The 57,671-nt window shown below is 56.3% G+C and carries 51 protein-coding genes (1 of these 51 running past the window's edge); 16 read left to right on the top strand and 35 right to left on the bottom strand.

Annotated features, from left to right (window positions below; all coding sequences use genetic code 11):
- The 7 genes from dnaA (at position 1) to K6R05_RS00035 (ending at position 9,203) form a co-directional block, all read left to right on the top strand.
- Positions 1–1,416 carry a chromosomal replication initiator protein DnaA gene (gene dnaA, locus K6R05_RS00005; protein WP_222924787.1) on the top strand — a complete coding sequence of 472 codons (1,416 nt, stop codon included), beginning with the start codon at positions 1–3 and terminating at the stop codon, positions 1,414–1,416.
- 4 nt (positions 1,417–1,420) lie between these two features.
- Complete coding sequence (dnaN, locus tag K6R05_RS00010; RefSeq protein WP_161733222.1) at positions 1,421–2,521, top strand: DNA polymerase III subunit beta; 1,101 nt, start codon at positions 1,421–1,423, stop codon at positions 2,519–2,521.
- A gap of 207 nt (positions 2,522–2,728) precedes the next feature.
- On the top strand, positions 2,729–3,814 hold the full coding sequence (gene recF, locus K6R05_RS00015) for a DNA replication/repair protein RecF (RefSeq protein WP_161733224.1): 1,086 nt from the start codon (positions 2,729–2,731) through the stop codon (positions 3,812–3,814).
- Between the two features lie 18 nt (positions 3,815–3,832).
- Positions 3,833–6,241 (top strand): DNA topoisomerase (ATP-hydrolyzing) subunit B, encoded by a 2,409-nt coding sequence (gene gyrB, locus K6R05_RS00020; RefSeq protein WP_161733226.1) that lies wholly within the window; start codon positions 3,833–3,835, stop codon positions 6,239–6,241.
- Positions 6,242–6,432: 191 nt separating this feature from the next.
- Positions 6,433–6,912: a NanQ anomerase/TabA/YiaL family protein gene (locus tag K6R05_RS00025; protein ID WP_222924788.1), complete on the top strand. Its 480-nt coding sequence runs from the start codon at positions 6,433–6,435 to the stop codon at positions 6,910–6,912.
- A gap of 99 nt (positions 6,913–7,011) precedes the next feature.
- The gene (gene yidA / locus K6R05_RS00030) at positions 7,012–7,821 is read left to right on the top strand and encodes a sugar-phosphatase (RefSeq protein WP_222924789.1); all 810 of its coding nucleotides are present in this window, start codon (positions 7,012–7,014) and stop codon (positions 7,819–7,821) included.
- Positions 7,822–7,937: 116 nt separating this feature from the next.
- Positions 7,938–9,203 (top strand): YidR family protein, encoded by a 1,266-nt coding sequence (locus K6R05_RS00035; protein ID WP_222924790.1) that lies wholly within the window; start codon positions 7,938–7,940, stop codon positions 9,201–9,203.
- Here K6R05_RS00035 and K6R05_RS00040 read toward each other — a convergent pair.
- Positions 9,172–9,546, bottom strand: a complete 375-nt coding sequence (locus K6R05_RS00040) for a YceK/YidQ family lipoprotein (RefSeq protein ID WP_285088450.1) — start codon at positions 9,544–9,546, stop codon at positions 9,172–9,174. The genes K6R05_RS00035 and K6R05_RS00040 overlap by 32 nt on opposite strands.
- Positions 9,547–9,836: 290 nt before the next feature.
- Between K6R05_RS00040 and ibpA the strand changes: the two genes are divergently transcribed.
- The gene (ibpA, locus tag K6R05_RS00045) at positions 9,837–10,253 is read left to right on the top strand and encodes a small heat shock chaperone IbpA (protein WP_010258920.1); all 417 of its coding nucleotides are present in this window, start codon (positions 9,837–9,839) and stop codon (positions 10,251–10,253) included.
- Between the two features lie 176 nt (positions 10,254–10,429).
- On the opposite strand, the gene K6R05_RS00050 is transcribed toward ibpA, so the two are convergent.
- Genes K6R05_RS00050 through K6R05_RS00075 form a run of 6 tightly spaced genes read right to left on the bottom strand, consistent with a single transcriptional unit; the run spans position 10,430 to position 16,164 of the window.
- Positions 10,430–11,341: an EamA family transporter gene (locus K6R05_RS00050; RefSeq protein ID WP_222924792.1), complete on the bottom strand. Its 912-nt coding sequence runs from the start codon at positions 11,339–11,341 to the stop codon at positions 10,430–10,432.
- Positions 11,342–11,362: 21 nt separating this feature from the next.
- Positions 11,363–11,863, bottom strand: a complete 501-nt coding sequence (locus K6R05_RS00055; RefSeq protein WP_222924793.1) for a YbaK/EbsC family protein — start codon at positions 11,861–11,863, stop codon at positions 11,363–11,365.
- 41 nt (positions 11,864–11,904) lie between these two features.
- Complete coding sequence (locus K6R05_RS00060) at positions 11,905–12,705, bottom strand: 2OG-Fe(II)-dependent halogenase WelO5 family protein (RefSeq protein WP_222924794.1); 801 nt, start codon at positions 12,703–12,705, stop codon at positions 11,905–11,907.
- Positions 12,706–12,710: 5 nt separating this feature from the next.
- Complete coding sequence (locus K6R05_RS00065; protein WP_222924795.1) at positions 12,711–13,418, bottom strand: class II glutamine amidotransferase; 708 nt, start codon at positions 13,416–13,418, stop codon at positions 12,711–12,713.
- Positions 13,406–14,680 carry an ATP-grasp domain-containing protein gene (locus K6R05_RS00070; protein WP_222924796.1) on the bottom strand — a complete coding sequence of 425 codons (1,275 nt, stop codon included), beginning with the start codon at positions 14,678–14,680 and terminating at the stop codon, positions 13,406–13,408. The genes K6R05_RS00065 and K6R05_RS00070 overlap by 13 nt, the downstream gene beginning before the upstream one ends.
- 17 nt (positions 14,681–14,697) lie before the next feature.
- The gene (locus K6R05_RS00075; RefSeq protein ID WP_222924797.1) at positions 14,698–16,164 is read right to left on the bottom strand and encodes a hypothetical protein; all 1,467 of its coding nucleotides are present in this window, start codon (positions 16,162–16,164) and stop codon (positions 14,698–14,700) included.
- Between the two features lie 168 nt (positions 16,165–16,332).
- Here K6R05_RS00075 and K6R05_RS00080 point away from each other — a divergent pair, with 168 nt between their 5' ends.
- Entirely contained in the window at positions 16,333–17,793 is a 1,461-nt protein-coding gene (locus tag K6R05_RS00080) for an aminotransferase-like domain-containing protein (protein WP_222924798.1), read from the top strand.
- On the opposite strand, the gene K6R05_RS00085 is transcribed toward K6R05_RS00080, so the two are convergent.
- The 9 genes from K6R05_RS00085 to K6R05_RS00125 form a co-directional block, all read right to left on the bottom strand.
- The gene (locus K6R05_RS00085) at positions 17,790–19,040 is read right to left on the bottom strand and encodes a valine--pyruvate transaminase (RefSeq protein WP_161733250.1); all 1,251 of its coding nucleotides are present in this window, start codon (positions 19,038–19,040) and stop codon (positions 17,790–17,792) included. The genes K6R05_RS00080 and K6R05_RS00085 overlap by 4 nt on opposite strands.
- A gap of 80 nt (positions 19,041–19,120) precedes the next feature.
- On the bottom strand, positions 19,121–20,095 hold the full coding sequence (ghrB, locus tag K6R05_RS00090) for a glyoxylate/hydroxypyruvate reductase GhrB (RefSeq protein WP_222924799.1): 975 nt from the start codon (positions 20,093–20,095) through the stop codon (positions 19,121–19,123).
- A gap of 212 nt (positions 20,096–20,307) precedes the next feature.
- On the bottom strand, positions 20,308–21,588 hold the full coding sequence (locus K6R05_RS00095) for an MFS transporter (protein ID WP_150014500.1): 1,281 nt from the start codon (positions 21,586–21,588) through the stop codon (positions 20,308–20,310).
- 32 nt (positions 21,589–21,620) lie between these two features.
- On the bottom strand, positions 21,621–22,580 hold the full coding sequence (locus K6R05_RS00100) for a sugar kinase (RefSeq protein WP_222924800.1): 960 nt from the start codon (positions 22,578–22,580) through the stop codon (positions 21,621–21,623).
- Between the two features lie 9 nt (positions 22,581–22,589).
- Positions 22,590–23,339: a sugar phosphate isomerase/epimerase family protein gene (locus tag K6R05_RS00105; protein WP_161733257.1), complete on the bottom strand. Its 750-nt coding sequence runs from the start codon at positions 23,337–23,339 to the stop codon at positions 22,590–22,592.
- A 139-nt stretch (positions 23,340–23,478) separates the two neighbouring features.
- Entirely contained in the window at positions 23,479–24,504 is a 1,026-nt protein-coding gene (locus tag K6R05_RS00110) for a LacI family DNA-binding transcriptional regulator (protein ID WP_222924801.1), read from the bottom strand.
- A 65-nt stretch (positions 24,505–24,569) separates the two neighbouring features.
- A complete protein-coding gene (locus K6R05_RS00115) occupies positions 24,570–25,553 on the bottom strand; it encodes a LacI family DNA-binding transcriptional regulator (protein WP_161733265.1) in 984 nt (327 codons plus the stop codon).
- Between the two features lie 134 nt (positions 25,554–25,687).
- Entirely contained in the window at positions 25,688–26,350 is a 663-nt protein-coding gene (locus K6R05_RS00120; RefSeq protein WP_161733267.1) for an OmpA family lipoprotein, read from the bottom strand.
- Between the two features lie 110 nt (positions 26,351–26,460).
- On the bottom strand, positions 26,461–27,027 hold the full coding sequence (locus tag K6R05_RS00125) for a DNA-3-methyladenine glycosylase I (RefSeq protein ID WP_161733269.1): 567 nt from the start codon (positions 27,025–27,027) through the stop codon (positions 26,461–26,463).
- Between the two features lie 211 nt (positions 27,028–27,238).
- On the opposite strand from K6R05_RS00125, the gene K6R05_RS00130 reads away from it, so the two are divergent.
- Positions 27,239–27,868, top strand: coding sequence for an autotransporter (locus K6R05_RS00130; RefSeq protein WP_237566694.1), 630 nt, complete (start codon positions 27,239–27,241; stop codon positions 27,866–27,868).
- A gap of 74 nt (positions 27,869–27,942) precedes the next feature.
- Positions 27,943–28,614 carry a hypothetical protein gene (locus tag K6R05_RS00135; RefSeq protein ID WP_222924802.1) on the top strand — a complete coding sequence of 224 codons (672 nt, stop codon included), beginning with the start codon at positions 27,943–27,945 and terminating at the stop codon, positions 28,612–28,614.
- 147 nt (positions 28,615–28,761) lie between these two features.
- Here the strand turns inward: K6R05_RS00135 and K6R05_RS00140 are convergent, their stop codons facing one another.
- Together K6R05_RS00140 and K6R05_RS00145 are read right to left on the bottom strand one after the other, a co-directional pair.
- Positions 28,762–29,421 (bottom strand): DUF2931 family protein, encoded by a 660-nt coding sequence (locus K6R05_RS00140; protein ID WP_222924803.1) that lies wholly within the window; start codon positions 29,419–29,421, stop codon positions 28,762–28,764.
- Positions 29,412–31,286, bottom strand: a complete 1,875-nt coding sequence (locus K6R05_RS00145) for a type VI secretion system family protein (RefSeq protein WP_222924804.1) — start codon at positions 31,284–31,286, stop codon at positions 29,412–29,414. The genes K6R05_RS00140 and K6R05_RS00145 overlap by 10 nt, the downstream gene beginning before the upstream one ends.
- A 448-nt stretch (positions 31,287–31,734) precedes the next feature.
- On the opposite strand from K6R05_RS00145, the gene dnaT reads away from it, so the two are divergent.
- The 3 genes from dnaT to K6R05_RS00160 all read left to right on the top strand — a co-directional run bounded on the left by dnaT (position 31,735) and on the right by K6R05_RS00160 (position 34,344).
- Positions 31,735–32,271, top strand: coding sequence for a primosomal protein DnaT (gene dnaT / locus K6R05_RS00150; RefSeq protein WP_135907382.1), 537 nt, complete (start codon positions 31,735–31,737; stop codon positions 32,269–32,271).
- A complete protein-coding gene (gene dnaC / locus K6R05_RS00155) occupies positions 32,271–33,011 on the top strand; it encodes a replicative helicase loader DnaC (RefSeq protein WP_222925442.1) in 741 nt (246 codons plus the stop codon). The genes dnaT and dnaC overlap by 1 nt, the downstream gene beginning before the upstream one ends.
- Positions 33,012–33,210: 199 nt before the next feature.
- The gene (locus K6R05_RS00160; protein ID WP_222924805.1) at positions 33,211–34,344 is read left to right on the top strand and encodes an ROK family transcriptional regulator; all 1,134 of its coding nucleotides are present in this window, start codon (positions 33,211–33,213) and stop codon (positions 34,342–34,344) included.
- Between the two features lie 27 nt (positions 34,345–34,371).
- Here the strand turns inward: K6R05_RS00160 and K6R05_RS00165 are convergent, their stop codons facing one another.
- The 5 genes from K6R05_RS00165 to xylF all read right to left on the bottom strand — a co-directional run bounded on the left by K6R05_RS00165 (position 34,372) and on the right by xylF (position 41,320).
- Entirely contained in the window at positions 34,372–35,823 is a 1,452-nt protein-coding gene (locus K6R05_RS00165) for a sugar porter family MFS transporter (RefSeq protein WP_222924806.1), read from the bottom strand.
- A gap of 506 nt (positions 35,824–36,329) precedes the next feature.
- Complete coding sequence (gene xylR / locus K6R05_RS00170; RefSeq protein ID WP_161733279.1) at positions 36,330–37,508, bottom strand: D-xylose utilization transcriptional activator XylR; 1,179 nt, start codon at positions 37,506–37,508, stop codon at positions 36,330–36,332.
- A 93-nt stretch (positions 37,509–37,601) separates the two neighbouring features.
- Positions 37,602–38,786 (bottom strand): xylose ABC transporter permease XylH, encoded by a 1,185-nt coding sequence (gene xylH / locus K6R05_RS00175; protein ID WP_222924807.1) that lies wholly within the window; start codon positions 38,784–38,786, stop codon positions 37,602–37,604.
- A complete protein-coding gene (locus tag K6R05_RS00180; protein ID WP_161733283.1) occupies positions 38,779–40,299 on the bottom strand; it encodes a xylose ABC transporter ATP-binding protein in 1,521 nt (506 codons plus the stop codon). The genes xylH and K6R05_RS00180 overlap by 8 nt, the downstream gene beginning before the upstream one ends.
- A gap of 28 nt (positions 40,300–40,327) precedes the next feature.
- Positions 40,328–41,320, bottom strand: a complete 993-nt coding sequence (gene xylF, locus K6R05_RS00185) for a D-xylose ABC transporter substrate-binding protein (protein WP_161733285.1) — start codon at positions 41,318–41,320, stop codon at positions 40,328–40,330.
- A gap of 344 nt (positions 41,321–41,664) precedes the next feature.
- On the opposite strand from xylF, the gene xylA reads away from it, so the two are divergent.
- Positions 41,665–42,987, top strand: coding sequence for a xylose isomerase (xylA, locus tag K6R05_RS00190; protein WP_161733287.1), 1,323 nt, complete (start codon positions 41,665–41,667; stop codon positions 42,985–42,987).
- A gap of 17 nt (positions 42,988–43,004) precedes the next feature.
- Entirely contained in the window at positions 43,005–44,447 is a 1,443-nt protein-coding gene (xylB, locus tag K6R05_RS00195) for a xylulokinase (protein ID WP_222924808.1), read from the top strand.
- Positions 44,448–44,594: 147 nt separating this feature from the next.
- Here xylB and K6R05_RS00200 read toward each other — a convergent pair whose 3' ends face one another.
- From K6R05_RS00200 to atpA, 12 genes are all read right to left on the bottom strand, one after another.
- Positions 44,595–45,833: an MFS transporter gene (locus K6R05_RS00200; protein ID WP_222924809.1), complete on the bottom strand. Its 1,239-nt coding sequence runs from the start codon at positions 45,831–45,833 to the stop codon at positions 44,595–44,597.
- Between the two features lie 107 nt (positions 45,834–45,940).
- Positions 45,941–46,675 (bottom strand): phosphate signaling complex protein PhoU, encoded by a 735-nt coding sequence (gene phoU, locus K6R05_RS00205; RefSeq protein WP_009088225.1) that lies wholly within the window; start codon positions 46,673–46,675, stop codon positions 45,941–45,943.
- 17 nt (positions 46,676–46,692) lie between these two features.
- Positions 46,693–47,466 carry a phosphate ABC transporter ATP-binding protein PstB gene (gene pstB, locus K6R05_RS00210; RefSeq protein WP_222925443.1) on the bottom strand — a complete coding sequence of 258 codons (774 nt, stop codon included), beginning with the start codon at positions 47,464–47,466 and terminating at the stop codon, positions 46,693–46,695.
- Between the two features lie 44 nt (positions 47,467–47,510).
- A complete protein-coding gene (gene pstA / locus K6R05_RS00215) occupies positions 47,511–48,401 on the bottom strand; it encodes a phosphate ABC transporter permease PstA (RefSeq protein ID WP_161733293.1) in 891 nt (296 codons plus the stop codon).
- Positions 48,398–49,360 carry a phosphate ABC transporter permease PstC gene (pstC, locus tag K6R05_RS00220; RefSeq protein WP_222924810.1) on the bottom strand — a complete coding sequence of 321 codons (963 nt, stop codon included), beginning with the start codon at positions 49,358–49,360 and terminating at the stop codon, positions 48,398–48,400. The genes pstA and pstC overlap by 4 nt, the downstream gene beginning before the upstream one ends.
- A gap of 86 nt (positions 49,361–49,446) precedes the next feature.
- A complete protein-coding gene (pstS, locus tag K6R05_RS00225) occupies positions 49,447–50,490 on the bottom strand; it encodes a phosphate ABC transporter substrate-binding protein PstS (protein WP_161733295.1) in 1,044 nt (347 codons plus the stop codon).
- Positions 50,491–50,655: 165 nt separating this feature from the next.
- Positions 50,656–52,485 carry a glutamine--fructose-6-phosphate transaminase (isomerizing) gene (gene glmS, locus K6R05_RS00230; protein WP_222924811.1) on the bottom strand — a complete coding sequence of 610 codons (1,830 nt, stop codon included), beginning with the start codon at positions 52,483–52,485 and terminating at the stop codon, positions 50,656–50,658.
- A gap of 153 nt (positions 52,486–52,638) precedes the next feature.
- Positions 52,639–54,009, bottom strand: coding sequence for a bifunctional UDP-N-acetylglucosamine diphosphorylase/glucosamine-1-phosphate N-acetyltransferase GlmU (gene glmU / locus K6R05_RS00235; protein WP_161733299.1), 1,371 nt, complete (start codon positions 54,007–54,009; stop codon positions 52,639–52,641).
- A 160-nt stretch (positions 54,010–54,169) separates the two neighbouring features.
- Positions 54,170–54,589 carry a F0F1 ATP synthase subunit epsilon gene (locus tag K6R05_RS00240; protein WP_008926374.1) on the bottom strand — a complete coding sequence of 140 codons (420 nt, stop codon included), beginning with the start codon at positions 54,587–54,589 and terminating at the stop codon, positions 54,170–54,172.
- A 24-nt stretch (positions 54,590–54,613) separates the two neighbouring features.
- Positions 54,614–56,011: a F0F1 ATP synthase subunit beta gene (gene atpD, locus K6R05_RS00245; RefSeq protein ID WP_008926373.1), complete on the bottom strand. Its 1,398-nt coding sequence runs from the start codon at positions 56,009–56,011 to the stop codon at positions 54,614–54,616.
- A gap of 30 nt (positions 56,012–56,041) precedes the next feature.
- A complete protein-coding gene (gene atpG, locus K6R05_RS00250; protein WP_003849534.1) occupies positions 56,042–56,908 on the bottom strand; it encodes a F0F1 ATP synthase subunit gamma in 867 nt (288 codons plus the stop codon).
- A gap of 52 nt (positions 56,909–56,960) precedes the next feature.
- Positions 56,961–57,671: the 3' end of a F0F1 ATP synthase subunit alpha gene (gene atpA / locus K6R05_RS00255; protein WP_003849532.1), read on the bottom strand. It continues 831 nt past the right edge of the window; the window shows 711 of its 1,542 coding nt (coding positions 832–1,542); the start codon falls outside the window, past its right edge — the gene reads right to left on this strand; its stop codon occupies positions 56,961–56,963.

The raw sequence follows: 57,671 nt of genomic DNA on the forward strand, positions 1-57,671 counted from the left end.
GTGTCACTTACGCTTTGGCAACAGTGTCTTGCCCGTTTGCAGGATGAGCTTCCTGCCACCGAATTCAGCATGTGGATCCGTCCACTGCAGGCTGAGTTAAACGACAATACGCTTGCCTTGTATGCTCCAAATCGCTTCGTACTCGACTGGGTCCGGGACAAATACCTCAATAGTATCAATGCACTGCTGAATGAATTCTGTGGTCCGAATGTGCCTGCACTACGTTTTGAAGTGGGGACGCGCCCGGTTCAGCAGCAGGCGGCCGCGCTCAGCCAGCCGGTAATGGCCAGCGTCAGCGCGCCCGTCATGCCCGTGCAGAGTCATATCCGTCCGGCCCCGACGCAGATTCTGCGTCCCAGCTGGGATAATGTCCCGGCACCGGCCGACGTCACCTATCGCTCGAATGTGAATAACCGTCATAACTTCGATAACTTCGTCGAGGGTAAGTCCAACCAGCTGGCGCGCGCGGCGGCACGTCAGGTGGCGGATAATCCAGGCGGCGCTTACAACCCGCTGTTTCTGTATGGCGGTACGGGTCTCGGTAAAACGCACCTGTTGCACGCGGTAGGCAACGGCATCATTGCCCGTAAACCCAATGCAAAAGTGGTTTACATGCACTCCGAGCGCTTTGTGCAGGATATGGTTAAAGCGCTGCAGAACAATGCGATTGAAGAGTTCAAACGCTACTACCGTTCTGTCGATGCGCTGCTGATCGATGACATTCAGTTCTTTGCGAATAAAGAGCGATCGCAGGAAGAGTTCTTCCACACCTTTAATGCCTTATTAGAGGGCAACCAGCAGATCATCCTGACCTCGGATCGCTATCCAAAAGAGATCAACGGGGTGGAAGATCGTCTTAAATCACGTTTCGGCTGGGGTTTAACGGTGGCGATCGAGCCGCCTGAGCTGGAAACGCGCGTGGCGATCCTGATGAAAAAAGCGGATGAAAATGACATCCGTCTGCCAGGTGAAGTCGCCTTCTTTATTGCCAAGCGTTTACGCTCTAACGTGCGTGAACTGGAAGGCGCGCTGAATCGCGTTATCGCCAACGCCAACTTTACCGGCCGGGCAATCACGATCGACTTCGTGCGCGAAGCGCTGCGCGATCTGCTGGCGCTACAGGAAAAGCTGGTCACCATCGATAATATTCAGAAGACCGTGGCTGAGTACTACAAGATTAAGGTGGCGGATCTGCTTTCCAAGCGCCGTTCGCGCTCGGTAGCGCGTCCGCGCCAGATGGCGATGGCGATGGCAAAAGAGTTGACGAACCACAGCTTGCCAGAAATTGGCGATGCTTTTGGGGGTCGCGACCACACAACGGTGCTTCATGCCTGCCGCAAGATCGAGCAGCTGCGTGAAGAGAGCCACGATATCAAAGAAGATTTCTCTAATCTCATCAGAACATTATCTTCCTGACGCTATGAAATTTATTGTTGAACGTGAGCAGCTGCTGAAGCCGCTGCAGCAAGTAAGTGGCCCCCTGGGCGGTCGTCCGACACTGCCGATCCTTGGAAACCTGCTGCTGCAGGTAACGGAAGGGTCGCTGTTACTGACCGGTACCGATCTGGAAATGGAGATGGTCGCGCGTGTGGCGCTGACGCAGGCGCATGAGCCTGGCTCCACCACCGTGCCAGCGCGCAAATTCCTCGATATCTGTCGCGGATTGCCCGATGGCGCAGAAATTACGCTGGCGCTGGAAGGCGATCGCATGCTGGTTCGCTCTGGCCGCAGCCGTTTTTCGCTGTCGACCCTGCCCGCTAGTGACTTCCCGAACCTGGACGACTGGCAGAGTGAAGTTGAATTCACCCTGCCGCAGGCGACCCTGAAACGGCTGATCGAAGCGACCCAGTTCTCGATGGCGCATCAGGATGTGCGTTACTACCTCAACGGCATGATGTTTGAAACCGAAGGCGAAGAGCTGCGCACCGTGGCCACTGACGGTCACCGTCTGGCCGTCTGCTCCATGCCGGTTGGTCAGGCGCTGCCGAGTCATTCGGTGATTGTGCCGCGTAAAGGCGTGATTGAACTGCTGCGTCTGCTGGATGGCGGCGAGAACCCGCTGCAGGTACAGATTGGCGGCAGCAACATCCGCGCACATGTCGGTGACTACATCTTCACGTCTAAGCTGGTTGATGGCCGTTTCCCTGACTATCGCCGCGTATTGCCAAAGAATCCTGATAAAGCGCTGGAAGCGGGCTGCGATCTGCTCAAACAGGCGTTTGCCCGTGCAGCCATCCTCTCGAATGAGAAGTTCCGCGGCGTTCGCCTTTATATCACCGAAAATCAGCTGAAGATCACCGCTAATAACCCTGAACAGGAAGAAGCAGAAGAGATGCTGGATGTCAGCTACAACGGCACCGAGCTGGAGATTGGCTTCAACGTCAGTTACGTGCTGGATGTGCTGAACGCGCTGAAGTGCGAAAACGTCCGCCTGCTGCTGACGGATTCGGTGTCGAGCGTGCAGATTGAAGATGTAGCGAGTCCGGCAGCGGCCTACGTCGTGATGCCCATGCGTCTATAGTCTGTGCCGGGCTAACTTACTCGCCATTTTGCGCCCGGGCAGTGCTCGTCCCTGGTCACATACTTCAGTATGCTCCCAGGGCCTGTGCGCTGGCCGTGCGCAAACTTGCTTCGCCGTCGACGCCCTGGATTGTTAAAGGTAAGACCTGAATTTTTACAAGGCAAAACCATTTCATCCCGATCATTGCCCTTCACGCTGGACTGATTCATGGCTTTAACCCGCCTTCTTATCAAAGATTTTCGTAATATTGAGCAGGCTGACCTGCAGCTGGCACCCGGCTTTAATTTCCTGGTCGGTGTCAACGGCAGCGGGAAAACCAGCGTTTTAGAGGCGATCCATACGCTGGGGCATGGCCGTTCGTTTCGCAGTCTGCAGGCGGGCCGCGTGATCCGTCACGACGAGGCGGCGTTTGTGCTGCACGGGCGGCTGGAAAGCAAAGAGCGGGAAATCTCCGTCGGGCTGACCAAAAACCGGGCTGGTGACAGCAAAGTGCGCATTGACGGCAGCGATGGTCACAAGGTCGCGGAGCTGGCACAGCTGCTGCCGATGCAGTTAATTACGCCGGAAGGCTTTAGTTTATTGAATGGCGGCCCCAAATACCGCAGGGCCTATGTCGACTGGGGCTGTTTCCATAATACGCCCGGCTTCTTTATCGCCTGGAACAACATGCGCCGCCTGCTTAAGCAGCGAAACGCGGCGCTGCGCCAGGTTTCACGTTACAGCCAGATTCGTCCCTGGGATCAGGAACTGGTCCCGCTGGCGGAACAGATCAGCCAGTGGCGGGCGGAATACAGTGCGGCGATTTCAGCGGAGATCACCGCCACCTGCGCCCAGTTTCTGCCGGAGTTTGAGCTGCGCTTCTCCTTCCAGCGTGGCTGGGACAAAGAGAGCGACTACGCCGAACTGCTGGAACGTAATTTTGAGCGCGATCGCGCACTGACCTATACCGCCAGCGGTCCCCATAAAGCCGATTTTCGTATTCGCGCTGAAGGAACGCCGGTCGAAGATTTACTCTCACGCGGGCAGTTAAAACTGCTGATGTGTGCATTGCGTCTGGCACAGGGCGAGTTCCTGACAAGCCAGAGCGGACGCCGCTGTATTTACCTCATTGATGACTTTGCTTCTGAGCTGGATGAGAGTCGCCGACGCCTGCTGGCGGACCGGTTAAAAGCCACTCAGGCTCAGGTGTTTGTCAGCGCTATTTCTGCCGGACATGTAATCGACATGACCGACGAAAAGGGCAAGATGTTCCGCGTGGAACAGGGTAAAATAGCGGTTCAACCTGAAGATTAAAATGAGCGAGAAACGTTGATGTCGAATTCTTATGACTCCTCAAGTATTAAAGTCCTGAAAGGACTTGATGCGGTACGCAAACGCCCGGGCATGTATATCGGCGATACCGATGATGGTACCGGTCTGCATCACATGGTATTCGAGGTCGTGGATAACGCAATCGACGAAGCGCTCGCTGGTCACTGTAGTGACATCGTAGTCACTATCCATGCGGATAACTCCGTTTCGGTGCAGGATGATGGACGCGGCATTCCAACCGGTATTCATGAAGAAGAAGGCGTTTCCGCCGCTGAAGTGATCATGACCGTGCTGCATGCGGGCGGTAAGTTCGACGATAACTCCTATAAAGTCTCCGGCGGCCTGCACGGCGTGGGCGTCTCTGTCGTTAACGCCCTGTCGCAGAAGCTGGAGCTGACCATTCGTCGCGAAGGCAAAGTGCATCAGCAGATTTACGTCCATGGCGTACCTGAGGCACCGCTGGCAGTCACTGGTGATACCGATATCACCGGTACCCGCGTGCGTTTCTGGCCAAGCTATGAAACCTTTACCAACGTGCGCGATTTCGAGTATGACATTCTGGCAAAACGCCTGCGCGAACTGTCGTTCCTGAACTCGGGCGTGTCGATTCGTCTGGAAGACAAGCGTGATGGCAAAACCGATCACTTCCATTACGAAGGCGGCATCAAGGCGTTTGTTGAGTACCTCAACAAAAACAAAACCCCGATTCACCCTACCGTGTTCTATTTCTCTACCGAGAAAGATGGCATTGGCGTGGAAGTAGCACTGCAGTGGAACGACGGCTTCCAGGAAAATATTTACTGCTTTACCAACAACATTCCGCAGCGCGATGGCGGTACGCACCTTGCCGGTTTCCGCGCAGCGATGACGCGTACCCTGAATGCCTACATGGATAAAGAGGGTTACAGCAAGAAAGCCAAAGTCAGCGCCACCGGTGATGATGCGCGTGAAGGTCTGATCGCCGTGGTTTCGGTGAAAGTGCCGGATCCAAAATTCTCCTCACAGACCAAAGATAAGCTGGTCTCGTCAGAGGTGAAATCGGCGGTTGAGCAGCAGATGAACGAACTGCTGGCCGAGTACCTGCTGGAAAATCCATCAGACGCTAAAATCGTGGTCGGTAAAATTATCGACGCCGCGCGTGCCCGTGAAGCAGCACGCCGCGCCCGTGAAATGACCCGCCGTAAAGGCGCGCTGGATCTGGCGGGTCTGCCAGGCAAGCTGGCGGATTGCCAGGAGCGCGACCCGGCGCTCTCTGAAATCTACCTGGTGGAGGGTGACTCCGCAGGCGGCTCGGCCAAACAGGGCCGTAACCGTAAAAACCAGGCGATTCTGCCGCTGAAAGGTAAAATCCTGAACGTTGAGAAAGCGCGTTTCGACAAGATGCTCGCCTCGCAGGAAGTGGCCACGCTGATCACCGCACTGGGTTGCGGCATTGGTCGCGATGAATACAACCCGGACAAGCTGCGCTATCACAGCATCATCATCATGACCGATGCCGACGTCGATGGTTCACACATCCGTACCCTGCTGCTGACCTTCTTCTATCGCCAGATGCCTGAAATTATTGAGCGCGGCCACGTCTATATCGCCCAGCCGCCACTCTACAAAGTGAAGAAAGGCAAGCAGGAGCAGTACATCAAAGATGACGAGGCGATGGATCAATACCAGATCGCTATCGCCCTTGATGGTGCGACGCTGCACACCAATGCCAGCGCCCCGGCGCTGGGCGGTGAGCCGCTGGAGACGCTGGTCACTGATTTCAACAGCACCCAGAAGATGATCAAGCGTATGGAGCGCCGTTATCCGATGGCCATGCTGCGTGCGATGATTTATCACGACACGCTGAGCGACCTGAGCAATGAAGCGGAGGTTACAACCTGGCTGAACGGCCTGGTAAGCTATCTGACTGAACGCGAAGCGCATGGCAGCACCTATCTGGCACAGGTGCGTGAAAACCGCGAATCAAACCTGTTCGAGCCGGTACTGCGTGTCCGTACCCACGGTGTGGATACTGACTATCCGCTGGATGCTGATTTCATTCAGGGTCCTGAGTACCGCAAAATCTGCGCCCTGGGCGGCAAACTGCGTGGTCTGCTGGAAGAGGATGCTTACATCGAGCGTGGCGAGCGTCGTCAGCCAGTGGCAAGCTTCGAACAGGCGATTGAGTGGCTGATTAAAGAGTCGCGTCGCGGACTCTCGGTCCAGCGCTATAAAGGTCTGGGCGAGATGAACCCGGATCAGCTGTGGGAAACCACCATGGATCCAGACAGCCGTCGTATGCTGCGCGTCACCATTAAAGATGCGATTGGCGCTGATCAGTTGTTCACTACCCTGATGGGCGATGCGGTTGAACCGCGCCGCGCCTTCATTGAAGAAAATGCGCTGAAAGCCGCCAATATCGATATTTAATCGGCATCAGAGATGAAAGGCCATCACCCAGGTGATGGCCTTTTTTTGTGCCGTCCGAGCGGAAAACCCGCCAGGCGGTGCCTTCCTGCCTGCATGCTGCGACCCCGATCACGTTTTAACCCGGTCAGCTCCCTTACTCTTGCCTCTCTTTGCGCTATTCCGGCGCACTCATTTTTACAGGGAGTTACACCATGATTGTTTGCGATCGTCACGACTGGGACAGAGAACGTCACGCCTTTCATTCGGTCATCGATCAGGCGATAAGCTGGATTGCGGGAACCGATTTCAGCCAGCTGGACACCGGCAAATATGAGATCCTGCCTGACAACAAAATGTTCTGTCTGGTGCAGGAGATGATGACCGAACCCGCCAGCGCGCGTCGTGCAGAGTCCCACTTTAACTACATCGATATTCAGTATCTGCTGGCAGGCACCGAGAATATCGGCGTGGCACGCGCCCATGCCGACCAGAAAATTACCGAAGATTTTGCCGGGCAGCGCGACGTCGTGTTTTATCAGACGATTTTGAATGAGTCGGTGATTACGCTGCTGCCCGGCATGTTCGCGCTCTTTTTCCCGCACGATATTCATCGCCCCTGCTGCGCGCCTGGGGAGCCCGCAACAATCCGAAAAGCCGTGATTAAAATCCACCGTGATCTCTTTACCGCCTGAAGCTGGCGATCAGCCAGCCATTCCCGTCTGCCATGAAACTGGTCAATGTGCGCTGAATCGCGCTAGCATTGAATAAAACCCCGACGCTACGAGGACTCTATGGCTATTAAATTGATCGCTATCGACATGGATGGCACCCTGCTCAATCCGCAACATGAGATCACACCGGGGGTGAAATCCGCCCTGGATCGCGCCCGTCAGCAGGGCGTGTCGATTGTGCTGACCACCGGCCGACCGTTTGTGGGTATCCAGCGCTATCTGATGGAACTGGATATGCAGGCACCCGGCCAGTACGCGATCAGCAACAACGGTGCGCTGGTTCATCAGGCCGAAGATGGTGAGTGCGTGGCGGAAGTGACGCTGACCTTTGACGACTACCTCTACATTGAGAACCTGGCGCGTGAGCTTGGCGTCCATTTCCAGGCATTCGACAAATCTCATCTCTACACGCCGAACAAAGACATCAGCGAATACACCATCCATGAAGCGAGCCTGACCGGCATTCCGGTGCGCTATCGCGCTGTGGAGGAGATGGATCGTGCCATGCGCTTCCCGAAACTGATGATGATCGACCGGCCTGCACTGCTCGACGCGGCAATTGCCCGCCTGCCGGAACAGGCCCATCAGACTTACACCATCCTGAAGAGTGCGCCTTATTACCTCGAAATCCTCGATCGTCGGGTAAACAAAGGTCAGGGCGTCAGAATGCTGGCGGAGAAGCTCGGCCTGAAGCAGGAAGAAGTGATGGCGATTGGCGACCAGGAGAATGACCTGGCGATGATTGAATACGCTGGTACGGGTGTCGCCATGGGTAATGCCATTGATTCTGTTAAAAAAATCGCGCAGTTCATTACTAAAACCAATATGAAAGATGGCGTCGCCCATGCCATTGAAGAGTTAGTGCTGTAACACCGCTGTTCTCTGCCGGGCCGCTGCGGCCCGGCACCCTTAATCCGGCAAAAAAGCGGTACCGCAAAACGGAATCGCGTACTTTGTCGGGCAACGCTTTCTCCCTGGGTTTCATCATGTCAGAAAAACAGATCACCTTTGCTGCCCGTCAGCACCAGCTCACCAATATCAATGTCTGGACGGCCGACAGCCAGTGGCTGGCGTTTGACGTCCGGCCCTCGGGCGCGTCCTTTACCAGCCAGACCATTGAGCGGGTCAATGTGCTGACCGGTGACGTTGAGGTGCTCTATCAGGCCCGGGACGGAGCGCATGTCGGGGTCGTGACGGTCAGTCCCGATCTGCCCCCGCGCTACGTCTGCATTCATGGCCCGGAACATCCCGATGCCAGCTGGCAGTATGACTTCCACCACCGGCGCGGTGTGATTGTTGAGAACGGCGCGGCGGTGAATCTGGATGCCTGCGATATCACGCCGCCCTTTACCCCTGGCGCGCTGCGCGGCGGATCGCATGTGCATGTCTTCAGCGCCGACGGTTCACGCCTCAGTTTTACCTATAATGACCACGTGATGCACGAGCGGGATAGCCGTCTCGATCTGCGCAATGTCGGTGTCGCGGTGCCGCTGCGTGCTGTGAAGCCTGAAAAGCAGCATCCGCGTGAATATGACGGTACCTTTTTCTGCCTGCTGGTGAGCCAGACGCATGCGGAACCCGAGCCGGGCAGTGACCAGATCAATCGTGCTTATGAGGAGTGCTGGGTCGGTGAGCGTGGCTATCAGAAACCGGACGGCCGCTGGCAGCGCTGGGCCATCGCTTTTATTGGCGACACGCTGACGGCGCAGGGCGAGAAGTGTCCTGAAGTCTTCATTGTTGATCTGCCTGACGAACTGGAAGATTACGCTCGCGCCGGAGAGAGGCCGCTGGAGGGCAGCAGCACACAGTTACCGGCGCCACCGGCTGGCGTGCAGCAGCGTCGCCTGACGCACAGTCGTGGCGTGGCGCTGCAACCGCGCCACTGGCTGCGTAGTGCGCCCGATGGCAGCCAGATTGCGTTTCTGATGGCGGATGCGGACGCGGTGATCCAGCTCTGGTCGGTCTCTCCCAACGGCGGCGAGCCACGTCAGCTCACCCGACTCAGCCATAGCATTCAGTCCGCCTTTAGCTGGCATCCTGACGGCCAGTCAATCGCCTTTATCTGCGATAACAGTGTGATGCGATGTGACGTTGAGAGCGGCGCATGTCAGCGTCTGACGCACAGAACGGAAGACGCGCCATCAGGTGACGCGGTGGTCTGGTCACCTGACGGGTCACAGATTGCTTTTATGCGTGAGGTGAATGGCTGGCGGCAGCTCTTTACAGTTGCGGTTGCGGCTGTGACCGCATAGGTGGCATAGGCTGTGCCTGCGCCAGGCTTTCGTTAGTATGCGCCAGCCTTTCGCTCTGCAGGATGCGTTCACGTGGGGAGTCGAGAGATTTGTCTTTATCGCTACGGTAGTAGTCCCACGGCAGCAGCAGCGTATCCAGCACGGCAGAGAAAGGAAGATCGATTAACGCGAGTGGCTTCAGCGCCCAGCTGGTATCACCATCAGTCAGCATGTCGGCGCTGGCACGGGTACCGGGATAATAGCCCTGACTCGCACCGGTATGAGACATCACACTGGAACAGCCTGTTGTTGCCATAGCGCAGCACACCATTCCAGCCAGAGGTAAGGTCTTCATCAATTTCATCATCATCATCCCTTCAGCCATGGCATAAACCTGGCTGAGTTGGCTTGCCAGACAACGTCAACACTCTGGGGCGAAGTCCGTCTGCGTCTGGCAAAAGTAGTTCTGAGTGTATGTCATTTCCGCAATTTGGCGAAAAAAATTGCATTTCGCCCTCTTGAAAATCGTTTTGTGACACCCATTTTTAGTTTACGGACGCACTCACCGTCGCCGCAAGGGACAGTGGGGTGCCGTATCCAGCCTGTCCAGTAGTGGAAGGTTGCCAAAACTTGCTGAATTTCAGGAGTCTTAATATGCGTAATTTTGATCTCACCCCACTTTATCGCTCTGCTATCGGTTTTGATCGCCTGTTTAACCTGCTCGAATCTAATCAGAATCAGAGCAATGGCGGCTATCCTCCTTATAACGTTGAACTGGTCGATGAAAATCACTATCGCATAACCATTGCGGTGGCAGGTTTTGCTCAGAGCGAACTGGATATCACGGCGCACGATAACGTGCTGATCGTGCGGGGTGCCCATCCTGAAGAGCAGACCGAGCGTAAATACCTCTATCAGGGTATCGCCGAGCGTAACTTTGAGCGTAAATTCCAGCTCGCCGACCACATTGTGGTGCGCGATGCCCGTCTCGAAAATGGTCTGCTGAGCATCGATCTTGAACGACTGGTGCCGGAAGAGGCGAAACCACGCCGTATTGAGATTCTGAAGTAACCATGAAAAACGCCGCATTAGCGGCGTTTTTGTCCCTGGCCCGCGATGCTTTGCTACAGGCGTATGCTCCCATCGCCTGGAATTTATGAGCTGCCTGAAAAAAAGAGCAGCACCAGCGCTGTTTTGCGCCCTGAGCTATAACGCTTACAAAGGCCGCGTCAGCGAAGATTTTTAACTTACGGCTGCGTTCGCATCGCCAGACGCTGACCCAGTACGCCCCCAAACACATTCACCAGCAGTCCCAGAATAATCACCACCGCACCCAGCATCTGCTGACCAGAGAGGTGCTCATCCAGCACCAGCGCGGCGGTAATAATCCCCACCACCGGTACCAGCAGCGACAGCGGCGCGACGCGCCAGGTTTCATAGCGACTCAGTAAATTCCCCCAGATAGCGTAACCGACAATGGTGGCGACAAACGCCAGGTAGAACAGCGCCAGCATGGTCTGCAGGCCGATGTGCAGCAGGCTATTAACGATGGCGGCCTGCCCCTCAAACAGCAGCGAACAGGCAAAGAACGGAATGACCGGCACCAGCGCACTCCAGACGACCAGCGACATAATCGGCACACTGCGGTTCCGCATAATAATCTTATTGGTGATATTCCCCAGCCCCCATGACAGCGCCGCCGACAGCGTCAGCATCATGGTGGTCAGCGTAATCCCGGCGCTGGTCTGCCCTTCCATCCCCGCCGTCGCCAGCAAAAACATCCCCAGCGTGGCGATGATAATCCCGACGATATGATTCCAGCGCAGCTTCTCCGCCAGCAGCAGCGCGCCCAGCAACAGGGTAAAGAATGCCTGCGCCTGCAGCACCAGCGAGGCCAGACCGGCAGGCATGCCGAGCTTGATCGCCAGGAACAGAAAGGCGAACTGACCAAAACTGATGGTCATGCCATAAACCACCAGCCAGCGCAGCGGAATCGGCGGGCGACGCACAAAGAAAATGGCGGGAAAGGCGACCAGGGTAAAACGCAGCCCGGCGAGCAAAAAAGGCGGCATACCCTGCAGCCCCAGCTTGATCACCACAAAATTCACGCCCCACGCCACCACCACGCACAGCGCTAACAGCATATCTTTTACCGACATCAGAAACTCCTTGTCCTGCCGTCAGGCGGTAACCGCAATCGGGGTCGCGATATCGGCACAGCAGCCTTCACCCACGATCCGAAAATAATCATCTACAGCCAGCGCGATCGACTTATCCAGCTCGCCCGCGTTAAACCATAATGTGCCGACCTGTTGCAGCCGGGTATCAACCCGCAGCGCCAGCCGGTCATCAAAACTAAACGGCGGCACTGCACCCATCACACAGTCGGTCAGTGCCTGCGCCAGGTCAGGCGCGGCGAACGAGGATTTTTTGCCGCCGATGGCGCGCGCCGCGCTTTTGAAATTGATGCGGCAGTCGCCCGGCACAATCGCCAGCAGCTGTCGCGAGGGCGCACCGTCCGGCATGCTCACCTCCAGCACCATCGCTTTGGCCGCCTGACCCAGCGCGTTGCCGCGGATCTGGCTGATCTGATCGGTCTGCCCTACCGCCTCATGCTCCACCACACGGTAGCTGGCCTGATGCTGATCCAGCAGCGCAGTAATTTTTTCAAACGTTGTCATTCCCTTCTCCTCTTCTGGCACAACTTCTGGCATAACCCGGCTTAGCTCCAGGCGATAGCGTGTTTCATCTTTTTATCGGTCAGCCCGAAAAAGAACCCCATGGTGATGCGGGTATCACCTTCAACCCGGTCGATCTCATGATAAAAAGCGGGATTAAACAGATAGATATCACCACTGCGTGGTGAAAATTCACAGATCTCGCTGTTTTCAATCACGCCACTGCGGTAGCCCAGCTCACCGGCGGTTTTGAACTGCTCATCCTCCGGTGTCCACTTTTTGTTGTAGATACGCAGCGCGCCACCCGCGTTGCACTCCTGCAGGCAGACCACGCAGCTGAGCTGATGCAGGATTTGCGTCACCACCAGCGAGGTCTTTGCGGCGTCGCGCACGATATTGTCGTTATGCAGCGGGTTCGCGACGCCATCGGCGTGAAAGCGCACGATAGAACCGGCGTAGTCACCACAACCCGGTTCGTGGGCGATGTTTAGACTGTCCAGCCGCAGCGCATGCTGCACCCACCCGTAAATCTGTTCGCGCAGCTGGTTAAGCGTGGGCGGCAACGCCGGCTGGATATCACGCAGCTCGGTAAAATAGTTATCGGGATACGCCGTATGGCGCGCCAGATAAGGGCCCAGCGTGGTCAGTGCGCCATTCGGATAGTGAGAGACACGGATCTTTTCCCGGCAGTGTTGCAGGTCAGCCACTACCGTTTCCCGCACCTCTGGCGTCAGGAAATTGCGCAGCACCAGCAGCGGTACCCGTGCGGTAACAATGTCATCCAGCCAGGTCGATTCCACAAACATGTTGGGATTAATCACGCGGAATTGATTGAAAATAGCCATGTTTATCACTCCCTAAACGATATTTCATAGAGTTCATGATTGTTCATTCGCCGCCAGTTACCGGCGCTGCCTGGTATTACCACGGGTTCAGAGGCGATCAGCGTGCAACCGTCCTGTTGCCGAAAATGCATCGTAAAATAGTCAGGGAAAGGGGTGTCGTGCGGGTACCACTGCCACGCCCAGGCTTTGTCGCGGGTGACGAAGATGGCATTGCCTGCGCTGCCGCCTGGCTCAACCTGAGCCATCTTTGCGCGCAGATAGTCGCGGGTGAAATCGGCGGGCGTAGTCTGATCCACCAGGTAGCGCAGATATTCTTCGGAATCGAAACGTGACTCCGCCAGGCCAAGCTGGCGGTAAATTGTTGGCAGAAAGCCGTTATGCATCATGTACCACTGATGTCCGGCGCTGTGACGCCACAGCGGATGCGAAAATTCGATCCCCTGATTTTTATTCAGCGTGGCGTGACGCACATGCACCGCCAGAAAGCGGCTGCGCAGGCGATCCACATCAATACCTGGCAGAGCATCGGCGAACGGGCCGGTGCCGTGCAGGGTTCGAATCTCGCCCTCTTCCAGCCACAGACAGCCCCAGCCGTTGGGATGTGATTTGATCGGGCCATCGTGTTCGGCGCCTTCACCGCAGCTCATGGCACGCGCTGCCTCTAAAATCTGTGCGCTGTCGAACTGGCCATGCGCCAGAATCATCCTGCACATACTTTGTCTCTCCCTGCGATGACGGATTGCGCGGCAATCACCTGCTGAAACGTAGTCATAATGGGTTCGCGCGCAGAGGCCGTCAGGCTGAACGTTGCCAGAATGCCTGCGTGGCGGGTCAGATCGGCATAGAGCGAGGATCGGGGTGAAACCTGTAATGCTGGCAATCTGAGTGGTGGCAACAGCGCACCCTGCTGATGCTGATCGATCCAGCGTTCAGCCGCCTGCAACTGCGCCGGTTGCCGTAACCGCAGCTGGCCGACCGCACCGGGTGTGGTGAAGGTAAAGGCAGGCAGTGCGCCGCCCGCTTCCAGCCGGAAGGTGACCTCCGCCCAGTTGATGCCTGTCGTCGCCTGCACCAGCGTCGCCACGCCCATGCCGGAGAGCCGGAATCCCATCTCCAGGAAATGCGGCACGCCATTCACCACAATGAAATCGATGTGAAACGCGCCCTGACGATAGCCAAAGGTTTCGCAGCAGAAGGTCATCAGGCTGCTGAACGAGGCTGGCAAGGCCGCTGCCGCCACCGCCACATGCCCCGACTCATAAAAGCTGACGCAACCTTCGCTATCGCGGTGCTGCTCTATCACCTTCTGGCAGCAGGTCAGCGCCAGGGGATGCCCCTGATGCACCACGCCCTGCAATGAAAACTCCTCGCCGATCAGCGCACTTTCCACAATGAAGCCGCTGAAGCCGCGCCCGCCATAGTTCATGGTCTGTATCAGCTGTGTTACCACGCTGTACAGCTGATCGGCGCGCTCAATCAGCCAGATGCCCAGCCCGCCGCCGCCATCCACCGGCTTCACGACGCAGGGATAGATCAGCGCCTGTTCCGCATCCAGAATGCTGAGCGGCGAGGCAAAAAAGCGGAACTCCGGCTGCGGGAAGCGCGGCCAGGCTTTTTTCAGCGCCATGCGCTGCGCATATTTGTCCAGCGGAATAAAGGCAGCGGGTGCGTCAGGTCCGGCCAGCATCTCGCGCAGCCGTCCGGCGCTGGCGTTGTAGGCTTCAAAGCCCGCCAGCACCACCAGCGGATGCGCCAGCAAACCGGCGTGCAGATAAGCCTGCATGACCTCCCACGGATTCTCAGGACGGTCAAGGCGGATGATCAGATCAAACGGCAGCGCCAGGCTTAACGACTGGTAATCGACAAAATCGCCCATTTCCGCCAGTACGGTGAAATAGCCATCGCGTTTTGCCACCTCACAGTAGGGGTTCTGGCCATCGCGGGTGGCACCAATTTGCAGAAAAATCTTTTTCATCGCCTTGCCTTACCGGGTTAACGCCCGGAAATGATTTCTGTCACGATGTCATTCAGTACACCGTTATTGACCTGAATCACCGCTTTATGGGGATCGAAACGCAGTACGCGCGACAGCGGATCGCGGCTTTTGCCCTCAAGCAGCGAACTGACCGGCTTACTCTGCCAGCAGTGCCGCATCTGCTTCAGCGTCAGGCCGGAGAGCTGCGTTAACTGCTGTGCCAGCGCGAGATCCTCACTGCGCTGCTCAAGCAGGTCGCGAATGGCTGTTTCATCCAGCGCAATCTGCTGCTGCGACAGCCACTGTCCGAGCTGCTCTCCCTGCGCCAGGAAGGGCGAGTAGATCATGCAGATCAGCTGATCTTCACTAAGATCAAACGCCTGCAGGGCGAAGTCCGCCGCACGCTGCCGCTGCTGGTGGATGGCGTCGTCATCCTGATAACGTGCCGCCATCTCATCAATCAGCTGTGGCGGAAAATCTTTCTTCACCATCAGCCCCAGCGCAAAGCGCACATATTCACGGATCCCTTCGGCATAGTTACGCTGCAACAGCGTTTCCGCCCGCAGTCCGCGCAGGTGAGCCATCAGCGTCGGATTACCGCAGTCGGACTCAGAAAAGCTGAACATCAGTTCATCAAAACGGAAACGCATAAATTCGCTGAGCAGCGCCCAGTGCGCGCCCGCTTCATAGGCGGTGTCCTGATAGATGTTGAAAAATAGCGGATCGCGCGCCAGCTGGTGGGTAATGCGGTGCGCGGGTGTCAGTTGATCGGCACCGTAAACGTCAGAGAAGTAGCGCTCAGCCACGCCGTCCAGCGTCTGGAGAAAGCCACTGAAGCCGCGACTTTTATTGGCGACGTGCGCATCAAACAGCCGTGAAAGGTGCCGCGCCCAGGCAACGTAGGAAGCCTGCTCCTGCGGCGAGTCGCCGGTGATAATCAGATCCACGCCGCCATTGTAGTCAGCCGCCAGGCCAAAGGAGTTCACCATGCTGAGATTACAGGCGTTGCAGAAGGTCGAGCGCCCATCAGCGCGAAAGCGGTGTCCATTCATCAGCACATCATGGCGGTTCTGCTGCCGCACGCTCTGCGGCATCGGCAGGTCGCGGGCAAACGGCCGGATCAGCATGCCATCCACCACCAGACATTCCGCCCGTTCATCGTCGTGCATCGCCAGCGCCTGATAAACGCGGTGGATATTCTCCATCACGCTCTGATTCATCGCCGCGTGGCGGTTGGTACTGACCCGAAGAGAGAACGTGCTGCCCTGCTGCTGCCAGATCAGGCCCTGAATGTATCGCACGTAAGCCACCATGTAGCTGCTGTCTTTTCCGCCGCCATAGGCGAGCAGCACACGGTTGTTCTCCAGTTGCAGCTTATCCGGTAACACCGCAAGCAGGCGGGCGGAGCAGCGCTGAGCCGACTCCATGATCGCGGGCGACAGATAGGCTTCAATCTCCTTCATCATGGTGGGCAGATTATTCATTTCTCGCATTTCCCTCAGGTGAACAGAATCGCTTTATGGCCTGAAGCCCGGTGGCTGGCGGGGTCGCCGTGCCGTTCAGCATCATGAATAATTAAGAGATGCAGCATAAAGTACTTTGAATGTACTCTGTTGAATATGCACAGATCAGCGCGATATGGGGTGGAACAGATGGCCGATGTTGTCGGGGAACAGGAGAGTCAGAGCAGTCGTTACCGCCAGATAGCAGAACAGATCAAGCAGGCCATTCACGCCGGTTCGCTGGCTCCCGACAGCCGTCTGCCGTCGGTGCGGACGCTGGCGACGCAGTACAATGTCAGCCTCACCACCGCCCTGAAAACACTGCGCACGCTGGAAGATGAGCGTTACGCCGTCGCCCGCCCTAAATCGGGCTTTTTTGTTGCCTCGCAACGCCCCGCTTCGCGTCAGTTGCCCGCTGTCAGCGAACAGCCGCGCGCCATCGCGCCGCTGGATGAGCAGACAGAACTGCATCTGGCGATGCTCGGCTCAGACTGCCGGGTGCGCCTCGATCTGGCTAACGGTGACAGCGCGCTCTATCCGGTCAAACGCATCGGTCTGCTGATGCGCCAGATGGGTTACAGCAAACCAGCCCTGCTCGGCAATACGGTCAAGGGCACCGGCTATGCGCCGCTGAAAACGGAGATTGCCCGCCGCGCGGTCGATTACGGCTGCAATATCAGCGCCGACGATATCCTGATCACCAACGGCTGCATCGAGGCAATCTCGCTGTCGCTGCGCGCCACCACCCAGCCGGGGGATGTGGTTGCAGTAGAGTCACCCTGCTATTTCGTGCTGCTGCAGATGCTGCATAACCTCAATTTACGGGTAATTGAAGTGGAAGCCGGGACAGAAGGGTATGTGAATGTGGCGAAGCTGACCGGCCTGTTTAAGCGCAAGGCGGTGCGGGTCTTTCTTACCCTGTGCAACGTCAATAATCCGCTGGGCAAGAGCATTCCCAACGAGCATAAAGCCTATATTGCGCGGCAGGCGGATGAAAACGATGTGGTGATCATCGAGGATGATATTTTTGGCGATACCGCCTTTGGTGAGCGTCGTCCCTTCCCGATGCGCGCCTTCAGCCCCAACGCCATTCTCTGCAGCGGCTTCTCTAAAACCGTGGCTCCGGGCATTCGCATTGGCTGGGTTCACAGCGTCAATTACATGCGCAAAATCGCCTCACTGAAATATACCTCTACGATGGGCACCTCAGTGCTGTCACAGGCGGCAGTAGCGGAGCTGCTACGCAACGGCGGCTACGATGCTCACCTGCGCAAGCTGCGGCGCGAACTGGCGCGGCAAATCCGCGAAATGCGTCAGTCGGTGCTACGGGAATTTCCGGCAGGCACGCGGGTGTCCGATCCGGAAGGAGGCTATGTGCTGTGGGTGGAAATGCCACGAGCGGCGCTGAACGTGCGCGAGCTGTTTCTGAAAGCGCGCAATGCGGGCATCGGGATTGCGCCGGGCCACATTTTTGCCACCGATCAGCGTTACGATCACTGTTTCCGGCTGAATGCCGGTTTCGGCTGGAATGCGGAGGTGGAACAGGCGATTCAGCAGCTGGCACAGTGGTGCCAGCTGTCGTTAACCGATTCACAGGAAGAGCAGGATTAACTGTCGCGCCAGGCGATCTCAACCTCTTCCGCCAGAATCTGCACTGCCCGCTCGATGTTCTCTGCATCCGGCACGTAGTTCATCCGCATACATTGATGGGTATGCGGCCATGCCTGTTCCAGTCCCGGGAAGAAGAAGTGGCCCGGCACCATCAGTACGCCACGCGCTTTAAGCCGCTGATAAAGCAATTCAGTGGTGATTGGCAGATCGCGGAACCAGAGCCAGAGGAAAATCGCCCCTTCCGGCTTGTGGATCAGGCAGCGCTCTTCTGGCAGATAGCGCCGCAGGATCGCGATGGTCTGCTGCACCTTCTGCTGATAGAACGGCTTAATCACCTCTTCGGAGAGCCGCAACAGATCGCCGCGACGGATCATTTCATTGGCGATGGCCGGACCGATGCTGCCTGGCGCCAGGCTGATGATGCCGTTCATGTTGCTCAGCGCAGTAATGGTCTTCTCATCCGCGATAATAATGCCGCAACGTGCACCCGGCAGGCCGAGCTTCGACAGGCTCATGCAGAGAATGATGTTGGGATTCCACAGCGGGCGCACCTCACTGAAGATGATGCCGGGAAACGGCACGCCATAGGCGTTGTCGATCAACAGCGGAACGTCATGCTGCTGTGCCAGCGCATCGAGCTGCATCAGCTCATCATCAGTGATCACATTGCCGGTGGGGTTGGTCGGGCGCGAGACGCAGATTAACCCGACATCATCGTTCATCGGCAGATGCTCGAAATCGACATGATATTTAAACTGACCTTCCGGCAGCAGCTCAATGTTTGGCTTCGCCGAGACAAACAGATCCTCTTCCAGACCGGCATCCGCATAGCCAAGATACTCAGGCGCCAGTGGGAACAGTACCCGCTTTTTGCTGCCATCGGCCCGGCGACCAGCGTACAGGTTAAACAGATAGAAGAAGGCGCTCTGGCTGCCGTTAGTCAGCGCGATGTTCTCTGCGGTAATCGGCCAGCCGAGCTGTTCACTCAGCAGTCCCGCCAGTGACGCCAGCAGCGTCGCTTTGCCACGCGGACCGTCATAATTGCACAGCGCCTCGCTGAGTTTGCCCTCCTCATGCATCTGCTGCAGCAGTTGCTGAAAATAGTCGTTCATGGCCGGAATTTGCGCCGGATTGCCGCCACCCAGCATGATGGTGCCAGGCGTGCGCAGGCCCGCGCCCATATCTTCCATCAGACGTGAGATGCCGGAATGTTGGGTAAATTTGTCGCCGAACTGAGAAAAGGACATAACGGTTAAATATTTGTGATAGCGAATCGGGGGTTCACCATAACGCCCGCCGATGGCGGGCGCAATGGAAAGGCGAGGGATTACTTCAGTGCCTGCGGGTTCACGCAGTTTTTCTCAACGCTGCCGCCGAGTGCGGCAATGAGATTTTCTACCGCATCCTGCATCATGCCGTAACGGGTTTCGTGCGTGGCGGAACCGATGTGCGGCAGCGTCACCACGTTGGGCAGCGACAGCAGCGGAGAGTCGGCTGAGACCGGTTCCTGCTCAAACACATCCAGCCCGGCAGCGTACAGCCTGCCCGCCTGCAATGCGGCGATGAGCGCCTGCTCATCCACCACCGGCCCGCGACCGGCGTTGATCAGCACCGCATCCGGCTTCATCAGTTCCAGTTCGGCGGCGCCGATCAGATGATGCGTCTCTTCGGTCAGCGGCAGGCTGATGCAGACGAAATCACTCTGCTTCAGCAATGCTTCCAGTTCACAGCGCTGCGCGCCAAAGCACGACTGCGCCTCTTCATGTTCGCGGCGGGCGTTGTAGAGGATTTTCATGCCGAAGCCAAAGTGGGCGCGCTGCGCCAGCGCCATCCCGATACGTCCCATGCCGAGAATACCCAGCGTTTTATGGTGCACGTCGATGCCGAACTGCGCCGGTCCGATGCTCTTCTGCCAGTTGCCCGCTTTAACCCAGGCATCCAGTTCCGGCACCCGGCGCGCCGTGCTCAGCACCAGCGCCATCATGGTGTCCGCCACGGTTTCGGTCAGCACGGTTGGCGTGTGCATCAGCACCACGTGACGCTGATTCAGTGCATCAACATCGAAATTGTCATAGCCCACAGAAACACTGGAGCAGACGCGCAGATTGGGCATTTTCGCCAGCAGCTCGCCATTCACTTTACCCCCCGATCCCAGCAGCCCTTCTGCCTGCTGAAACACCGCAGCATGCTGCTGCTGGCTTTCCGGCGAGAGATCGCTGATTTCCGTCACGTCACACTGTTCAGCCAGGCGTGCATAGAGATCGTCAGGTAGTTTTTTATAAAGAATTACAGCGGGTTTCATTCGGTGGCTCCCGGTCAATAAGTTGCGGGCGGCTTGCAGGCCGCCCGAAGAAACAGAGGTTAACGTTTACGCTTTTAGTTTGCTGACGCCAGGGCCATGGGCGCTGATACCGGTAGCAAAGCATCGCGGGCCAGGGATGGCGGTTTGCGTCTTTGCGGACGGTGTCAGTGCCCTGAGCCAAAGCGGGTCAACAATCTCTAGCGTTTACGCTTTCAGGCCGGTTTCGCACCCTGCAGCGGTGGCGCTTTGTTCTGCGCCGGTTTCACAATCAGCGTCAGCCACACCGAAACCAGCAGGGCCGATCCCATAAAGATGTAGGACGCGGACGGGCTGCCGGTGGCTCCATTAAGATAGCCGACAATCCATGAACCGATGAACGACCCCAGCGCACCCATACTGTTGATCAGCGCCATCGCGCCCCCGGCGACATTACGTGGCAGCATCTCAGGAATAATGGCGAAGAACGGTCCGTAAGGCGCATACATCGCGGCACCGGCAATCACTAACAGGGTGTAGGACATCCAGAAATTCGTCGATCCCACCAGATACGAGCCAAGGAATGCCAGCGCGCCAATCAGTAGCAGCGGCCAGACGAACAGCTTACGATTCTGGGTTTTGTCCGACGCCCAGGAGACCACCACCATCGCAATGGTCGCCGCCAGATACGGCACCGCTGAGAGCCAGCCTGCTTCTACCATGCCCATCTGCGTACCGTTGCGCAGAATCGACGGCAGCCACAGTACAAAGCCATACACGCCGATGCTCCAGGCAAAGTACTGCAGGCAGAGAAGGATGACGTTGCGGTTACGGAACGCTTCGCCGTAGTTACGCACCGCTTTGATATTTTCCTGCTCTTTCTGCAGTTCAGCCTGCAATGCCGCTTTTTCGGCATCACTCATCCAGCGCGCCTGTGCCGGTTTATCCTGCACAAGGAACCACCAGGCAATCGCCCAGACCACCGCCGGAATGCCTTCGAAGATAAACATCTCGCGCCAGCCAAAGGATTCAATCAGATAGCCCGACACCACCGACATCCACAGTACCGTGACCGGATTACCCAGGATGAGGAAGGTGTTGGCGCGCGAACGTTCCGATTTGGTGAACCAGTTGCTGATATAGATCAGCATCGCGGGCATCACGGCGGCCTCCACGACGCCCAGAACAAAGCGAATCGCGGCCAGCATCGGAATGTTGCTGACCACGCCGGTCAGCGAGGCACAGCCGCCCCACAGGATGAGACAAACGAAAATCAGTTTCTTAACGCTGCGGCGTTCGGCATAAATGGCCCCGGGGATCTGGAAGAAGAAGTAACCCAGGAAGAACAGCGCGCCGAGCAGCGAGGACATGCCTTTGGTGATGCCGAGATCGTCGTTAATCCCGGCAGCAGAAGCGAAGCTAAAATTTGCACGATCGAGATACGCCAGGCTGTAGGTGATAAACACGATGGGCATGATGAACCACCAGCGTTTTGGCGCGATTGTCTGCTTTTTCATCGGGAACTCCTGTGACTGTAGAGGGGCGCGAACTACACGTCGCCCAGTTGCTGACGCGTCGGCAGACCTTCGCTGTCACCAATGACCTGAATCGCCATCGAACCAATTTTGTTGCCGCGCCGAATCGCCTGCGGCAGCGACCGACCTTCCAGCAGCGCGCTGATAACGCCAACGGCAAAGCCATCACCGGCACCCACCGTATCCACCACGTTATCGACTTTAATCGCCGCAACATTGCCCTGTTCGCCCTGCGCGGTTTTATACCAGGCACCGTCACAACCGGTTTTAATCACGACGGCTTTCACCCCCCTGTCGAGATAGAAATCTGCGATCGCTTCCGGCTGACGATAACCGGTCAGAATCAGCCCCTCTTTTTCGCCCGGCAGCACCCAGTCGGCATATTCCGCCAGCAGATTGAGCTGCTTACGCATCTCCTCTTCGCTGCGCCACAGCACCGGCCGCAGGTTCGGATCAAACGAGATGGTTTTGCCGCGTGCCCGCATCTCTTTGGCGGTGTGCTTCAGCAGGTCTAATGAGCTTTCTGACAGCGCCGCCGCCACACCGCTGAGGTGCAGATGGCGCGCCGCGCCGAAATAGTCCGCGTCAAAATCATCGACCGACAGATGGCTGGCAGCCGAGCCTTTACGGAAATATTCCACCAGCGGATCGGAACCGTCATCGACTTTGGATTTGAGCTGAAAACCGGTGGGATAGCGCTTATCGACCGTCACCCGGGTGTGATCGATACCCTCTTTTTCCAGTTGCTGGCAGATAAACCGGCCAAAAGCGTCATCGCCGATACGACTGACCCAGCCCACTTTCAGGCCAAGACGTGCCAGGCCGGTCGCCACATTGAGTTCTGCACCCGCCGCGCGTTTAACAAAGGTCTCTGCTGCGGCCAGATCGCCGGTCTCGCGGGCGATAAACATTGCCATCGCCTCGCCGATGGTGACAACATCAAGTGGACCGTTGTGATGATTAGTGTGCGTCATATCTGTTCCTTACACGTTACGCAGCAGCGACACGTAGTGGCGCGTCACCGCAGTCAGATCGTCGCCTTCCAGCGGAAATTCAATACCGCGCGGCGCGCGGGCGGGCAGCTGTTGCAGCAGCGTGCGCCAGTGGTCATCAGCCTCATCCAGCGCAATCGCCCGGAAGCTATCCTGATGCGGCACGGCGGCTTTAACATGCACATAGCCCACCTGCGCGGCCAGCTGCGTCGCTGCCTGATCGGCATCCTCGCCGGTCCAGCACCAGTTACCCATATCAAAGGTCATGCTAATTGGCAGATCGGCTTCGCGCACCGCCGTGAAAAACGCGACGGACGGTGCCAGTCGGCCATGTTCGGTCTGGTCGTTTTCCACGGTCAGTTGAAACGGCAGATCCGCCAGCAGCGCCTGCAACGTTTCGCGAGGCAGCGCACCCGTAAAGTCTCCCAGCGCCACTTTCAGCCGCTGAGCGTTTAGCTGGCGTGCCTCTTCAACGTAGTGGGTTATGCGTGGATTGATTTCGCCGCCGTCACAAAACAGCGTATCCGGCACTGAATAGCTGGCATGCAGCTGATGCTCCGCTATCGCCCTGGCCAGCGCCGGCAGATCGGCCAGCGCCGCATCATCAAGCAGTTCGCGGCGGATTTCGACCCCGTCAGCACCCGCCTGCCGGATGACTGGCAGCAGCGCAGCCTGACCGCCGAGTGCGGCGATCTGCGTGTGGCCATAAGCGGCGGTCACCACGATAATGTCAGGTTTCATGTTCTACTCCATGGCAGAGGTCTGCCCATAACGAATAGAAAAACCCTAAATGGAACCGGTTCCAAAGCAAAGCAGCAAACTGTGAAATTATGATCGTGCTCACGAAGCGAGCATGTAAACAGAAGGTTAAATCTGAAATTCAGCCAAGAGGCTGGCTGGAGCCACGAACGATCAGTTCACCAGAGAAGACCTGCTCGGCAATGGGCAATTCGCTGCCCTCTATGCGCGCAATCAATCGCTCCAGCGCACTGAAGCCAATCTGCCAGGTCGGCTGTTTCAGCGTGGTAATGCCGACACCAGCCAGCGCCGCCCACTCCAGTTCATCAAAACCGAGCAGGCCAATATCGCGACCCCAGTGCAGATTGAGCCGCTGCAGCGATCGCGCCACCTGCAGCGTCAGCGCGCCGTTGGCCACCATCACTGCGCAGCGTTTGCCGCTGTGACGCTGCTGGAAGGCCAGAAGCGCCTGATCCAGTGCGGCAGGCTGGTGCAGCGGCACTTCTGCATTTTCATGCTCAACCTGCGGATGCGCCGCCAGCAGCTGGCGGAAGGCCTGCAGACGCTCGCGGCGCGTATTCACGCTGCCCAGGGGCTCGCTGAGAAACAGCAGCGCCTCATAGCCATTGTCGACCAGATGGCGTGTGGCCGTTTCGGCCGCTTCGGCATTGTTCAGGCCCACTACATCGCAGGGAAAATCGGGAATTTTGCGGTCAATCAGCACCATCGGCAGCAGGGATTGTTGCAGATGGCTGAGCACCTCTTCACGCATGCCGACCGCATTAACCACGATGCCCTCAACCTGATAGCTGCTCAGCAGTTGCAGATAGTGCTGCTCCAGATCCACTTCGTTGTTGGTGTTACACATCAACAGCGTGAAGCCCTGCTCCCGGCACGCAGCTTCAATGCCGCTCATCACATCGACGGAATAAGGATTAGTAATGTCGGCGATAATCAGCCCGATCAGGCGGGTACGTCCGCGCTTCAGGCCGCGCGCCATCTGACTCGGACGGTAGCTGAGATCCGCAATGGCCTGTTCAATCCGCGCTTTTAAGTCGGCAGAGAGCAGATGCAGCTCGCCATTGAGATAGCGTGAAACGCTGGTTTTACCGGTTCGTGCCGCGTGAGCAACATCGCTGATGGTGGCACGAGGCGGCCTGATTTTCATGAGATATCCTGCGAAATAAGAAACCCGGCAGAGACTAGCACAAGCGAAGCCCGGCGCAAAAAGTGCTAGGCCGGTAATTGCAGCCAGGGTTGCCACAGGGTCTGTAACGTTTCCGGCGGTTCGCCGTTGATCAGCCTGATAACCATGTCAGCCACCTGTTCACCCGCCTGATGCGGCGTTGCCTGGCAAATCGCAGCAATGGGATGATCGAGAATCGCATCACGCGGTAATCCTTCCCAGCCTGCAAGCAGAATGGCGTCTTCGCCCGCAGCCCGACCAGCCTGCTGCAGCGCCAGGGCTGCGCCTTCAGCCAGCGCAGCGCAGTCGGTGATAATCACTTCCGGCGCGGGGTCCTCTGCCAGCCACTCACGCGTCTGGTGATAACCTGCACGGCGCGACGGTGCGACTGCCGCCATCGCATAAGGCGCAACGTCACCCAGCGCCGTCAGATAACCCTGACGCCGGTCACGTACCCGCGTGCTGTTTTCATTGCTGCCGAGCCAGGCTATCCGCTGCCGTCCCTGCGCCAGCGACCAGCCCACCGCCAGTTGTGAACCGGCAAGGTGATCAACATCAAACCAGGCATAGGTGGCTGGCAGATCGCTGCGGCCCAGCGCCAGAAAGCGAAAACTGGTCTGCATTAGCGCATTCAGTCGGCTGTCATCTGGCGTGGTATGGCCGACGATCAGGGCATCGGCGGCCCCACTGCGCAGCAGGCGCGTCAGGGTTGAGTGACTCTGCTGCTGTTTATCCGCCAGCAACAGCAGGTTAATTTCATGCCGGGCAAGATGATGATCCAGTGCCAGCAGCATATCGCTGAAGTCGCTACCACTCAGCGAAGATTCAATGACCGGATAAACGAGCCCTACTGCATTAGCACGGCCGGTTTTCAGCCGCCGGGCCGCCGCATTAGGTCGGTAGCCGCGCCGCTGCGCTTCCTCTTCAATGCGTTTACGCGTCTCCTGAGCGACATCCTGATAACCATTAAGGGCGCGGCTGACAGTCGTAACGGAAAGACCTAAAACTGCAGCGATGGCTTTAAGAGACATGGGGCAAATCCACTGATCAATTTTTGATCAGACTACCATAAGGCCTCTGCTGGCTCTATCCGCAGACACATTACTGGTGCTTTTAACGTGATGCTTTACAGAAAAGGTGCGCCCCCGGTCGGGGGCGACCGCGACTATCCCAGCGGGGTGAGCGTGATTTCAACGCGACGGTTTTGTGCTTTGCCTGCTTCGGTGCTGTTGGTGGCAACCGGATTATCCGGGCCTGCACCCTGTGTGCGCAGGCGATCGCTGGCAACACCCTGTCCGATTAACGCACTGGCAACACTTTCAGCACGCTGCTGTGACAGACGCATGTTCAGCGCGCGACTGCCAGTACTGTCGGTGTAACCCACGACGTTTACCGCGGTTTTCGGATACTCTTTCAGCACCATTGAAACACCGGTCAGAGTGTTGGCACCGGCAGGTTTCAGATTACTGCTGCTGGAGTCGAAAGTGACATTGTTTGGCATATTCAGGACGATGTTATCGCCGTTGCGGGTCACGCTGACGCCGGTCCCGCGCATCTTGTCACGCAGTTTCGCTTCCTGCACGTCCATGTAGTAACCCACGCCACCGCCCAGGGCCGCGCCGCCTGCGGCACCAATCAGCGCACCTTTACGACGATCTTTCTTCGACGATGAGAGCACGCCAACACCGGCACCGACTAATGCGCCAAGGCCCGCGCCCACGCCTGACTTACCCGCCTGAGATTCGCCAGTGTAAGGATTGGTGGTACAACCTGGCAGGGCCAGACTGCCGCTTAATAACAAGGTGATGGCGATTAATTTCTTCTGCATTTTTGTTCCCTTACATTTGACACACAGGGGAAAACCTTTCCCATAAGTGGCACGATTATGCCGTCTGGTGACAGAGAATGTAGTGCGGAAAAATCCTGATTTACCGGGAATCACGCCTTTTGATTGGCAGGATGGCAAAAACAGTTGCTCTGATGATCGTTTATCAGCCCACAGGCCTGCATAAAGGAGTAGCAAATTGTAGGGCCGATGAATTTGAAACCACGCTGCTTCAGCGCCTTCGAGAGCGCAATAGCCTGCTCTGACGTGGTGGGTGCCTGACTGTAATCAGGATAATGGTGAACAATTTGCACGTTATCGACAAACTGCCAGACGAAGTCGCTGAAATGCTCGCCTTTCGCTTTCATCTCAAGAAAAGCGCGAGCGTTAGCGATAATGGCGGCGATTTTGCCAGGGTGCCGGATAATGCCGCTGTTGAGCATCAGCGCGTCGATGTCGGCAGCATCCATCTGCGCAATAGCCTGCGGATCAAACTGATGAAACGCTGCCCGATAATTTTCACGCTTTTTCAGCACGGTAATCCATGAGAGTCCCGCCTGTTGTCCTTCCAGACAAAGCATCTCAAACAGTGCACGCGTGTCTCTCTGCGCCACACCCCATTCCCTGTCGTGATACGCCAGATAGAGGGGATCCTGCGTTACCCAGCCACATCGTTGCATCGTTTTGTTCCTTTATAACGAGAATATTTTAGCGGTCCGCTTGATCTTAGAATTAATCGGTTGATAGTTAAACGATCACCGGTTAAATAACAGAGACGGCCCGAAAAATTCATTAAGACGCCGGATAATAACTTCAGCCTGGCCTGGAGATGCGATGTTGCCGAGAAGCGGTTGGAAAGGTCTGCGGACCTGCTGTGCTGTAGGGCTGTTAATGTTAACGCAACCGACGTTTGCCCGCGGCGGCATTTCTGCGCCTCAGCATGCTGACTTTCTGCCCGACTACGACACAATTCTGGCGGAGAAGATCGCCCTGACGCCACTTGCTTTCAGCGATGAGAGCCGCGCCCTGTTTGAAGCTGCGATTAATTCTCCCACTGCTTCCCCCATCGCTCTGCACAGTGAAACCGGTAGCGTAGGCACTACGCCGCTGGGTAAACGCTATCGGGCGGGCGTTAACCTGCCGATTGCGCCGTCATTCACCACCGGTCCGGTGGCGCAGTATGCGGTCGATCCCCAGCAGATGAACTGTCTGCAATGTGACTACAGCGATCAGCAGAGCCGTGAGCAGAGCGCCAGCGTCGGATGGCGCATTGATTCGCAGCAGGGATGGATATCGCCCTGGGCGCAACTGAGTTACCACTATCTGATGGCGGATACGCCGCAGACCCCCCGGCGCGAGGCGGCGAATGGCTCGGATCAGTCTGACGGTATTGATTTAAGCATCGGTGCACAAATGCCACTGAACGATAAACTGGCGGCTTTCGCGTCATTTTCACAAAGCGAAGCGCTGAACAACGACGAGCAGCAACTTTACACCTTTGGCTTTAGCGCCAGCTTCTAGCGGGGCATGAAAAGAGAAAGAGAATCGGGCGTTTAAAATATAATGAGTCCGCTAATCATTATACTGGTAACAAAATGCGCAACGATTTGACTATTATTGGCCGTGAAATGACGGTCTTCATACTGGCAGCACTCTTCCTCGCTCTGATGATATTGCCCATCTATATTGATGTGGCCTGGATGAATGATGCGCTGCACGAAACTTCTTTTACTGAAACCACCCAGGAAATCATGCTGGCGGTGATTGCCGCCCTGTTCTTTATTGCGGCCCAGCGCCGTCCGGCTCAGCGCGGCGCGCTGACCTTAGTGGCGGGCTTCTATAGCTGTATGCTGATCCGTGAGCTCGACTTTGTGTTTGATGCCATCCAGCATGGCAGCTGGATCTGGTTCGCCCTGGCGGTGACGGCCGGTTGCCTGGCCGTCGCGCTGCGGACGCCGAAAAAAACCCTGCATGCGCTGGCCAGGCTGCTGCAACACCGCAGCTGGCCGGTGATGGCCTCCGGCTTTTTAGTGGTGCTGGTCTTCTCACGACTGTTTGGTATTCATGCGTTGTGGCAGCACCTGATGCTGGGCGATTACAACCGCGTGGTGAAAAACATGGCCGAAGAGGGGACCGAGCTTCTGGGATACAGCCTCTGCTGGCTCGCCTCGGTGCGCTATTTATGGCAGACCCGTCCGATCGCCGCTGTCAGTGCGACCCAACCCGCCGCTGCCCGTCATACTACGTCTCCGATAACCTCTCACTGACCGCGGTCGTGCTTTTTTTGGCGATCCGACCAGGGAAAGGAGATTTTGGCAATTCCTGATTATAAACCGTTCTTGTATTGATGCTTTTTAATTCACAGGTATGCTCTAAAGGATTCTGAGGAAATCCTTTAGAGCTTAACGTTATGATTACCATTTACCGTAAGGGTATTTTTTTCCCTTGATAAAGGCAGGCGTGTCTCCATAGTATTTATATCCATTTGGATGTTTGGTTATCCCTTTACAGATATCCAGTTTATCCCCCGATAAAGTTTTCAGGACTGACGGCGTGATGCGATAGTTAGGCTCCGCATTGATCCCCTGCAGCCAGACAGCTACCTTTCCCTCGGGAGCCAGACCAATCTGTACTCTGTTGTAATATGCCGTTCTCCCCCAATAGTCTTTCTGCTCAGCCGGCCTGATCATTTTATCCAGTACGGGTTTAGGTATAGTCAGAGTGGTCTGGTACACCTTTTTATCGATAATCGAGTCCCAGCAGAAAATAATATGCCTTGGCGGATGCTCAACGTGATTCCAGTAGCCACCAGAAGCACGATCATTGTCATTCCACTGTCCGATAACCCCTGGCAGAGCAGATGTACGGTTCAGGGTATTAAATTCATAAACTTTATCATCGGCGTCCTGAACTACTGCGTACGTCACCAATGCCGGTAGTGCTTTTGGGGTGAAAAAATCAAAGGTCCATTCTGTCGGCTCATCGTTCTGAGGAGCACCAGTTGTGTGTGCTTCTCCCTGACAACCAGTCAATGCGAGAATGGTAAAAAGCCCTGCCATGCCTTTTATTTCCATATTTTATTTCCTTCCATATCGTAAACCGTACGCTGCCAGCGCTCGTCTGGCCGGTTAGTAAAGGTCACAAGCTTTGCCGGTCTGACTGCACCACTGATCATTCCCTGATTATTCCTCACCACACCGTTCCAGTTGGCTGAACAGTGAATATATTTTTCGGCCAGCATCAGGATTTCGGAAGTTGTAAAGCCCTGTACAGATTGACTATTCCGGACTGCACGTCCCATGACAATTGCTTTTTCACTCAATGCGTTCATTTCTGCCCCCAGCGCGAAATCAGGATTAGTCTCATCGACAGGCTCAAACACCACACCGGCATCCTGTGCCGCATCAAGCATCACCCGTAGCACCACCTTCGACCAGTCGTTACGTGTTAGCCTGTCAATAACCAGCGCCGCACCACTGCGCTTTTGTAGTATTCCGTAGCGATCGGCTGGCATTCTGTCGTCATGCCAGACATCTGCACTTACCTTCACTGCATTCAGCAGCGGCGCTATCGCTGGATAGCCATCCATCGTTTTAAGCTGCGCGCAGGTCTGCTGATAAATCCGCGTTTCTGTATCGGGAGTAGAGAGTGGTACGGTTTCAAACTCCGGCCGGGTAAGGAAACAGGCTTCGCGTTCCTCCGGGTTGTAACCTCCGCCAATGTCTGAGTGCGCACCCGGCAGAGCCAGCTCCGGCCATGCCGGTTTGAGGCTGTTTAGCGCAAAGTTAAACCGGCATTCGTGTTGCGCGGTGATATGAAATACCTTTTCCGCCACGCCCGGACGCAGCACCAGGTTAACCTCACCCGTATCTGCACTGTGCGGGTTTAGGCCATTGACTGGCGTTCCGATGGCAGCTACGGTATCAAATATTCCCAGAAATCGGGTTTTACCGCCGGGCGTGCCAGAGAACTCAACATCACCCAGCCCGATCTTAATTGCCGAGACAATGGTGCTGTCCTGGCTGAATATCCGGTTGGCAAAATGCCGCGCCGCTGCGGCTCCACGGCTGAAGCCAAAAATATCAAACTGCAGCTCTTTGATGACACAGGTTCGCGCAGCGGCGTGTCTGTTGAAATACCCTTGAATAGCGGCAGCCAGTATGGCAACAGCTTTATCTGTTTTTCTCACTACACCGGTATCGCCCCGGCCGGTACCCATCCCGTAAGTGCTGTCGCCCGTGCCGTCCTCCGTACCGATACCTTCGATATAAATGGCATACTGACCGGTTCCCGTATCGGGCCTCACATCCGGGCTATACAGCGTATTAAGCCAGTATATGTTGCTGTAATATCCCAGATAGCTTCCAGCTGCAGTACCGCTGACTCCACGATTCAGTCTCAGGCACTGCTCTAATCCAGACGTAGCCTCCGCATCATTCATCCCAAAATGTTCACCGGAACAAGCGGCCTGCCGGTCGCCGCTGTTATTCGCATTGTTGCCCGTCCCATCGAAAAACACACCGATGGTGAGCGTGATTTCCCGTTTCTTCTTCGCTGCCTGTGCACGCTGTTCAGGCTCAGACTGCTGTGCTTTTCTCTCCGCAGCTTCAGCCCGTTCGGCCGCACGGCCGGCATTGCTGTCGATCTCGTAAGTGTGTGTGCTGACAGAGGGAATAAACCGGGCACGACAGGGACAGGAGCTGTAACTGTGAAGTGAACCCGCCCACTCCTTCAGGACACCGTTCACCTCATAGGTGTCCCCCATACCGCCACAGACGCGAAAGCGTCCTTCATGCTTACCGCATGTCACCGGATCGCCCGTCCGTACTTGCTGACGCTCAATGCCGCCGATGATGTAGGTGTCATCAGATGCACCGCTTAGAATCCGTCCGCCGCAAGTGGTTTTATCCAGGTGATACAAAAAAAATCCTTCAGTCATAATCCCTCATGAACTTTGTGGCTATAAAGTAAGCGCATCATACCTCATTCATGACTTAACCCAAATATCAGGCTCCTGTCTGCCACTAAAGCATGCTCAGGCAGCAATCTTATCCGCCGTTTGCCGTGCACCAGAATCCTGAGCTGGAGGACGTACAGGATTCTCTGATGCACTTAATGATCGACCTTTTGCTCTGTTACCTTCCCAGCCTGTATCTCCGTTAAATTCCCTGATTTGACACTGGCAGCACTTCAGCCATTTCTTGTGCGACAACCCGGTCATCCGGTTGATAATCAGGTTATTGGTGGTAGTCATCATCACATCGCTATCTGGCTCTTTGCTTACGGCCCTTTTTAAGCGATCCGCACCCTCAAAACAGGTACAATAAACACTTCTGCGTCGGCGACAGGTTCCCGGCGCAAGGTGTTCGTTAACCTCAGGTCTTTTCATGTCAGCTAAAATCTTAACTTCAACGCTCATTGGCCTGGATGCCTTCCGACAGGATCCGCTGACTGCCCTGCAGCAGGCGGAAAAGGGCACGCTGGCGGTGTTAGATAATTATGCGCCGGTGATGTACGCCATCACGCCGGCGCGTCTGGCTGAACTGCTGGCGCTGGAAGCCGCCGCCCGTCAGCCGAATGATGTCGCACTGGATGACAGCCTCTATGACGATGCGCCCGCCGCAATCCACACGCCAGCAGGTAAATTTGTCATGTATCCGGGCTGGCAGCCGGATGCCGACTTTACGCGTCAGGCCGCCATCTGGGGCGTGGCGCTGAGTGAACCGGTGACGCCCGGCGAGCTGGCGGCCTTTGTGGCCTACTGGCAGGCGGAAGGCCGGATGTTCCATCATGTGCAGTGGCAACAGAAGCTGGCGCGCAGCATTCAGATGAACCGCGCCGCAAACGGCGGGCAACCGAAGCGTGATATCACGCAGTTGCCTGATCCAGACCGTACCATTCCCGATGGTTTCCGAGGTGAATGATGAAAACGCCAGATGATCTCTTTAACCGTCTGAAAAGAATGATGCCTGCGGGCACCCGTCCTAAATTTGCCAATGGCGAAGAGCTGCTGGCGTGGAATCAGGAGCAGGGTCGTCTGCGGTCAGAGGCCATTGTGCGTGAGAACCGCGCAATGAAGATGCAGCGCGTGATGGGCCGTTCCGGCATTCGCGAGCTGCACATGAACTGCTCGTTTGATAATTACCGGGTCGAGAACGAGGGACAGCGCAAAGCGCTGGAGCTGGCACGTCAGTACGCCGCTGAGTTTGATGGCAACATCGCCAGTTTTGTCTTTTCCGGGCGTCCTGGCACCGGTAAAAACCACCTGGCCGCTGCGATTGGTAATGACCTGATCCTGCGCGGTAAAAGCGTGCTGATCGTGACGGTCGCCGATCTGATGTCGAGCATGAAGGGCACCTTCAGCGGCAGCAGCGGCATTACCGAAGAGCGACTGATTCAGGATCTCAGCAGTGTTGATCTGCTGGTGATTGATGAGATCGGTATGCAGAGCGAGTCACGCTACGAAAAAGTGATTATCAACCAGATTGTCGATCGCCGTTCTTCATCGAAACGCCCGACCGGCATGTTATCCAACCTCGACCATGCAGGCATGAATGCGCTGCTGGGCGAGCGCGTCATGGACCGTATGCGCCTGGGCAACAGCCTGTGGGTGCGTTTCGACTGGGAAAGCTATCGCAGTCGGGTGCGCGGCGACGAGTATTAAACAGAGGCTACGCCGGGTCATTGCGCTAATGAGGCCGCCGGTACAGCAGAAAACCCGGCGTTAATCCGGCGATCTGATCGCCGTCACGATCTCAGCCACATCCGATCGGGTTGTGTGAAACAGCCCGCAAAAGTGTGGCATGAAGAATACGCCGGGGCTGATACACTCAATTCTAACTCCTCTGTTGGGTGAATCCGTGATGAAAACGAACGGCAAAGGCCCCGCACTATTGCGACTCAATAACCAGAAACGGGTGATGGCTCAGCTGCGTAAGCTGCGCGTGACGTCCCGTCAGGATCTTGCGGAGGCGCTGACCCTCAGCAAAAACACGGTCTCATTAATCATTGATGACCTGCTGGAGCAGGGTCTGATAGAGGAACTGGGGCCGGTCAGCGCCGCAGCAGCCGGACGGCCTAAAATCGGGATCACCCTGCGGCCGGAAAAGCTTAAGAGCGCAGGCGTCATGGTGGAACGCAACGTGATCCACTGGCGCGTCTGCGACTACTTTTCACAGGTGCTGGCAGAAGCGACGCTGCGCACCGATACCAGTCACCCGACTCGCCTGCTGGCTGAACTGGCTATGCTGTGCCGGGAACTCACAGAACGTTATCCCGACCTGCTCGGTATTGGCCTTGGCTTCCCCGGCATCGTCGATCCCCGGCGCGGCTGGATGCATATTTCATTGCCGCTGGAATGGCAGGATGTTGACCTGCTGACCACGTTGCGCAAGCACGTCCGTCTGCCCATCCTCATTATGAATAATGTTAAAGCTGCTGCGCTACTGGCTGTCGAGCAAAGTGGATTATCGCCGGAGAGCGGTCATTTTTATCTGCGTATTTCCGAGGGGATTGGCGGCGCTCTGGTACAACAGGGGCAGGTATTTACCGGACATAGCTGGACGGCGGGCGAAGCAGGACATCTGGTTGTCCAGCCTGGAGGGCCACGCTGCAGCTGCGGCCGCCGGGGGTGTCTGGAAGCGCTGGTCAGCAAGCCCACGGTGAATCAGCAGCTGGCGCAGCGTCAGCCGGGCCTGAGCTGGCAGAACCGCGACAGCGCTCCGCGCGTGGTGGATGAGGTGATGACGCAGGCGGGTGGCTATCTTGGCGCGGCGCTGAGTCAGATTATGCTGCTGCTCAATCCCGCCACCATCATCATTGATTGTCCGTGGAACGTCAGTGAGCGCTTCTGCAAGGCGGTGCGCGATACAGCACACGGCAACGCGCTGGCCTTCACCGCCGCGCACACTCAGCTGCACTTCCCGGAAACCCGGATTGACCCGGCTAACGGGCTGGCGCTGGCGGTGCTGGAACAGAGTGAGCAGCGGGTGGGGTGAGCGTGCCCCCACAGACTGCCCTCTTCTTTATGATCGCGTCTCACTGACCGGTGCATCTGTCCGTTCGCCCACCTCACGCGGGTCAACATTAAACTTCTCCAGCACACGCGCGTGAATTTTCTCCAGCGGCATCCCAGCCGTTTCCGGCAGATAGCGGAAAGTGAAGAAGTACATAGCCAGTGAAAAAAGCGCAAACAGTAACAGCGGGAAGCCACCGTGGAAAATCTCAAGCAGAAAAGCATTACTGTTCAGAATCGGGAATGTGGTGCTGATGACAAAATTGGCCATCGACATGGCGCAAATGGAGATGCCGACACAGATTGAGCGGATTTCTGTCGGAAACAGCTCGCCCAATACGGTCCAGACAATCTGTCCCCAGGTCATGCCAAAGAAAACCATATAGGCAAACAGTCCCACCACCGCCAGCAAGCCGGGCAAACGGTAATAGAAAGCAATAAAGGTATAGGCAAGGAAAACGGCAGAGGTAATCGCCCCCAGCAGTAACAGCTTACGGCGCCCGACTTTATCAATCAGCGCCATACCCATCAGCACACCCGCAAACTGACATACGGAAAGCCAGAAGGTCTGGAGCAGCGCCGAATCCGTGCTGCCGGACACATTTTTCAACAACGTTGGCCCGAAATACTGAATCACATTGATGCCGCTAATCTGATTGCCGACGGCCAGTCCAACACCAATGATGAGCAACGGCACCGTGGTTTTGTTCAGGCGGAATCGGGATTTATGGCGAGTCGCCGCCTCATCAGAGAAAGAGTGTTTAATTTCATTGAAAACGGTGCGGGCATGGACCGGGTCAGAGATTTTGCTCAGCGTATCCAGTGCTTCTTTATCTTTGCCTTTCAGAACGTTCCAGCGCGGTGATTCCGGTATAAAAGCAATGAAAAAGATAAACAGCGCACAGGGCACCAGCGCGGTTGCCAGGATATAGCGCCAGCCTGTATCGACCATCATCTCTGGCAGCATCGATTTATTAATAAAGTAGTTGGTGAGCAGAACCACTGATTGCCCACCGACGCAGCACACCGCATAGAGCGCGCTGGTGCGACCGCGATACTTCGACGGTGAAAGCTCCGCCAGATAGATTGGCGAGATCACCGAGGCCAGCCCAATGGCTAATCCGCCAAGAATACGAAAGGCGACAAAGGTGAAGAAGTTATGGGCGATGGCAGTCCCCACCACCGAGGCAGTAAACAATAGCGCCGTGATAGCGAGCGATTTTTTGCGGCCAAATTTATCGCTCAGCTTTGGCGCAATAAAGCAGCCAACCAGACTGCCAAGCAGGATATTAGACACTGCCCAGCCGGTTTCTGCCGGGGTCAGCTGGAAATAGTCACTAAGCGGCTCAATAGCGCCAGAGATAATCGACGAGTCATAGCCCATCAGCAGGCCACCAAAAGCGGCGACGGTGCAACAGAGCAGGACATATTTCATGTTGTAACGTTTTTGCCGGGTTTCCATTTTTACAGGCTCCTTTTCTCTACTGCCTGAACCGCATCGGTTCAGTAACAGGAGGCGTGACAGGTCAGAGGTTCAGGAATTTCAGCGAGCAGACACCCGTGAAATATATTTTCTAAATGGGGAAATTTGGATTAATTCTTTCGAAAGTGTGAGGCAGGTTGGAAAAAATTATAAACTTGCTGAGTGATAATCCTTAATAAAGATCATATTAATCAATGAGGTAAAAGATAACCCGGGCGATGAGGTTTTTCCATCAAGGGTAAACACCTGATGACAGAAGAAATATCGTCTGAAGCGGTCCGTCTGGGACTGATAAAATATCCCGCCAGCCCTCTGCCTTAAATGCTGATTTTTAAGCTCTAAATCTAATGAGGCTGGGCCGTTCCGGCTGGCAGATTAAGCCTGCGAAGATGGCCTCTGAACTGACAGCGAGGCATCAGGATGAAATATAATTTTCATCCTGCCCATTACATGAAAATCCGGGCGTTCTTTACTCCGGTCTGTCGTTAAAGCAGGTTTTCCCCAAAGTGCTGCCGATATTCTTTCGGCGTGGTGTCGTAGCTTTTGCGGAAGACTGAGTAGAAGTATTGCAACGAAGGATAGCCGCACATCTGCGAGATCTCGTTGATGTTGAGCGACGAGGAAGCCAGCAGTTCGCGGGCTTTTTCCAGCTTTTCGCGATGGATCATTGCATGAAGGGTGTCGCCGGTCTCATCCCTGAAGCGTTTTTCAAGATTAGAGCGTGACAGCCCGACCGCATCCAGCACCTGCTCCACTTTAATCCCCTTACAGGCGTTGAAACGGATGTAGTGCATCGCCTGAATCACTGCCGGATCGCGCAGAGAACGGAAGTCAGTCGAGCGCCGGGCGATGACTTTTACGGGCGGCACCAGAATGCGCTGTAGTGGCAGGGGCTGCTTATCCAGCAGCCGATGCAGCAGTTTGGCCGCCTGATAGCCCATCTGTCGTGAGCCCTGTGCCACGGACGAGAGCGCCACGCGTGACAGATAGCGGGTCAGCTCCTCATTATCAATCCCGATCACCGTAAGCTTCTCCGGCACCGGTATTTTCAGATGTTCGCACGCCTGAAGCAGGTGTCGCGCCCGTGAATCCGTGACGGCGATAATGCCGGTTTGCGGCGGCAGCGTCTGCAGCCAGTCGGCGAGACGGTTCTGGGCGTGCTGCCAGTTTTCCGGCGCGGTTTCCATGCCCTGATAGACTACGCCCTGATAACGCTCGCGCCCCACCAACTGACGGAACGCCTGTTCCCGCTCCTGTGCCCAGCGCTTGCCACTGGAGGCCGGTAAACCATAAAAGGCAAAGCGGTTAATGCCCTTCTCTTTCAGATGCAGAAAGGCTTTCTCCACCAGTGCGGCGTTATCCGTGGCGATGTAATGCACGGGTGGATAATCCTCCTGCCGATGGTAAGAACCGCCAACGCCGACAATCGGCACAGAGACATTCGACAGCAGGCTTTCGATGGAGCGATCGTCATAATCGGCGATCACGCCATCGCCCAGCCACTCACGGATATTGTCGATGCGACAGCGGAAATCTTCTTCAATGAAGATATCCCAGTCAGTCTGCGACGCCTGCAGATACTCTCCGACGCCCTCAACAACCTGGCGGTCATACACTTTATTGGCGTTAAACAGCAGTGTAATGCGATAGCGTTTATCATGCATGGTGGCGCGTTCCCTTAAATCCTCAGCGCATTGCATAACACGGCTGAAAGGGGCAAAAAAATTGTTTGCGCCACAATGTGATCGCCCGCGCGATTACACCCGACGCCGCGTTGCGGTATCCATCCACACCGCCAGCAGCAGAATCGCGCCTTTAACGATGTACTGCCAGAAAGTCGGCACATCCATCATGCTCATGCCGTTATCCAGCGAGGCCATGATAAAGGCACCCATTACCGCGCCCGCCACCGACCCCACACCACCCGCCAGGCTGGTGCCGCCGATCACGCAGGCGGCAATCGCGTCGAGTTCTGCGATGTTACCCGCCGATGGCGAACCGGCGCCCAGCCTTGAACTCAGGATCAGCCCGGCAATCGCCACCATCACACCGTTGATGGCAAACACCGCCAGTTTGGTGCGCGCCACGTTAATGCCTGACAGCCGCGCAGCATCAATGTTGCCCCCGATGGCGTAGATACGACGGCCAAATGCGGTGCGGGTGGCCATGAACATGCCCGCCAGCAACAGTACGGCCAGCAGTAACACCGGCGTCGGTACGCCGCGATAGTCGTTGAGCAACCAGATAGCACCGAGCACTAAGATGGCGGTGATCGCCTGACGCCCTACGGTGCTGCTGGCTGGGCCCTGCGGCAGTCCGAGCTGCTGACGACGCAGACGCAGACGCCACTGCCACAGCATAAACAGCGCCAGACCGGCAACGCCAAAGCCGAAACCGACGCCGCCCGGCAGATAACTCTGTCCAATCTGCGACATGCCCGGCGTGATGGGCGCAACCGTAGTGCCGTCGGTAATTCCGACCAGAATGCCGCGGAACGCCAGCATTCCCGCCAGCGTGACGATAAACGACGGCACTTTACGGTAGGCCACCCACCAGCCATTCCAGGTACCGAGCAATAGCCCCATCACCAGCGTCACCACGATGGTCAGGGGCAACGGCCAGCCGAGCCAGACGTCGAATATCGCCGCCGCGCCGCCCAGTAGCCCCATCATGGAGCCGACTGACAGGTCGATCTCCGCCGAGATAATCACAAACACCATGCCCACCGCCAGGATGCCGGTAATGGCGGTCTGACGCAGCAGGTTAGAAACGTTACGCGCGCTGAGCCACGCGCCGTCGGTGGTCCAGGTAAAGAACAGCGCAATCAGCACAATCGCGCCCAGCATCACCAGAACCTGCAGATTAGGCAGTGTGAACCTGCCCGGTGAGGGTTTGCCCGGCGTGCCGGAGAGGCGGCTTTGGGTACGTTCACTTTTAAGCATAATGTTCACTCCGCAGGGCAGCTTCCATCACCTGCTCCTGAGTCAGGTTATCGTTAATCAAGTCGGCTTTGATCTGCCCTTCATGCATCACCAGCACCCGATCGCTCAGGCCCAGCACTTCCGGCAGCTCAGAGGAAATCACAATCACCGCGATACCCTGCTGAACCAGCGCATTGATCAGCAGGTAGATCTCCTGACGTGCGCCCACATCAATGCCGCGCGTCGGTTCATCGAGGATCAGGATTTTTGGATTGAGCAGCAGACATTTCGCCAGAATTGCTTTCTGCTGGTTGCCGCCGCTTAAACGGCCAATCGGCAGTTCTGATGAGGAGGTTTTCACCCGCAGGCGGGTGATCGCGTCGTTGATCGCCTGCTGCTCCTGCGCTTCATCCAGCGTTGAGAGTCGGTGGCTGAACTGGTCCAGCGCCGCCAGGGTGATATTTTTGCCCACCGCCATCAGCGGCACGATGCCATCCTTTTTGCGATCTTCGGGCACCATCGCGATACCGTGCGCAATGGCAGCGCGGCAATCGGTGATGCTGACCTGCTGGCCATTGATCCAGATATCACCCTGCCAGCGTCCTGGCCAGACGCCAAACAGACACTGCACCGTTTCGGTCCTGCCTGCGCCCACCAGCCCGGCGATACCCAGAATCTCACCGCGTCTGAGCGTGAACGAGACATTGTTAACGCGGCGGATGTGGCGGTTAACCGGATGCCAGGCGGTGAGGTTATCGACTTTCAGTATCACATCGCCAACCTGATGCGGCGCGTGAGGATAGAGCGCGGTCAGCTCGCGTCCGACCATCATGGTGATGATGTCATCTTCGCTCAGACCCGCCGCCGGACGGGTCGCGATATGCTGGCCGTCACGGATCACGCAGATGGTGTCAGAGATCGCCTTTACCTCATTCAGCTTGTGGGAGATGTAGATGCAGGCGATGCCGTGTTCACGCAGATTACGGATGATACCCAGCAGCACATCCGTCTCCTGCTCCGTCAGCGATGAGGTCGGCTCATCCAGAATCAATAGCCGGACCTGTTTGTTGAGGGCGCGGGCGATCTCTACCAGCTGCTGCTGGCCCAGGCCTAACTCACCGACCCGGGTCGCGGGAGAGACGTTCAGCCCGACCCGCGCCAGCAGCTGCTGACAGCGCAGGGTCATGGTTTCATCATCCACCATGCCGAAACGGCTCAGTTCAGCACCAAGGAAGATGTTCTCCATCACGGTGAGTTGCCGCACCAGCGCCAGCTCCTGATGAATAATCACAATGCCTTTACGTTCGGTGTCGCGAATGGTCTGCGCCTGAATCTCGTCGCCAGAGAAGTGAATCTTCCCTTCAAAATCACCGTGCGGATAGAGTCCGCACAGGATTTTCATCAGCGTCGATTTGCCCGATCCATTCTCACCGCACAGCGACATCACTTCACCTGCCTCAAGTTGCAGGCTGACATCATTCAGCGCTTTCACAGCACCGAAACGCTTGGTGATGTTTTTCATTTCCAGCAGCATCGACTGTTCTCCCTCACGCTATGCGCGGTCAGAGTTCGCTCTGTTTGTGGAAACCGTCTTTCACCACGGTGCTTTCGATATTGTCTTTGTTGACCGGAATCGGCTTCAGCAGTCGCGACGGTACATCTTTCAGGCCATTATTCAGCTTGCTGTTGCTGGCGGGCATTTTGCCCTCGCCCAGCTCGACCGCAATTTTCGCCGCTTCAGTGGCCAGCTCGGTGATCGGTTTGTACACCGTCATGGTCTGGGTGCCCGCTTTGATACGCTTAATCGCGGCCAGATCGGCATCCTGTCCGGAGATGGCCACTTTTCCGGCCAGCCCCTGCGCACTCAGGGCCTGAATCGCACCGCCTGCAGTGGCATCGTTAGAGGCCACCACCGCATCAATATGGTTGCCGTTGGCAGTCAGGGCATTTTCCATAATTTTCAGGGCGTTTTCCGGCAGCCAGGCATCGACCCATTGATCGCCGACAATTTTAATGCTGCCGTTATCGATATAAGGTTTTAACACTTTCATCTGTCCGGCGCGGAACAGGCGGGCGTTATTATCCACCGGCGATCCGCCCATTAGAAAATAGTTGCCCTTAGGCACCTGTTTCACAATGCTTTCGGCCTGCAACTCGCCCACTTTTTCATTATCGAACGAAATATAAAAATCGATATCGGCGTTATTTATCATTCGGTCATAGGCCAGCACTTTAATGCCTTCACGTTTCGCTTCAGCGACAACATTACTCAACACCTGACCGTTGTAGGGAATAATCACCAGCACATCGACACCGCGATTGATCATATTTTCAATCTGCGACATCTGTGTTTCCTCGTTGCCGTTCGCCGACTGAACAAACACCTTAGCGCCCAGCGTCTCCGCCTGTTTAACGAAAATATCGCGGTCTTTCTGCCAGCGCTCGAGGCGCAAATCGTCAATTGCCATGCCGATCTTCACTTCTTTTGCCACGCTGGTCTGGCTGAAGAGCGCCAGCGCCGCGCAGGCGGCAAACAGTGCATATTTCATCTTCATTGTGATCATCCTGTAGGTGGAGGCTATTGTTATCGCAGGCCGATAAACCAGGCGGATGAATTGTTGCCCTTATTTTCCGGTCACAGCAATTACTGATTTTTATCCGGCTATTACGTTTTTTGGTTTATTTCATTTTTTATGAGCGCGATCGAGGTTTCATCTTTTTCGGACAAAAGAGTGACAATGATAAAAAGGCAGGTGAATAACAATATTTTGCGAGCCAGCGCACAAATAACAATTATCTGACACCCGTAATGAAATATCGTAATTGAGCTGAGATTACAGCCCATATTGAATATTGCTTCAACGCAGACCATCCGGGTACTGATGCTAAGGAGCAAACCATGCACGCTTATTTCGATCAGATCGATCGGGTTCGTTATGAAGGCACCCAGTCGACGCATCCTCTCGCTTTCCGCCACTACAATCCCGATGAGGTCATCCTCGGCAAGACCATGGCCGGGCATCTGCGCTTTGCTGCCTGTTACTGGCACACCTTCTGCTGGAATGGCGCGGATATGTTTGGTGTCGGTGCCTTTGATCGTCCGTGGCAGAAAAACGGGGATGCGCTGCAGCAGGCAAAAATGAAAGCGGATGTCGCCTTTGAGTTTTTCCACAAGCTGAATGTGCCGTGGTACTGCTTCCATGACGTTGATGTCTCACCGGAAGGCGATTCGCTGCGCAGCTATAAAGAAAACTTAGCCGCCATGACCGATAAACTGCTGGAGAAACAGCAGGAAACCGGCGTGAAACTGCTTTGGGGCACAGCAAACTGCTTCACCCATCCACGCTACGGTGCGGGTGCAGCCACCAATCCCGATCCTGAAGTTTTTGCCTGGGCAGCGACGCAGGTCTGTAGCGCAATGCAGGCGACCAAAACCCTGGGCGGCGAAAACTATGTGTTGTGGGGCGGACGCGAAGGCTATGAAACACTGTTGAATACCGATCTGCGCCAGGAGCGCGAGCAGATTGGCCGCTTTATGCAGATGGTGGTTGAGCACAAACACAAAACTGGCTTCCAGGGAACACTGCTGATCGAACCCAAACCGCAGGAGCCGACCAAACATCAGTATGACTATGATGTCGCCACGGTTTATGGCTTCCTGAAACAGTTCGGGCTGGAGAAAGAGATTAAGGTTAACGTCGAGGCGAACCATGCCACGCTGGCTGGCCACTCGTTTCATCATGAAATCGCGACCGCCATTGCGCTGGGCATTTTTGGTTCCGTGGACGCCAACCGCGGCGATCCGCAGTGCGGCTGGGATACCGATCAGTTCCCGGTCAGCGTGGAAGAAAACGCGCTGGTGATGTACGAAATTCTTAAGGCGGGCGGCTTTACCACTGGCGGCTTAAACTTTGATGCCAAAGTGCGTCGTCAGAGCACCGATAAATATGATCTCTTCTACGGTCATATTGGCGCGATGGACACCATGGCGCTGGCGCTGAAGGTGGCGGCTCGCATGATCAGTGACGGTGAACTCGATAAGCGTGTGGCGCAGCGCTACAGCGGCTGGAATGGTGAGTTCGGCCAGCAAATTTTGAAAGGTGAGTTTTCACTCGAGGCACTGGCGGCGCATGCTCAGCAGCAGCAGCTTAATCCGAAGCATCAGAGCGGACGTCAGGAGCAGCTGGAAAATCTGGTGAATCACTACCTGTTTGATTTCTAACCCTTCAGGAGCAGCGCATGTTTATCGGGATCGATTTAGGCACCTCTGGCGTCAAAGTGGTGCTGATGGATGCACAGGGCAACGTGGTGGCGACAGAAACATCGCCGCTGCAGGTTTCGCGTCCGCAGCCCTTATGGAGCGAGCAGGATCCTGAAAGCTGGTGGCAGGCGCTGGATTCAGCCATGCAGGCCCTGAGCGCGCAGCAGGACCTGCATAGGGTTCAGGCTATCGGGCTGAGTGGACAGATGCATGGTGCAACGCTGCTCGACAGCGCTGACCAGATTTTACGTCCGGCCATGCTCTGGAATGACGGGCGCAGCGAGGCGCAGTGCCGCGAGCTGGAGCAGACGGTGCCGGATTCGCGTTTGATTACCGGCAACCTGATGATGCCCGGCTTCACGGCTCCCAAGCTGCTGTGGGTGCAGCAGCATGAACCGGCCATCTTCAGTCGGGTTGCTCATGTGCTGCTGCCCAAGGATTATCTGCGCTGGCGATTGAGTGGCGACTTCGCCACCGATATGTCCGATGCCGCAGGGACGATGTGGCTGGATGTAGCGCAGCGTGACTGGAGCGATGTGATGCTGCAAGCCTGCGATCTCAGCCGCGATCAGATGCCGCAACTCTATGAAGGCAATGCCCTGACCGGCACATTACATGCCGATCTGGCGACGCGCTGGAAGATGAACGCGGTGCCGCTGGCCGCTGGCGGAGGTGACAATGCCGCGGGCGCTGTTGGGGTCGGCATGACCGAACCGGGCCAGGGTATGCTGTCGCTGGGCACCTCGGGCGTCTATTTCGTGGTGAGCGATGGCTATCTCAGCAATCCGGAACGTGCGGTTCACAGCTTCTGTCATGCGTTACCGCAGCGCTGGCATCTGATGTCGGTGATGCTCAGTGCGGCTTCCTGTCTCGACTGGGCAGCCACGCTGACCGGATGTAAAGATGTTCCTGAGCTGCTGGCTGAAGCGGAGCGCGCGCGCGATGACGTGCCCGCGCTGTGGTTTCTGCCCTATCTTTCCGGAGAACGCACGCCGCATAACAATCCCAGTGCCCGGGGCGCTTTCTTTGGCTTTACCCACCAGCATGGTCGTCCCGAGCTGGCACGAGCGGTGCTGGAAGGCGTAGGGTTTGCGCTGGCGGAGGGCATGGACGCGCTGCACGACTGTGGCGTGCAGCCAGAGAGCATTATGCTGATCGGCGGTGGCGCACGCAGTGCACTGTGGCGTCAGATGCTGGCAGACATCAGTGGCCAGACGCTGGATTACTGCCACGGCGGTGAAGTGGGTCCGGCGCTGGGGGCCGCCAGGCTGGCACAGCAGGCGCTGGATGCAGAGTTCACCGTGCCGACCCCGGTTCTGGTGCAGCGACACCAGCCGGATCCGGTCAGGCTGGCGCATTACCAGTCGCGTCGGGCGACCTTTGCGACTCTGTATCAGCAGCTTCAGCCATTGATGAAGTAACAACGAGGGCGTTCTGAATTTAAAGCGCCTGTTAATCAATCCCTGGTGTTAAAAGCCAGGGGGTTGATTAATGCAGAAAAGATGATCGGTATTACTGACCCGGCGTGGCCGGGATGACACTAACTCAGCCATACCTTCCAGGCAGCATCAGCCAATCGCGCCCAGCGTATCTTCCTGACCCTGTTTCTTCGGCAGCAGGAACAGCGTCGCCGCAATATCCAGCAGATAAATCAGCGCCAGCAGGGTAATCGCCGCCGTAAACGAGAACTGGCTCGCCAGCAGACCAATAACTACCGGGCCGAAGCCACCCACGCCACGCCCAAGGTTGAACAGGACATTTTGCGCGGTGGCACGCACCTGCGGCGGGAAGGTATCGGAAATCAGCGCGCCGTAGCCGCCAATCATGCCGTTAACAAACATTCCCATGATCGCACCGGTAAATAACATGATGTTCGGGTCGCGCAACTGCGCATACACCACCACCATCACGACGGCACCAAACTGATAGAGCAGGAAGATTTTCCAGCGCGCAAAGCGGTCGGCCAGCACGCCAAACAGCCAGATGCCAAAGGTCATCCCGACCACCGTTACCGCAGTCCAGAGGCCGGATTTCGTCAGACTGAAGCCAAAGCTGGAGGAGAGGTAGCTCGGCATCCAGATCATCAGCCCGTAGTAACCAAAGTTCTGCACGGAACAAAGGATAAAAATACCGAGACTGGCTTTGGCGGTCGCGCGGTCGCGCACCAGCAGCTTCAGGCGCGCCGGAAACGAGAGCGACGGCACATGTTTAACCTGCCGTTGAAACGCCACTGGTTCGCCCATGCCGCGACGAATAGCAAACGAGACCAGCGCCGGTAATAATCCGACCAGGAACATGCCGCGCCAGCCGATGATATTCAGCAGCGGCGGCGTGATAAAGGCTGCCATCAGCACGCCGAGCTGCCAGCCGATACCGACCCACGCTGATGCGCGGTTACGCTTCTCAGCAGGCCAGGCTTCGGCAATCAGCGCCATGCCAATACCGAATTCGCCACCCAGGCCCACACCCGCCAGCGTTCGCCAGGCGAGCAGGTCCCAGTAGCCCTGCGCCACCGCGCACAGCCCGGTAAAGACCGAGAAGACCAGAATCGTGACGGTGAGCATGCGGATGCGCCCATAGCGGTCGCTGAGATGACCAAATACGATGCCACCGATAACCGCGCCAATCAGCGTCCAGGTCACCAGCGATCCCGCCTGTGAGGGATCGAGCGCCAGCGAAACACTGATCGCCGGCAGCATAAAGCCGAGTATCAGCAGGTCAAATCCATCCATGGCATAACCGCTGACCGCAGCCAGCATCGCTTTGCCCGGCGTGACGCCCGGCTTAGATTGGGGAGAAGGGGACATCGTTGCGCACCTCATAAAGAAAAGTGCCGCAATTATAAGGAGAGTTCAGGATGTGACCAATTGAAAAGGCGTATCCCTGCGCCACTCAGGCACAGGGATAAGATTATTCAGGAAGGGCGGTTGCTGCCATCGTCACCTGACAATAATTCATCGAGCCGGTCTCCACCAACGTGACGGAAATCCTGACCTTTGACGAAATAGAAGATAATTTCGCAGATGTTCTGGCAGCGATCGCCAATACGCTCAATCGCGCGGGCGCAGAACAATGCTGTCAGCACGCTGGGAATGGTGCGCGGATCTTCCATCATGTAGGTCATCAACTGGCGCACAATACCTTCGTACTCTTTATCCACCTTTTTGTCTTCGCGGTAGATGGTGATCGCCTCATTGAGATCCATCCGCGCGAAAGCGTCCAGCACATCATGCAGCATCTGCACGGTGTGACGACCCAGCGACTCAAGGCTCACCAGCAGCGGAAGATGCTGCTGACCAAATTTCTCCAGCGCCGTGCGGCTGATCTTCTCTGCCACGTCGCCAATGCGCTCCAGCTCGGAAATGGTTTTGATAATCGCCATCACCAGCCGCAAATCGATCGCGGTTGGCTGACGTTTGGCGATGATGCGCACGCAGGCTTCATCAATCTCCACTTCCATCATATTGACCTTCTGGTCGCCGTCGATCACCCGCTGCGCCAGTTCACCATCCAGATTATGCATGGCGGTAATCGCATCGGTCAGTTGCTGCTCGACCATGCCGCCCATGATCATTACCTGGGTTCGGATATGCTCCAGTTCGGCATTGAACTGACCGGAGATGTGCTTATTCAGATTCAGATTATCCATGTCGATCTCCTGTCAGATCAGCCGTAGCGGCCAGTAATGTAGTCTTCGGTTTGCTTCTGCGCGGGCTTGGTGAACAGCGTGTCGGTGTCGCTGAACTCAATCAGTTCGCCCAGATACATGAAAGCAGTATGGTCAGAGCAGCGTGCCGCCTGCTGCATATTGTGCGTCACGATCACCACGGTATAGTCCTGCTTCAGCTCGGTGATCAGCTCCTCAATGCGGCCGGTGGAAATGGGATCCAGTGCGGAGCAGGGCTCATCCAGCAGTAAGACTTCCGGCCGAATCGCGATGCCACGCGCAATGCACAGACGCTGCTGCTGGCCGCCGGAGAGACTGTAACCGCTCTGATGCAGCTTGTCTTTGGTTTCATTCCACAGCGCTGCTTTGGTCAGCGCCCACTGTACGCGCTCATCCATATCGGCACGCGATAGCTTTTCAAACAGGCGTACGCCAAAGGCGATATTGTCATAAATTGACATCGGGAACGGCGTAGGCTTCTGGAATACCATGCCGACGCGCGCGCGCAGCAGCGCGATATCCTGCTGTGTCGCCAGAATGTTTTCACCATCCAGCAGAATGTCCCCTTCGGCCCGCTGCTCTGGATAGAGCGAGTACATCTTATTGAAGGTACGCAGCAGGGTCGACTTACCACAGCCCGACGGGCCGATAAACGCGGTGACCTGATTCTTAGCGATATCCAGGTTAATGTTCTTTAGCGCATGAAACTTACCGTAATAGAAGTTCAGATTACGAACCTGAATTTTATCGGCTGTTGCTGTCGCGTTACTCATCATTCATCTCTCTTATACGGCGCCGCTCAGGGCCGCGCCGGAAGTTAACCGTGTTTACCTTTGGCGAAAATCACCCGCGCCACAATGTTGAGCAGCAGCACGCAGAGGGTAATGATCAGCACACCTGCCCAGGCCAGGCTCTGCCATTCGGCGAACGGGCTCATGGCAAACTTAAAGATGGTGACCGGCAGGTTTGCCAGCGGCTGCATCATGTCGGTGCTCCAGAACTGGTTCGACAGCGCCGTAAACAGCAGCGGCGCCGTTTCCCCTGCGATGCGGGCAATCGCCAGCAGCACGCCGGTGATGATGCCGGAGACCGAGGCTTTCAGGGTGATGGCCGAGATCATCTTCCACTTCGGTGTGCCAAGCGCATAAGCCGCTTCACGCATGCTATCTGGCACCAGCCGCAGCATATTTTCGGTGGTACGAATCACAATCGGCACCTGCAGCAGTGCCAGCGCAATCACCCCGGCCCAGCCGGAGAAGTGTTGCATCTGCGACACCACCAGGGTGTAGACGAACAGGCCGACCACAATGGAGGGGGCTGAAAGCAGAATGTCGTTAATAAAGCGGATCACTTCTGACAGGGCAGACTTGCGCCCATATTCCGCCAGATAGATCCCAGCCATGATGCCCAGCGGTGTGCCGAAAAAGGTCGACCAGAAAATCAGCAATCCACTGCCGGCCAGGGCGTTCGCCAGACCGCCGCCTGCGGTATTTGGCGGTGGCGTTGATTCGGTGAACAGGGACCAGGAGAGTCCATCCACACCGCGCGTGACGGTGGTGAACAGTATCCACACCAGCCAGAACAGACCAAACGCCATGGTCAGTAGCGACAGCGTCAGCGCAATTTTATTTTTCGTGCTGCGCCAGGACTGCATTTTACGACGTGATGCGTCCAGTTCGGCGCGCGCCTGAATTTCAATTGTGGTCATGAGCGCGTTCCTTCACTTTTCTGCAGTCGCATAATCATCAGCTTTGAAATCGCCAGCACGATAAAGGTAATCACAAACAGGATCAGGCCCAGCTCCATCAGCGCGGCGACATGCACGCCCGACTCCGCTTCCGCAAACTCGTTGGCCAGCGCCGAGGTGATGCTGTTACCCGGCATAAACAGCGATGGGCTGTCGAGCTGATAGGTGTTGCCGATAATAAAGGTCACTGCCATGGTCTCACCCAGCGCACGACCCAGCCCCAGCATCACGCCACCAATCACACCATTTTTGGTAAATGGCAGGACGATGCGCCAGATCACTTCCCAGGTGGTGCAGCCGATGCCGTAGGCTGACTCTTTCATCATCACCGGGGTCTGCTCAAAGACGTCGCGCATCACCGAGGCAATGTACGGGATGATCATGATCGCCAGAATCACTCCCGCCGCGAGGATACCGATACCGAAAGCGGGGCCGGAGAAGAGTTCGCCAACAATCGGAATACCCGACATCACGTCGTTAACCGGCGTCTGGAAATATTCGGCAAACAGTGGCGCGAAGACAAACAGGCCCCACATGCCGTAAACGATACTCGGGATAGCTGCCAGTAGCTCAATGGCGGTGCCCAGCGGGCGACGCAGCCAGCCTGGCGCGAGTTCAGTCAGGAACAGCGCAATACCAAAACTCACTGGCACGGCGATAATCAGGGCGATGATGGAGGTCACAAGGGTGCCGTAAATCGGAACCAGTGCGCCAAATTGTTCGTTGGGCGCATCCCAGGTTTTGGTCCACAAAAAGGCGAAACCAAACTTCTGGATGCTGGGCCACGAGGAGATGATCAGGGAGACAATAATGCCGCCCATCAGTAACAGCACAATCAGCGCAGCCAGCCTGACCAGCGCGCCAAAAATTCTGTCACCTTGTTTGCCTGGGGCTTTGAATGCCGGCTTCGTTGCAGCCATAGAAGTCTCAGTCTTCAGAAGTTATCAGGGCGGCATGAGCCGCCCGCTGGGTCTGACCGGACCGCTGTCCGGCCAGGGTCGGTCAATTACTGATAAAGCGCTTTACCAGAACTGTCTTTGATATTGGCTTTCCAGGCGGCGCGAATCTGCTCGGTCACGCTCTCTGGCAGCGCAGCATAATCCAGCGCTGTGGCGGTTTTGCTGCCGCTTTTGTAAGCCCAGTCGAAGAACTTCAGCACTTCAGCGCCCTTAGCCGCATTCGCCTGATCTTTATAGATCAGAATGAAGGTGGTTGAGGAGATTGGCCAGGCATCCGCGCCCTTCTGGAAGGTCAGATCCTGCGCAAAAGACTTGCTCCAGTCAGCGCCTTTCGCGGCATTACTGAAGCTGGTCTCGCTTGGTGCAACCGCTTTACCATCGGCATCGATCAGTTTGGTGTAGGTCAGGTTGTTCTGTTTGGCGTAGGCATATTCCACGTAGCCGATAGAACCCGGCAGACGCTGAACAAACGCGGCGACGCCGTCGTTGCCTTTACCGCCCAGACCCACCGGCCAGTTAACGGTATTACCTTTACCAATTTTGCTGTTCCAGTCCGGGTTCACTTTCGCCAGGTAACTGGTGAAGACGAATGAGGTGCCTGAACCATCAGCACGACGCACCACGTTGATGTTGGTCTCTGGCAGTTTTACGCCCGGGTTGAGTCTGGCGATCGCCGGGTCGTTCCACTTTTTGATGGTGCCGAGGTAGATATCACCGACGGTTTTACCATCCAGCGTCAGCTGGCCTGACTTGATGCCTGGCAGGTTAACCGCCAGTACCACACCACCGATCACGGTAGGGAACTGGAAAAGGCCATTTTTCTGCAGATCTTCATCTTTCATTGGCGCATCGGACGCACCGAAATCAACGGTTTTGGCGATGATCTGTTTTACGCCGCCAGATGAACCGATGCCCTGGTAGTTAATTTTGCTACCGGTGGCTTGCTGATATTCTGCTGCCCACTTGGCATAAACCGGCGCCGGGAACGTCCCGCCTGCACCAGTGAGATCGGTGGCCGCAAAAGCAGATACCGCGCTTACAGCGAAGGTGGTGGCGAGGATTCGGGCTACGGTGCTACGCATCAGTGTCATATTCCCTCCAGGGGAGAAAAGTCAGGCTAGGGGCCGTTTTAGTAAGAGTCTGTGATTGCTGCAGGAGGGAAAATAGGACAGTTTGATGACAGTGAAATGTACGAAATGTGACAGTTATATGACAGAGGGCCAGAATGAAGTGGGCCCGCGACGGGGCCCACCAGGTTATTCCACGGTAACCGATTTTGCCAGGTTGCGTGGCTGATCGACGTCGGTGCCTTTGATCAGGGCGACATGATAGGAGAGTAACTGCAACGGCACGGTGTAGAAGATCGGCGCAATCACCTCTTCGACATGCGGCAACGGGATAATCTTCATCCCGTCACTGTCGCTAAAGCCTGCATCCTGATCGGCGAACACATAGAGCAGACCGCCGCGTGCACGCACCTCTTCGATGTTGGATTTGAGCTTCTCCAGCAGTTCGTTGTTAGGTGCCACTACGATCACCGGCATGTCCGCATCAATCAGCGCCAGCGGGCCATGTTTCAGCTCGCCTGCGGCGTAAGCCTCCGCATGAATGTAGGAGATCTCCTTGAGCTTCAGCGCCCCTTCCATGGCAATCGGGTATTGATCGCCACGGCCCAGGAACAGCGCGTGATGCTTGTCAGAGAAGCCTTCTGCCAGATTCTCAATCAGCTTATCCTGCGCCAGCATCTGCTCAATCCGGTTCGGCAACGCCTGCAGGGCATGAACGATCTCATGCTCAGTCTCAACAGACATGCCTTTCAGACGTCCCAGTTTCGCCACCAGCATCAGCAGCACCGCTAACTGGGTGGTAAACGCTTTGGTAGAGGCGACGCCGATTTCGGTGCCCGCTTTGGTCATCAGTGCCAGGTCAGATTCCCGCACCAGTGACGAACCCGCCACGTTACAGACGGCCAGCGACCCCAGGTAGCCCAGCTCTTTCGAGAGACGCAGTGCTGCCAGGGTATCCGCCGTTTCACCCGACTGCGACAGGGTGATCAGCAGGCTGTTTTTGCGCACCGCTGACTTGCGATAGCGGAACTCAGAGGCGATCTCCACGTCACAGGGGATATTTGCCAGCGACTCAAACCAGTAGCGTGACACCATGCCGGAATTATAAGAGGTGCCGCAGGCGATAATCTGGATATGCTCCACCTGACTCAGCATCGCTTCAGCGCCCGCGCCCAGCTCGCTGAGGTCAACCTGTCCCTGGCTGAACCGACCGCTCAGAGTGCTTTTCAGCGCCATCGGCTGTTCGTAGATCTCTTTCTGCATGTAATGACGGTAAATGCCTTTGTCACCGGCATCATATTGCAGGTTCGACTCGATTTCAGCACGCGTCACGGTGTTGCCTTCACGGTCGATTACCGTGACATCACGACGGCTGATCTCGGCGATATCACCCTCTTCCAGATAGATGAACCGGCGGGTCACCGGCAGCAGAGCCAGCTGATCTGAGGCGATAAAGTTTTCACCCATGCCACGGCCAATCACCAGCGGGCTGCCGGAACGGGCGGCCACCAGCAGTGACGGATCGCGGCTGTCCATGATGACCATGCCATAGGCACCGCGCAGCTGTGGGATTACGCGCAATACGACTTCGCGCAGCGAACCGCCCTGCTTCTGCTCCCAGTGAACCAGATGCGCCACCACTTCGGTGTCGGTTTCAGAGACAAAGACGTAGCCGCGTCCAATCAGCTCAGCGCGCAGCGGCTCATGGTTTTCAATGATGCCGTTGTGCACGATGATGATGTGCTCTGAGACGTGCGGATGCGCATTCGCTTCCGACGGCTCGCCATGGGTTGCCCAGCGCGTGTGCGCGATACCGGTGCCACCAATCAGCGGCTGCTGTTCAGCAGCTTCCGCCAGTTTCTGCACTTTCCCTAACCGCCGCAGGCGCGTGACGTGCCCCTGACGATCGACCACGGCCAGACCGGCCGAATCATATCCGCGATATTCAAGACGACGCAGACCTTCCAGCAGAATCTCTGCGATATCGCGTTGTGCTACTGCACCAACAATTCCACACATAATGATGTTTTCCTGACTACATGGCTTTTCGCCACTTCTGTTGTCATGCGACCTGATATCCGGCTTTGCCGGTTCCCCGAGCCTTGTAGAGAGTGGGGATTATAGTTTTGGCACTGCACTGCATCGGCCCGCATAAAGCGGGCCGTTAAAAATTTATTTTTTCTTCACCGGACGCTGCCAGTCCGCTTTGTGATTCTGTTCTTTACGGTTATAGACCAGACCGGCTTCGGTCACATCTTTCATGAGGGTGGTGCCTGCCGCAATGGTAGCGCCTGCCGCGACGCTGACCGGGGCCACCAGCTGCGTATCTGAGCCGACAAATACGTCATCGCCAATCACGGTTTTGAATTTATTCGCGCCATCATAGTTGCAGGTAATCGTGCCTGCACCAATGTTCACGTTGTCGCCAATCTCCGCATCACCCAGATAAGAGAGGTGACCCGCTTTCGATCCCTTGCCGAGACGCGCTTTCTTCATTTCGACGAAGTTTCCCACGTGAGCGGCGTGCGCCAGCTCGCTGCCAGGACGCAGACGGGCAAATGGCCCGACGGTGCAGGCGGTGGAGAGATGAGCATCCTCGATCACCGTATAGGGGCTGATTTCACAGTCATCGCCAATCACGCTGTTTCTGATAATGCAGCCCGCGCCGATTTTAACGCGCGAGCCTAGCGTGACCTGGCCTTCAATAATGACGTTGGTGTCGATTTCGACATCCCGTCCATGCGTCAGCGTCCCGCGTAAATCAAACCGTGCCGGATCGCGCAGCATCACGCCGGCCAGCAGCAGTTTTTCCGCCTGTTCAGCCTGGTAAGTGCGTTCTAATGTCGCCAGCTGCAGACGGTTATTTACGCCATCGGTTTCGCTGATGCGTGCCGGATGGACTGCGTTGATTACCCGACCTTCCTGATGCGCCAGCGCGATAATATCGGTGATGTAATACTCACCCTGTGCATTGTTGTTGGTGAGCTGTGACAGCCAGCGTTTTAAATCGCCGCCGTTGGCGATCAGAATACCAGTGTTGATCTCTTTAATGGTGAGCTGCGCCGGGGTGGCATCTTTCTGTTCGATAATGCCGGTGATGGTGTCGTTCTCGCGCACAATGCGGCCATAGCCGGTCGGGTCATCCAGTACCACGGTGAGTAAGCCAATGCCGCCCTGCGGTTTTGCTTCACGCAGACGCTGTAATGTCGCCTGAGTGATTAGCGGCACGTCGCCATAGAGCATCATGATATCTTCATCATCGGCGAAGGCAGGCGCGGCCTGCTGCATCGCATGGCCGGTGCCGAGCTGCTCAGCCTGCAGCACCCAGTTAAGCGTGCTGTCGGTAAGGGTCGCTTTCAGGCGGTCGCCACCGTGACCATAAACCAGATGTACCTGCTGTGCGCCCAGCCCTTTGGCGGCATCAATGACGTGCTGAACCATCGGTTTGCCTGCCAGCGTATGCAGAACTTTAGGCAGATCGGAATACATACGGGTGCCCTTGCCAGCAGCAAGAATCACCACACTCATCGCACTGTTAGACATAACTATCCTGAGTGAATTTTTACGGGTGAAAGTAAAACGGTTTGGGGTTGAGATTACTACATTTTTCTCAGGCCGAAATTAGGCGGACGGACAGATTGGCCGCCACAGGCAAAAAAAATGCCAGCCCGAGGGCTGGCATTTCGTGACGCATAAAGCTGGATTACATCGCTTTTTTGGTCAGTTCGATCACGCGCAGTTTAGCAATGGCTTTCGCCAGCTCGGCAGAGGCCTGAGCGTAGTCCACGTCGCCGTGGCTGCTGTTCATGTGCTCTTCTGCTTTGCGTTTTGCTTCCAGAGCACGCGCTTCGTCCAGATCGGTACCGCGAATCGCGGTATCGGCCAGAACGGTGCTGCTGCCCGGTTGCACTTCCAGCACGCCGCCAGAGAGGTAGATATACTCCTCTTCGCCGTGCTGTTTCACGATACGGATCATTCCAGGCTTAATGGCAGTCAGCAGCGGCGCATGGCCAGGGAAAATCCCCAGTTCACCTTCGCTACCTGACACCTGAATTTTCTGTACCAGACCAGAGAACAACTGCTCCTCTGCGCTGACCACATCCAGGTGATAAGTCATAGCCATAATCTTCCTCCCGGGAAACCGTTATTACAGTTTCTTCGCTTTTTCCACGGCTTCTTCGATGGCACCAACCATGTAGAAGGCCTGCTCTGGCAGGTGGTCAAACTCACCTTCCATGATGCCTTTAAAGCCACGGATAGTGTCTTTCAGCGTAACGTATTTACCCGGTGAACCGGTGAATACTTCCGCAACGAAGAACGGCTGAGACAGGAAGCGCTGAATCTTACGCGCACGTGCCACCAGCAGTTTGTCTTCTTCAGACAGCTCATCCATACCGAGGATGGCGATGATGTCTTTCAGTTCCTGATAACGCTGCAGCAGTGACTGAACGCCACGTGCAACATCATAGTGCTCCTGACCGACAACCAGCGGATCCAGCTGACGGCTGGTAGAGTCCAGCGGGTCAACGGCCGGGTAGATACCCAGAGAGGCGATCTGACGGCTCAGCGTTACCGTTGAGTCTAAGTGCGCAAAGGTGGTTGCTGGTGACGGGTCAGTCAGGTCATCCGCAGGGACGTAAACGGCCTGTACGGAAGTGATTGAACCGGTCTTGGTGGAGGTAATACGCTCCTGCAACACACCCATCTCTTCTGCCAGCGTTGGCTGGTAACCTACCGCAGATGGCATACGACCCAGCAGTGCAGAAACTTCTGTACCGGCCAGGGTGTAACGGTAGATGTTATCGATGAACAGCAGAACGTCGCGGCCTTCATCACGGAATTTTTCCGCCATGGTCAGACCGGTCAGTGCGACGCGCAGACGGTTACCCGGCGGCTCGTTCATCTGGCCATAGACCAGAGCAACTTTATCGATAACGTTTGAGTCAGTCATTTCGTGATAGAAGTCGTTACCCTCACGAGTACGCTCACCCACACCAGCAAACACAGAGTAACCTGAGTGTTCAGCTGCGATGTTACGGATCAGTTCCATCATGTTGACGGTTTTACCGACACCCGCACCACCGAACAGACCCACTTTACCGCCTTTGGCAAACGGACACATCAGGTCGATAACCTTGATACCGGTTTCCAGCAGTTCCTGCGAGTTAGACTGATCTTCATAAGAAGGCGCTGCGCGGTGAATAGAGGCGATCTCTACTGCGCTGCCATCTTCTTCTTTCAGCTCGCCTTTCATGTCGATAGGCTCGCCGAGAACGTTCATGATACGGCCCAGGGTCGCTTTACCGACCGGAACCTGAATCGGTTTCTGCAGGTCGTTGACGTTCAGACCACGCTTCAGGCCGTCAGACGTACCCATTGCGATGGTACGCACTACGCCGCCGCCGAGCTGCTGCTGTACTTCCAGCACCAGACGCGCATCACCATTCATTACCTCGAGGGCGCTGTACACTTGCGGTACCGCGTCCTGAGGGAATTCGACGTCAACAACGGCGCCGATAATCTGGACAATCTTTCCAGTTGCCATCTTGAATCCTCTACCTAATTCCAAACCTGGTTAAACCGCGGAGGCCCCCGAGACGATCTCGGTAAGTTCCTGGGTGATGCTGGCCTGACGAGCTTTGTTGTATACCAACTGCAGCTCTTTGATCAGATTTCCGCCGTTGTCGGTTGCGGCTTTCATCGCCACCATACGTGCAGCCTGCTCACTGGCCAGATTTTCCACCACACCCTGATAAACCTGCGATTCGACATAACGGCGCAGCAGGGTATCCAGCAGCGCTTTCGGATCGGGTTCGTACAGGTAATCCCAGGTCTTCGCCTTCATCTCTTCTTCACCTTCCGCTGGCGCTAACGGCAGCAGTTGGGTGATGGTCGGAGTCTGAGACATGGTGTTATTGAATTTGTTACTGACGATCATCAGTTTGTCGATGCGGCCTTCATCATAAGCCTGCAACATCACTTTTACCGGGCCAATCAGATCAGACAGGGCAGGTTTATCGCCCATGCCGCTGACTTGCGCCACAATGTTGCCACCCACAGCACTGAAGAATGACGCCCCTTTTGAACCGATAATCGACAGATCGCTCTGCACGCCTTTATCGGACCAGGACTTCATATCCGCCAGTAATTTTTTGAACAGGTTAATGTTCAAACCACCACAAAGCCCGCGGTCTGTAGAAACGACCAGGTAGCCGACGCGCTTGACGTCGCGCTGTTCCAGGTAAGGGTGCTTGTATTCCAGATTACCCAACGCAAGGTGACCAATCACTTTGCGCATGGTGTCTGCATACGGACGGCTGGCCGCCATGCGTTCCTGCGTTTTACGCATCTTGGAGGCGGCGACCATTTCCATCGCTTTGGTGATCTTCTGCGTGTTTTTCACGCTTCCAATCTTGCTTCGTATCTCTTTTGCGCCGGCCATTAGCTTCTCCTCAAAGCCTTGCGGCCTGCCTTTTCAGACAAGCCGCCAGACATTACCAGGACTGGGTTGCTTTAAACGTATCGATCAGGCCTTTCAGCTTCGCTTCGATATCGTTGTTAAAGTTACCCGACTGGTTGATTTCAGCCATCAGCTCAGCGTGGTCGCGATCGGCGAAGGCCAGCAGTGCAGCTTCGAAGCTGCCAATTTTTGCCAGTTCAACGTCGTTCAGGTAGCCACGCTCTGCAGCGAACAGAACCAGACCCTGCTGCGCGACAGACATCGGCGCATACTGTTTCTGCTTCAGCAGCTCGGTCACTTTCTGACCGTGGCTCAGCTGTTTGCGGGTAGCATCATCCAGATCAGAGGCGAACTGCGAGAACGCCGCCAGTTCACGATACTGTGCCAGCGCGGTACGGATACCACCGGACAGTTTCTTGATGATCTTGGTCTGTGCAGCACCACCTACGCGGGATACCGAAATACCTGGGTTAACGGCCGGACGAATACCGGAGTTAAACAGGTTCGATTCCAGGAAGATCTGACCATCAGTAATCGAGATTACGTTGGTCGGAACGAACGCAGAAACGTCGCCCGCCTGAGTTTCGATGATCGGCAGCGCGGTCAGTGAACCGGTTTTACCTGTCACTGCGCCATTAGTGAAACGTTCTACATAATCAGCGCTTACGCGTGATGCACGTTCCAGCAGACGGGAGTGGAGATAGAACACGTCGCCAGGGAACGCTTCACGGCCTGGTGGACGGCG

The organism is Pantoea alfalfae, assembly GCF_019880205.1.
In the GTDB taxonomy this organism is placed as follows: domain Bacteria; phylum Pseudomonadota; class Gammaproteobacteria; order Enterobacterales; family Enterobacteriaceae; genus Pantoea; species Pantoea alfalfae.

Excerpts from the sequence above, each read along its gene's own strand:
- K6R05_RS00075 (WP_222924797.1), bottom strand. The coding sequence starts at position 16,164 with ATGAATAATCTGCCCACCATGATGAAGGAGATTGAAGCCTATCTGTCG.
- glmS (WP_222924811.1), bottom strand. The coding sequence starts at position 52,485 with ATGTGTGGAATTGTTGGTGCAGTAGCACAACGCGATATCGCAGAGATT.
- phoU (WP_009088225.1), bottom strand. The coding sequence starts at position 46,675 with ATGGATAATCTGAATCTGAATAAGCACATCTCCGGTCAGTTCAATGCC.
- K6R05_RS00025 (WP_222924788.1), top strand. The coding sequence starts at position 6,433 with ATGATTGTTTGCGATCGTCACGACTGGGACAGAGAACGTCACGCCTTT.
- dnaC (WP_222925442.1), top strand. The coding sequence starts at position 32,271 with ATGAAAACGCCAGATGATCTCTTTAACCGTCTGAAAAGAATGATGCCT.
- dnaT (WP_135907382.1), top strand. The coding sequence starts at position 31,735 with ATGTCAGCTAAAATCTTAACTTCAACGCTCATTGGCCTGGATGCCTTC.
- xylF (WP_161733285.1), bottom strand. The coding sequence starts at position 41,320 with ATGAAGATGAAATATGCACTGTTTGCCGCCTGCGCGGCGCTGGCGCTC.
- K6R05_RS00085 (WP_161733250.1), bottom strand. The coding sequence starts at position 19,040 with ATGTCCTTTTCTCAGTTCGGCGACAAATTTACCCAACATTCCGGCATC.
- K6R05_RS00060 (WP_222924794.1), bottom strand. The coding sequence starts at position 12,705 with ATGGCTATTTTCAATCAATTCCGCGTGATTAATCCCAACATGTTTGTG.
- K6R05_RS00095 (WP_150014500.1), bottom strand. The coding sequence starts at position 21,588 with ATGAAAAAGCAGACAATCGCGCCAAAACGCTGGTGGTTCATCATGCCC.
- pstB (WP_222925443.1), bottom strand. The coding sequence starts at position 47,466 with ATGAGTAACGCGACAGCAACAGCCGATAAAATTCAGGTTCGTAATCTG.
- K6R05_RS00135 (WP_222924802.1), top strand. The coding sequence starts at position 27,943 with ATGCGCAACGATTTGACTATTATTGGCCGTGAAATGACGGTCTTCATA.
- K6R05_RS00165 (WP_222924806.1), bottom strand. The coding sequence starts at position 35,823 with ATGGAAACCCGGCAAAAACGTTACAACATGAAATATGTCCTGCTCTGT.
- K6R05_RS00080 (WP_222924798.1), top strand. The coding sequence starts at position 16,333 with ATGGCCGATGTTGTCGGGGAACAGGAGAGTCAGAGCAGTCGTTACCGC.
- xylH (WP_222924807.1), bottom strand. The coding sequence starts at position 38,786 with ATGCTTAAAAGTGAACGTACCCAAAGCCGCCTCTCCGGCACGCCGGGC.
- K6R05_RS00130 (WP_237566694.1), top strand. The coding sequence starts at position 27,239 with ATGTTAACGCAACCGACGTTTGCCCGCGGCGGCATTTCTGCGCCTCAG.
- ghrB (WP_222924799.1), bottom strand. The coding sequence starts at position 20,095 with ATGAAACCCGCTGTAATTCTTTATAAAAAACTACCTGACGATCTCTAT.
- recF (WP_161733224.1), top strand. The coding sequence starts at position 2,729 with ATGGCTTTAACCCGCCTTCTTATCAAAGATTTTCGTAATATTGAGCAG.
- K6R05_RS00110 (WP_222924801.1), bottom strand. The coding sequence starts at position 24,504 with ATGAAAATCAGGCCGCCTCGTGCCACCATCAGCGATGTTGCTCACGCG.
- K6R05_RS00115 (WP_161733265.1), bottom strand. The coding sequence starts at position 25,553 with ATGTCTCTTAAAGCCATCGCTGCAGTTTTAGGTCTTTCCGTTACGACT.
- K6R05_RS00050 (WP_222924792.1), bottom strand. The coding sequence starts at position 11,341 with ATGTCGGTAAAAGATATGCTGTTAGCGCTGTGCGTGGTGGTGGCGTGG.
- K6R05_RS00120 (WP_161733267.1), bottom strand. The coding sequence starts at position 26,350 with ATGCAGAAGAAATTAATCGCCATCACCTTGTTATTAAGCGGCAGTCTG.
- K6R05_RS00240 (WP_008926374.1), bottom strand. The coding sequence starts at position 54,589 with ATGGCTATGACTTATCACCTGGATGTGGTCAGCGCAGAGGAGCAGTTG.
- pstS (WP_161733295.1), bottom strand. The coding sequence starts at position 50,490 with ATGACACTGATGCGTAGCACCGTAGCCCGAATCCTCGCCACCACCTTC.
- glmU (WP_161733299.1), bottom strand. The coding sequence starts at position 54,009 with ATGTCTAACAGTGCGATGAGTGTGGTGATTCTTGCTGCTGGCAAGGGC.
- K6R05_RS00100 (WP_222924800.1), bottom strand. The coding sequence starts at position 22,580 with ATGACGCACACTAATCATCACAACGGTCCACTTGATGTTGTCACCATC.
- K6R05_RS00105 (WP_161733257.1), bottom strand. The coding sequence starts at position 23,339 with ATGAAACCTGACATTATCGTGGTGACCGCCGCTTATGGCCACACGCAG.
- yidA (WP_222924789.1), top strand. The coding sequence starts at position 7,012 with ATGGCTATTAAATTGATCGCTATCGACATGGATGGCACCCTGCTCAAT.
- K6R05_RS00145 (WP_222924804.1), bottom strand. The coding sequence starts at position 31,286 with ATGACTGAAGGATTTTTTTTGTATCACCTGGATAAAACCACTTGCGGC.
- xylR (WP_161733279.1), bottom strand. The coding sequence starts at position 37,508 with ATGCATGATAAACGCTATCGCATTACACTGCTGTTTAACGCCAATAAA.
- K6R05_RS00055 (WP_222924793.1), bottom strand. The coding sequence starts at position 11,863 with ATGACAACGTTTGAAAAAATTACTGCGCTGCTGGATCAGCATCAGGCC.
- K6R05_RS00125 (WP_161733269.1), bottom strand. The coding sequence starts at position 27,027 with ATGCAACGATGTGGCTGGGTAACGCAGGATCCCCTCTATCTGGCGTAT.
- dnaN (WP_161733222.1), top strand. The coding sequence starts at position 1,421 with ATGAAATTTATTGTTGAACGTGAGCAGCTGCTGAAGCCGCTGCAGCAA.
- ibpA (WP_010258920.1), top strand. The coding sequence starts at position 9,837 with ATGCGTAATTTTGATCTCACCCCACTTTATCGCTCTGCTATCGGTTTT.
- xylB (WP_222924808.1), top strand. The coding sequence starts at position 43,005 with ATGTTTATCGGGATCGATTTAGGCACCTCTGGCGTCAAAGTGGTGCTG.
- xylA (WP_161733287.1), top strand. The coding sequence starts at position 41,665 with ATGCACGCTTATTTCGATCAGATCGATCGGGTTCGTTATGAAGGCACC.
- pstC (WP_222924810.1), bottom strand. The coding sequence starts at position 49,360 with ATGGCTGCAACGAAGCCGGCATTCAAAGCCCCAGGCAAACAAGGTGAC.
- atpG (WP_003849534.1), bottom strand. The coding sequence starts at position 56,908 with ATGGCCGGCGCAAAAGAGATACGAAGCAAGATTGGAAGCGTGAAAAAC.
- gyrB (WP_161733226.1), top strand. The coding sequence starts at position 3,833 with ATGTCGAATTCTTATGACTCCTCAAGTATTAAAGTCCTGAAAGGACTT.
- K6R05_RS00160 (WP_222924805.1), top strand. The coding sequence starts at position 33,211 with ATGAAAACGAACGGCAAAGGCCCCGCACTATTGCGACTCAATAACCAG.
- K6R05_RS00035 (WP_222924790.1), top strand. The coding sequence starts at position 7,938 with ATGTCAGAAAAACAGATCACCTTTGCTGCCCGTCAGCACCAGCTCACC.
- K6R05_RS00140 (WP_222924803.1), bottom strand. The coding sequence starts at position 29,421 with ATGGAAATAAAAGGCATGGCAGGGCTTTTTACCATTCTCGCATTGACT.
- K6R05_RS00180 (WP_161733283.1), bottom strand. The coding sequence starts at position 40,299 with ATGCTGCTGGAAATGAAAAACATCACCAAGCGTTTCGGTGCTGTGAAA.
- K6R05_RS00065 (WP_222924795.1), bottom strand. The coding sequence starts at position 13,418 with ATGTGCAGGATGATTCTGGCGCATGGCCAGTTCGACAGCGCACAGATT.
- atpD (WP_008926373.1), bottom strand. The coding sequence starts at position 56,011 with ATGGCAACTGGAAAGATTGTCCAGATTATCGGCGCCGTTGTTGACGTC.
- K6R05_RS00070 (WP_222924796.1), bottom strand. The coding sequence starts at position 14,680 with ATGAAAAAGATTTTTCTGCAAATTGGTGCCACCCGCGATGGCCAGAAC.
- K6R05_RS00200 (WP_222924809.1), bottom strand. The coding sequence starts at position 45,833 with ATGTCCCCTTCTCCCCAATCTAAGCCGGGCGTCACGCCGGGCAAAGCG.
- pstA (WP_161733293.1), bottom strand. The coding sequence starts at position 48,401 with ATGACCACAATTGAAATTCAGGCGCGCGCCGAACTGGACGCATCACGT.
- K6R05_RS00040 (WP_285088450.1), bottom strand. The coding sequence starts at position 9,546 with ATGAAATTGATGAAGACCTTACCTCTGGCTGGAATGGTGTGCTGCGCT.